Annotated in this window: 44 protein-coding genes, 2 tRNA genes and 1 pseudogene (1 of these 47 running past the window's edge); 14 read left to right on the top strand and 33 right to left on the bottom strand. The window is 39.5% G+C overall.

Annotation, left to right across the window (positions count from 1 at the left end):
* The 4 genes in view from H5200_RS08625 to H5200_RS08610 are tightly spaced (at most 58 nt apart) and all read right to left on the bottom strand, a layout consistent with a single transcriptional unit that may run on beyond the window.
* Positions 1-38 carry the 5' end (the start) of a Trm112 family protein gene (locus tag H5200_RS08625; RefSeq protein ID WP_182761317.1) on the bottom strand. The gene continues 160 nt to the left of window position 1, outside the view, so 38 of the gene's 198 nt are visible here — the first part of the coding sequence; the start codon lies at positions 36-38; its stop codon lies off the left edge, out of view.
* A complete protein-coding gene (gene lpxK / locus H5200_RS08620; protein ID WP_182761316.1) occupies positions 28-1,008 on the bottom strand; it encodes a tetraacyldisaccharide 4'-kinase in 981 nt (326 codons plus the stop codon). The genes H5200_RS08625 and lpxK overlap by 11 nt, the downstream gene beginning before the upstream one ends.
* The gene (gene msbA, locus H5200_RS08615; RefSeq protein ID WP_182761315.1) at positions 1,005-2,750 is read right to left on the bottom strand and encodes a lipid A export permease/ATP-binding protein MsbA; all 1,746 of its coding nucleotides are present in this window, start codon (positions 2,748-2,750) and stop codon (positions 1,005-1,007) included. Before msbA ends, lpxK begins: the two co-directional genes overlap by 4 nt.
* 58 nt (positions 2,751-2,808) lie before the next feature.
* Complete coding sequence (locus H5200_RS08610) at positions 2,809-4,842, bottom strand: DNA internalization-related competence protein ComEC/Rec2 (protein WP_259399193.1); 2,034 nt, start codon at positions 4,840-4,842, stop codon at positions 2,809-2,811.
* 225 nt (positions 4,843-5,067) lie between these two features.
* Here H5200_RS08610 and H5200_RS08605 point away from each other — a divergent pair, with 225 nt between their 5' ends.
* Positions 5,068-5,577 carry a DUF2062 domain-containing protein gene (locus H5200_RS08605; protein ID WP_149981065.1) on the top strand — a complete coding sequence of 170 codons (510 nt, stop codon included), beginning with the start codon at positions 5,068-5,070 and terminating at the stop codon, positions 5,575-5,577.
* 111 nt (positions 5,578-5,688) lie between these two features.
* On the opposite strand, the gene H5200_RS08600 is transcribed toward H5200_RS08605, so the two are convergent.
* The 21 genes from H5200_RS08600 to H5200_RS08500 form a co-directional block, all read right to left on the bottom strand.
* Positions 5,689-7,422 (bottom strand): DUF3466 family protein, encoded by a 1,734-nt coding sequence (locus H5200_RS08600; RefSeq protein ID WP_182717872.1) that lies wholly within the window; start codon positions 7,420-7,422, stop codon positions 5,689-5,691.
* Positions 7,423-7,433: 11 nt separating this feature from the next.
* Positions 7,434-9,353 (bottom strand): ABC transporter ATP-binding protein, encoded by a 1,920-nt coding sequence (locus tag H5200_RS08595; protein ID WP_182717873.1) that lies wholly within the window; start codon positions 9,351-9,353, stop codon positions 7,434-7,436.
* A gap of 15 nt (positions 9,354-9,368) precedes the next feature.
* Complete coding sequence (locus H5200_RS08590; RefSeq protein WP_149981062.1) at positions 9,369-9,605, bottom strand: glutaredoxin family protein; 237 nt, start codon at positions 9,603-9,605, stop codon at positions 9,369-9,371.
* Positions 9,598-11,715: a bifunctional 23S rRNA (guanine(2069)-N(7))-methyltransferase RlmK/23S rRNA (guanine(2445)-N(2))-methyltransferase RlmL gene (gene rlmKL, locus H5200_RS08585; protein WP_145233826.1), complete on the bottom strand. Its 2,118-nt coding sequence runs from the start codon at positions 11,713-11,715 to the stop codon at positions 9,598-9,600. Before rlmKL ends, H5200_RS08590 begins: the two co-directional genes overlap by 8 nt.
* A gap of 90 nt (positions 11,716-11,805) precedes the next feature.
* Positions 11,806-12,336 carry a cell division protein ZapC domain-containing protein gene (locus tag H5200_RS08580; RefSeq protein ID WP_145233823.1) on the bottom strand — a complete coding sequence of 177 codons (531 nt, stop codon included), beginning with the start codon at positions 12,334-12,336 and terminating at the stop codon, positions 11,806-11,808.
* Between the two features lie 120 nt (positions 12,337-12,456).
* Positions 12,457-13,467 carry a quinone-dependent dihydroorotate dehydrogenase gene (gene pyrD, locus H5200_RS08575; protein ID WP_182717874.1) on the bottom strand — a complete coding sequence of 337 codons (1,011 nt, stop codon included), beginning with the start codon at positions 13,465-13,467 and terminating at the stop codon, positions 12,457-12,459.
* 114 nt (positions 13,468-13,581) lie between these two features.
* The gene (locus H5200_RS08570) at positions 13,582-18,423 is read right to left on the bottom strand and encodes an NAD-glutamate dehydrogenase (RefSeq protein WP_182761313.1); all 4,842 of its coding nucleotides are present in this window, start codon (positions 18,421-18,423) and stop codon (positions 13,582-13,584) included.
* A 210-nt stretch (positions 18,424-18,633) separates the two neighbouring features.
* Positions 18,634-20,958: an RND family transporter gene (locus H5200_RS08565; RefSeq protein ID WP_182757716.1), complete on the bottom strand. Its 2,325-nt coding sequence runs from the start codon at positions 20,956-20,958 to the stop codon at positions 18,634-18,636.
* Positions 20,958-21,959 (bottom strand): YCF48-related protein, encoded by a 1,002-nt coding sequence (locus tag H5200_RS08560; RefSeq protein WP_145233815.1) that lies wholly within the window; start codon positions 21,957-21,959, stop codon positions 20,958-20,960. The genes H5200_RS08565 and H5200_RS08560 overlap by 1 nt, the downstream gene beginning before the upstream one ends.
* A 153-nt stretch (positions 21,960-22,112) precedes the next feature.
* On the bottom strand, positions 22,113-23,477 hold the full coding sequence (locus H5200_RS08555) for a DUF1329 domain-containing protein (protein ID WP_149981191.1): 1,365 nt from the start codon (positions 23,475-23,477) through the stop codon (positions 22,113-22,115).
* Between the two features lie 10 nt (positions 23,478-23,487).
* A complete protein-coding gene (locus tag H5200_RS08550) occupies positions 23,488-25,584 on the bottom strand; it encodes a DUF1302 domain-containing protein (RefSeq protein WP_182761312.1) in 2,097 nt (698 codons plus the stop codon).
* Between the two features lie 245 nt (positions 25,585-25,829).
* On the bottom strand, positions 25,830-26,051 hold the full coding sequence (locus H5200_RS08545) for a DUF2835 domain-containing protein (protein ID WP_149981056.1): 222 nt from the start codon (positions 26,049-26,051) through the stop codon (positions 25,830-25,832).
* Positions 26,052-26,054: 3 nt separating this feature from the next.
* The gene (gene pepN, locus H5200_RS08540) at positions 26,055-28,649 is read right to left on the bottom strand and encodes an aminopeptidase N (protein ID WP_182761311.1); all 2,595 of its coding nucleotides are present in this window, start codon (positions 28,647-28,649) and stop codon (positions 26,055-26,057) included.
* Positions 28,650-28,698: 49 nt separating this feature from the next.
* Positions 28,699-30,177: a Na+/H+ antiporter NhaC gene (gene nhaC / locus H5200_RS08535; protein WP_182717879.1), complete on the bottom strand. Its 1,479-nt coding sequence runs from the start codon at positions 30,175-30,177 to the stop codon at positions 28,699-28,701.
* A gap of 162 nt (positions 30,178-30,339) precedes the next feature.
* On the bottom strand, positions 30,340-32,379 hold the full coding sequence (prc, locus tag H5200_RS08530) for a carboxy terminal-processing peptidase (RefSeq protein ID WP_182761310.1): 2,040 nt from the start codon (positions 32,377-32,379) through the stop codon (positions 30,340-30,342).
* Positions 32,380-32,405: 26 nt separating this feature from the next.
* Positions 32,406-33,056, bottom strand: coding sequence for an RNA chaperone ProQ (gene proQ, locus H5200_RS08525; RefSeq protein ID WP_149981052.1), 651 nt, complete (start codon positions 33,054-33,056; stop codon positions 32,406-32,408).
* A gap of 15 nt (positions 33,057-33,071) precedes the next feature.
* On the bottom strand, positions 33,072-33,350 hold the full coding sequence (locus H5200_RS08520) for a hypothetical protein (protein ID WP_064666123.1): 279 nt from the start codon (positions 33,348-33,350) through the stop codon (positions 33,072-33,074).
* Positions 33,347-33,808 (bottom strand): GAF domain-containing protein, encoded by a 462-nt coding sequence (locus H5200_RS08515; protein ID WP_149981051.1) that lies wholly within the window; start codon positions 33,806-33,808, stop codon positions 33,347-33,349. Before H5200_RS08515 ends, H5200_RS08520 begins: the two co-directional genes overlap by 4 nt.
* Before the next feature lie 125 nt (positions 33,809-33,933).
* Complete coding sequence (locus tag H5200_RS08510; RefSeq protein WP_145233799.1) at positions 33,934-34,329, bottom strand: hypothetical protein; 396 nt, start codon at positions 34,327-34,329, stop codon at positions 33,934-33,936.
* Positions 34,330-34,472: 143 nt separating this feature from the next.
* A tRNA-Ser gene (locus H5200_RS08505) sits at positions 34,473-34,563 on the bottom strand.
* Positions 34,564-34,615: 52 nt separating this feature from the next.
* A tRNA-Ser gene (locus tag H5200_RS08500) sits at positions 34,616-34,706 on the bottom strand.
* A 252-nt stretch (positions 34,707-34,958) separates the two neighbouring features.
* Between H5200_RS08500 and H5200_RS08495 the strand changes: the two genes are divergently transcribed.
* From H5200_RS08495 to H5200_RS08470, 6 genes are read left to right on the top strand one after another with little or no spacing between them, the layout of a single operon-like run.
* Complete coding sequence (locus H5200_RS08495; protein ID WP_145233793.1) at positions 34,959-35,624, top strand: Bax inhibitor-1/YccA family protein; 666 nt, start codon at positions 34,959-34,961, stop codon at positions 35,622-35,624.
* A gap of 55 nt (positions 35,625-35,679) precedes the next feature.
* Positions 35,680-36,033, top strand: a complete 354-nt coding sequence (gene tusD, locus H5200_RS08490; RefSeq protein WP_149981050.1) for a sulfurtransferase complex subunit TusD — start codon at positions 35,680-35,682, stop codon at positions 36,031-36,033.
* On the top strand, positions 36,030-36,386 hold the full coding sequence (gene tusC, locus H5200_RS08485; protein WP_145233789.1) for a sulfurtransferase complex subunit TusC: 357 nt from the start codon (positions 36,030-36,032) through the stop codon (positions 36,384-36,386). The genes tusD and tusC overlap by 4 nt, the downstream gene beginning before the upstream one ends.
* On the top strand, positions 36,383-36,649 hold the full coding sequence (locus tag H5200_RS08480) for a DsrH/TusB family sulfur metabolism protein (RefSeq protein ID WP_149981049.1): 267 nt from the start codon (positions 36,383-36,385) through the stop codon (positions 36,647-36,649). Before tusC ends, H5200_RS08480 begins: the two co-directional genes overlap by 4 nt.
* Positions 36,650-36,652: 3 nt before the next feature.
* Positions 36,653-36,982, top strand: a complete 330-nt coding sequence (locus H5200_RS08475; RefSeq protein ID WP_145233784.1) for a TusE/DsrC/DsvC family sulfur relay protein — start codon at positions 36,653-36,655, stop codon at positions 36,980-36,982.
* A 2-nt stretch (positions 36,983-36,984) separates the two neighbouring features.
* Positions 36,985-37,662 carry a pseudouridine synthase gene (locus H5200_RS08470; protein WP_182717880.1) on the top strand — a complete coding sequence of 226 codons (678 nt, stop codon included), beginning with the start codon at positions 36,985-36,987 and terminating at the stop codon, positions 37,660-37,662.
* Positions 37,663-37,720: 58 nt separating this feature from the next.
* Here H5200_RS08470 and H5200_RS08465 read toward each other — a convergent pair whose 3' ends face one another.
* A complete protein-coding gene (locus H5200_RS08465) occupies positions 37,721-39,004 on the bottom strand; it encodes a sensor domain-containing diguanylate cyclase (RefSeq protein ID WP_182717881.1) in 1,284 nt (427 codons plus the stop codon).
* A gap of 477 nt (positions 39,005-39,481) precedes the next feature.
* On the opposite strand from H5200_RS08465, the gene H5200_RS08460 reads away from it, so the two are divergent.
* The 3 genes from H5200_RS08460 (at position 39,482) to H5200_RS08450 (ending at position 41,665) form a co-directional block, all read left to right on the top strand.
* Positions 39,482-40,057: a hypothetical protein gene (locus tag H5200_RS08460; protein ID WP_182717882.1), complete on the top strand. Its 576-nt coding sequence runs from the start codon at positions 39,482-39,484 to the stop codon at positions 40,055-40,057.
* Between the two features lie 92 nt (positions 40,058-40,149).
* Positions 40,150-41,064, top strand: a complete 915-nt coding sequence (locus tag H5200_RS08455) for a M14 family metallocarboxypeptidase (RefSeq protein WP_182739247.1) — start codon at positions 40,150-40,152, stop codon at positions 41,062-41,064.
* Between the two features lie 175 nt (positions 41,065-41,239).
* Positions 41,240-41,665, top strand: coding sequence for a hypothetical protein (locus H5200_RS08450; RefSeq protein ID WP_182739246.1), 426 nt, complete (start codon positions 41,240-41,242; stop codon positions 41,663-41,665).
* 1 nt (position 41,666) lies between these two features.
* Here the strand turns inward: H5200_RS08450 and ccoG are convergent, their stop codons facing one another.
* Both ccoG and H5200_RS08440 read right to left on the bottom strand, forming a co-directional pair.
* Positions 41,667-43,049 (bottom strand): cytochrome c oxidase accessory protein CcoG, encoded by a 1,383-nt coding sequence (ccoG, locus tag H5200_RS08445; RefSeq protein ID WP_182761309.1) that lies wholly within the window; start codon positions 43,047-43,049, stop codon positions 41,667-41,669.
* Between the two features lie 141 nt (positions 43,050-43,190).
* Positions 43,191-44,609 (bottom strand): sigma-54-dependent Fis family transcriptional regulator, encoded by a 1,419-nt coding sequence (locus H5200_RS08440; RefSeq protein WP_149981042.1) that lies wholly within the window; start codon positions 44,607-44,609, stop codon positions 43,191-43,193.
* Between the two features lie 389 nt (positions 44,610-44,998).
* Between H5200_RS08440 and H5200_RS08435 the strand changes: the two genes are divergently transcribed.
* Positions 44,999-45,937 (top strand): ABC transporter ATP-binding protein, encoded by a 939-nt coding sequence (locus tag H5200_RS08435; RefSeq protein ID WP_182761308.1) that lies wholly within the window; start codon positions 44,999-45,001, stop codon positions 45,935-45,937.
* Positions 45,934-47,133: an ABC transporter permease gene (locus H5200_RS08430; protein WP_182761307.1), complete on the top strand. Its 1,200-nt coding sequence runs from the start codon at positions 45,934-45,936 to the stop codon at positions 47,131-47,133. The genes H5200_RS08435 and H5200_RS08430 overlap by 4 nt, the downstream gene beginning before the upstream one ends.
* Before the next feature lie 38 nt (positions 47,134-47,171).
* Here H5200_RS08430 and H5200_RS08425 read toward each other — a convergent pair whose 3' ends face one another.
* Positions 47,172-47,720, bottom strand: coding sequence for a TIGR00645 family protein (locus H5200_RS08425; protein ID WP_145233766.1), 549 nt, complete (start codon positions 47,718-47,720; stop codon positions 47,172-47,174).
* Positions 47,721-47,947: 227 nt separating this feature from the next.
* Here H5200_RS08425 and H5200_RS08420 point away from each other — a divergent pair, with 227 nt between their 5' ends.
* Positions 47,948-48,190: a hypothetical protein gene (locus H5200_RS08420; protein ID WP_149981038.1), complete on the top strand. Its 243-nt coding sequence runs from the start codon at positions 47,948-47,950 to the stop codon at positions 48,188-48,190.
* Positions 48,191-48,289: 99 nt separating this feature from the next.
* On the opposite strand, the gene topA is transcribed toward H5200_RS08420, so the two are convergent.
* Both topA and H5200_RS08410 read right to left on the bottom strand, forming a co-directional pair.
* Complete coding sequence (gene topA, locus H5200_RS08415; RefSeq protein ID WP_182739243.1) at positions 48,290-51,010, bottom strand: type I DNA topoisomerase; 2,721 nt, start codon at positions 51,008-51,010, stop codon at positions 48,290-48,292.
* Positions 51,011-51,260: 250 nt separating this feature from the next.
* Entirely contained in the window at positions 51,261-53,966 is a 2,706-nt protein-coding gene (locus H5200_RS08410) for an Ig-like domain-containing protein (RefSeq protein ID WP_182761306.1), read from the bottom strand.
* A 204-nt stretch (positions 53,967-54,170) separates the two neighbouring features.
* Here H5200_RS08410 and H5200_RS08405 point away from each other — a divergent pair, with 204 nt between their 5' ends.
* A complete protein-coding gene (locus tag H5200_RS08405) occupies positions 54,171-55,502 on the top strand; it encodes a dicarboxylate/amino acid:cation symporter (protein WP_149981035.1) in 1,332 nt (443 codons plus the stop codon).
* Positions 55,503-55,572: 70 nt separating this feature from the next.
* Here the strand turns inward: H5200_RS08405 and sohB are convergent, their stop codons facing one another.
* Entirely contained in the window at positions 55,573-56,589 is a 1,017-nt protein-coding gene (gene sohB, locus H5200_RS08400) for a protease SohB (protein WP_182761305.1), read from the bottom strand.
* 96 nt (positions 56,590-56,685) lie between these two features.
* A pseudogene (locus H5200_RS08395) lies at positions 56,686-57,671 on the bottom strand (lipase); the annotation flags it as partial.

The following is a 57,671-nucleotide window of genomic DNA, read 5'->3' as shown; positions in this document are numbered from 1 at the left end:
CAAGCAATTATTTCAAGTAATTTTGTATCAAAGGCCATCTAGGATCCCTTTTTCTCTCAGTAATAAGTTAAGTTTAGAAACCACCGCAGGGGATGGCTCTGCGTCAACGGGTAAAAAATACCACGTTGGTTTTGCAAATGAATGACATTTTACCGCATCTTTCTCCGTCATAAACACTATTTCATCATTAAATTTTATGAAATCTTGTGCTGTATAACCATAATGATCTCGAAAATGATGGCAACTTAGCAATGTAATGCCTTGTTGACGTAAGCTATTTTCAAAACGTTGTGGATTACCAATGGCGCTCACTGCGTGACCGGTCAAAAGCGGGACTTGAGTGGCTATATTAGTGGCAACATTTACTAAATCAGCACTTTTTAGCTGATAATTAAACGTGGCGTTCCCCCCATTTTCAATAACTAAGTCAACTGATTTTAAACGTTTTTGTGTTTCTCTCAGTGGCCCCGCAGGCATTAACAAGCCATTGCCAAAACGCCGTTCACTATCAACAATACAGCACTCTATTGTTCTGGCCATTTTATAATGTTGCATACCATCATCGGAAATAATCACATCAAGCTGATAATGCGCAATTAATTGTTTTATATTCGCTTGTCGATCTGGGCCTACAACTACAGGGCAGTCAAGCCTGCGTTGAATAAGTACCGGCTCATCACCTGCCTGAGTCGTGTCGGTATGCTCAGTCACAGTAAGTGGATAGCTATCACTATTACCGCCATAGCCTCGACTAATAATGCCAACCCTTAAGCCACGCTGCTGTAAGTAATTCGCAAGCCAGATCACAAAGGGGGTTTTCCCATTACCACCAACGCTAATATTACCTACCACGATAACTGGCACAGGACTTTGGTATGCCTTCAATAAACCTAGCTTATACGCTAATTTACGCAGATCACTTATAAACCAAAATAATACACTCAGTGGTAAAAGTAATATGGTAATAAAGCTTATTTCTCGATACCAACTTTGTTCTATTTTACTCACCCGTGATCACCAAATTGCATCTTGCAAAGCGCTGCATACGTGCCATCATTAGCCAGTAAGCTAGTGTGATCACCACTTTCTATCACTTGACCATTATCAATAACATAGATGCGGTCGCTTTGTTCGATTGTTGATAATCGGTGGGCAATCACAATAGAGGTTTTATTTTTCATTAATGCTTCTAAAGCTTGCTGGATCAGTTTTTCAGACTCAGTATCCAATGCAGAGGTTGCTTCATCTAAAATCAAGATTGGTGCATCTTTTAATATCGCCCGCGCAATTGCAATTCGTTGGCGCTGCCCGCCTGATAACATTACACCATTCTCACCGACCATGGTATTTAGACCATCGGGTAAATCTTTAACAAATTCCCACACATGTGCTTGTTTTGCTACATTCAATACCTCGTCATCGCTAAGTGAACGTGCAATCCCATAACTGATGTTATTAGCAATAGTGTCATTAAATAACACCACTTGCTGGGATACTAAAGCAAATTGGCGACGTAAATCAGTTAACTTATAATCCGCCAATGGCACACCATCGAGTAAAATCTCACTGGGCGGTTGTAAGTCATAATAACGCGGTAATAAGTTTGAAATGGTTGATTTACCAGAACCAGAACGCCCAACTAACGCAATACTCTCGCCTGCTTTTATAGTGAGCGATAAGTTTTTTAATACAGCTTCTGCTTTCGTTGGGTAATTGAAGGTGACATTTTTAACTTCAATCATACCTTTTACTTTATCTACACTAACTGTACCGACGTCTTTTTCGACCTCTTCATCAAGCACTAAAAAAATACTTTGCGCTGCAGATATGCCACGCTGTAAATCACTATTTACATTAGCTAATTGCTTTAAAGGGCGTAATAACATCATCATCGATGAAATAAGCACCACAAAATCCCCCGAGCTCACTGTATCAATCATTGATGGCATGGAAACCACCCAGAGAATAACGGCCATTGCACTGGCAGCCAAAATTTGAATCACAGATACACTAAGCGCTTTAGTGGCATCCATTTTGATACGCTGCTGACGGTTATGGTTATTAATTTTTGCAAACTGAGTTATTTCTTGCGCTTGACCGCCAAAGCCATGAATAACTTTATGACCACTGAGCATTTGCTCTGAGCTACGGGTAACTTGTCCCATTGCTGATTGAATGTTTTTAGAGATATGGCGAAAACGTTTTGATACAACAGAGACAATAACGGCCACTAAGGGAATTATAACCAAAAAGATTAACGACAGCTTCCAACTGGTATAAAACATCACAGCTAGCAAAAACACCACAAACGCGCCTTCTCTGACCACAATGAGCATCGCTTTGGTGATCGCTTGCTGTACTTGCTCTGTATCGAACGTTATTTTTGAAATCAAATCACCCGTTGAATTTTGATCATGAAATGCAACCGGTAAATGTAAAATATGCTCAAATAATTGCTGACGTAACGAACGGACAACTTGTGAACCCACATAACTTAAACAATAAGACGAGATATAATTAAAAACACCTCGGCCAAATACTAACGCGATGACAACAAATGGCGCGTATTTTAATACTTCAGCGTTGCGTTGATTTAAGCCCTGATCTATAAATGGCTTCATTAGTTGGATAAATAAAGCATCCATCGCTGAGTAACCAATCATGCCAATAACAGCAAAAATGGCAACGCTTTTATAATCCCCCACATACGTCAATAAACGCTTATAAATTTGTGATGTAGTCTGGTCCATAATACTCTCTTATTCATAATCTGTGGCTATTGTAGCCTCCAGTTGCACAAAACTAAACTCAATCTTTTAGAAACCAATAACTTTCATCTTCACGAGCTAGGTTTACTGTGTAGTGATGTGGATAAAATTCAATTTTAACCTGCCCTTTATTCGCTGTTGTATATTGTAAAGCATGCTGTGTAGCATAACGTGCTATAACTTCTGTACGTGGAAATTGCCACTGTCCTTTATATGCCGTTGAATGAATAACAATCTCAGGAGCAACCGCAGCAATAAATGCATCACTCGATGAGGTATTACTGCCATGGTGAGGACTCAGTAATACCGTACTTTTAAGCACCCCTTGCTGCTGGATTAGTTGCGCTTCTCTTGTTGCTGAAATATCACCTGGAAGCAAAACACTGAACCTGCCATCGCTAATGCGCACGACACAAGAGTTATCATTATCAGTTATTAAATGCTGTGCTGGCTCGCTCACGATAATGGTTAAGTCATAAAAACTATATTCGCCCGCTCTGCAAACTTGCTCTGGCCCATTTGGTTGTAGCAATTTAAAAGTATGCTGATAACCTTGCTCTAACCAATGGATAAGCCCTCCAGCATGGTCTTTATCCATGTGGCTGATGAGCGCAACTTCCGCCTCAATGCCGTTTCTTTTTAAATAAGGTATTAAGGTGCTGTTGACCCGCGTAAATGTATTAAAATAAATTGGGCCAAGATCATAGATAAAACCTTTACCTCGATTACTGACTAACACCATGGTGCCATGACCGACATCGAATACATTTAGCTGCCAGCGCGGTTTGGTCAGTAAATAATGATCGAGTACAACCAGTAATAATGGTATGCATGCCAATAAACGCCAGGGCAAAAAACACACAATTATTGCTGTAATGTAGCTACTAATAAGCCATTGCTGGCTAAAATTTGTGGTATCAAACCAACGAAAATCAACCGGGATCAACAATAAGAGTTGATAAATATGTTGTAATAATGAATCAAACACACTAATCAACCCACTAATATCAAAAAACACACTAATTGCAGAAAACATTACTAAGCAAGGCATGATAATTAAACCAAGTAATGGGATAGCCACTAAATTAACAACTAAGCCAATTACACTGACCCCATTAAAATAATAAAGTGATAATGGTAGTAAACCAATAAACAATGCAAGCTGTAGAATAATAAGTGTTTTTATGATGGCTAAAAAGCCGGAGCTGGTTACGGTTATAACACTAAAAACCCAAAAGATAATTGCCACCGCAGTGAATGAAAAATAAAGTCCCGGATTAAGTAAACTAAATGGATCAATAAGTAATACACATACCAATGCAAACAAGATAAATCGCCAGCGTAGTGCCTGCTTAGCAAAGTAATAAATAACTAAATAACACCCTAGCATGATCAGCGCACGCGTTGCAGAGACGATAAAACCACTTAAGTACACATAACTAAAAGCAAGCACAAATCCACCTAAACTATAAATAAGTGACAAATTGATCTGCTGTGTAGTTGGTTTAACCACAAAAATAAAAAGGCTTGTTAAATAGCGAGTTATAAAAAAACCGATACTAAACATCAAGCCAATGTGTAATCCCGAAATAGCCAATAAATGGCTAATACCAAATTGCTGTAATTCTTGCTTTTGTGAAAAACTCATAGCACTGCGGTCGCCAGTCATTAGCGGATAAAACAGCCAATTTAGCGAGTTATGCTGGTAGGTATGTTTGATAAAATTACGGTATTTTTCAATTAGCTCAAATTCATGGTTGTTCGATATTTCGATAATACTACCAACTTGCTTGCCTTTAAAAAATAGTCGCTCACTAAATGCGTAACGCTCTTTATCAAACACATCATAATTTTTTTGGCTGCGATATTTTTCTAATTCAAGCCACGTTGTAACGTGATCACCTACTTTGAGTCTCTGGTCGTTTTTTAAAGTGAGCAATGCAAAAGGAGGCTTAATATTTGATAGAGGCTGATTATCTATCTCATTGAGCTGAACTTTTAAATAATAGTTATCACGCTGAGAAATAACTTCAACAATCGTAATATTACTTAGATGTGGTTTATTTTCATCCAAAGCCAAGCTGGAAATTGCATAAAAGCTGGAAAAATGTCCCCATACACACAAAATTCCACAAATAAAACCTAACAATACACGGTAAAACGGCTTAAAATAGGCACTCGCAATTAACAGAGATAACGCGAAAACTGTAAATACAAGGGTCTGATAATAATAAACGGTTATAATACAACCAACGACAAACCCAACGCTTAACCAAACAGATGTAAATGGTTGCTTTAAATGGCTAAAAAAACGATCCAACGGTTTTTACCCGATCACAATAAAGTTAAACATCATAAATATTTAAAAATTTTTGGTCGTTTACTCCACGATGCTAATCTATGGCATTTAAATCGTCGCTCAGCTCGTGGGGCATTTTCAGTCGGTTTATTCTTCGCTTTCATCCCTGTTCCTTTTCAGATGGTGCTTGCTGCTGCGTTGGCTATTCCATTACGAGTAAATCTACCTATTTCTGTCGCCGTAGTATGGATCACTAACCCGCTAACCATGCCACCTATTTTTTATTGTTCGTATTTAATTGGTACGTTAGTGTTAGGGCAGCCGGAGCAACATTTTGCATTTGAACCAAGTTGGCAGTGGTTTATGGAAAGCTTAACCACCATTGGTCCTGCTTTTTTAGTTGGCTCGCTTATTTCTGCCTGTGTTGCCTCAATAATAGGCTATTTCGGTGTTGATTTACTATGGCGACGCTCAGTGCGAAAAGCATGGTTAAATCGTCATAAAAAATAACTGTTTCAATTTAAAGTATAGACAAAAAAAACCCTGCTTAGCAAAGCAGGGTTTTTTATTTTAATACTAAGTGACCGTTAATGCTGGATCACCTAGCAATAATTTCAATACTTATCGCAATATACGACGCAGACCAACTAACGGTAGTAACAATAACGTATACCAAGGGGAACTAGACGATTGACGTTCATAAGTTTCCGTTTCAGGAGCTGAACAACTATCAATAGTCCCGTTAATAGGAGATAACTTCACTGGCACTGCAATACTTTCGTATTCTATTTCACCATTGATATCTCGTACAACACCGCCTAATGAATCAGTTTTTTCGACCGTTTTAGTAGCAACACCAAAAATTTCGTTTTTATTGTTAATCACTTTAGCTTCTGCAACAACATAACCGTAACGTGTTTCACCATCTGCTTCGTAGCAAGGCAGTAAATCATTTATGTTTGTAATCGCATCTTCACCAATCTTGTACAGGAAACCTTCGCGGCGACGCGCACCAACATTAAATAGGTCAGTTTCACCTTCACCAACAATATAACCATTGTCATTAATATCATTGGCAACTGAGCTGGAGCTATTAAAGAAATCCGTTGGGAATACAGTACTATTACTGGCAACATCATGATAAAAGAATTTTTGACGATCTGAGCCATCAATTCTCTTTATTCCATAACCAACAATCGTATTATTATTATTAATTGCTACTGCCTTACCACCTGTCCAATCATCTTCTTGATTGAGCATTTCAACAACGTTTCCGTCTTTGTAATAAACAGGCAACGATCTAATTGTTGACGATCTGTTATTATCACGAATGTCAGAGTAACCGGCAACAATACCATTACTATTAACGGCAAGTGCATTACTTATAAATGCAAACCCATCATCATCTTCTGGTGTAAGACCCAAACCAAGCGGTTCAGTTTTAGTAATGTTTAAATTTGTATCAAGTGTCCACTTAACTGCACGGGTATCGAACAATCGTGATGATGTGCTTCTATACAAATTCTCAATACAAACACTGACAGGTTCATCTTCACCATCACAATTATCATCAATATTTTCTTGTCTATCAACTGGGATCCCTGTTGATACTTGCCCAACGACAATATAACCGGTGTTTGTTTTAACGATATCGTTGGCTGAACTTAAGCCACCAAATTCCGCATACTCTGGCACTAATGGCACATTTAAACCCGATGGCGATACAACAATGCCCCGAGAAATAAAATCACGCACGAATCGTGTTTCTTCTTCACTTTCACCCTCAGGAAGAAAGCTAGTTTTCTCATAAGGTGCACTGCCCCAACCCGCAGTAACACCGTCTTCTGCTACTGCATTATAATTATTGCTAACGGAGCGTGTAAGGCCATCATAATCAACTGATGCAACATCAAAAAGAACTTGTTCTTGCGCTTCACCATTTAAAACATTGTAACCGATGATATTAGCCAATTTTTGATATTCTGAGTTGTTAGCTTGTGCTGATAAAAATGAAAGCATAAAACTGTGTGCATCTGGGTTAGTCGCCGCTGCATTATTATTTTCAATATCATCTAGAGTAAAGGTAATTTGCTTATCAATTAACTCGAAATTATTTTCTTGCTGATCGTATGCCCTTTCGATTAGGCTATCAGTAAAATCTATATAGCTAACATCAATAGGTAAATTGTAAATACCGTTAGCAACGCCGATTATATTGCCACTTTCGCTGACATCTTTAACGTAGTTATGCTTTGCTTCGTCTAAAGAACTCAGCTCTGTTAACTGATACGTGGCACTGAGTGCCGATGTACTCATCGTAGCTAAAATACTAGCCGCGAGTAATTTATATTTCATTTTAGTCCTTACTACTGATTCTTTAAATCTTCAAGTTCTTCCCAGCGCTCCAGAGCGGCTTCAAGGTCAGACTCAAGTTGTGCTAAATGGTTCAATTCTTTGGTTGTCGCACTGGCATCTTGTTTAAAGAAATCAGCGTCATTAACCACAACTTGCTGTGCTTCTAATGCTTGTTCAAGTTGTTCCAGCTTACTGGGTAATTGTTCTAATTCAAGTTTTAATTTGTAAGAGAGTTTATTACTTTTGTTATCTGCTTTAGCCACAGGAGCTGGTGCAACGACTGCTTCTTTTTTAGCAGGTGTAGTTAGCTGTTTTTTTTGTTCCTGTGCTAAATAATTAGCATAGGCTTCATAATCACTGTAACCACCGACAATATCTGTAATTACCCCATTACCTTCAAATGCCCAAACACTGGTACAGGTATTATCAATAAACTCACGGTCATGGCTTACAATTAACACAGTTCCCTGATACTGATTAATAATATCCTCTAACAGCTCAAGGGTTTCTATATCTAAATCATTGGTTGGCTCATCAAGCACAAGAATATTTGATGGTTTTAAAAATAGTTTAGCTAATAATAAGCGATTTTTTTCACCGCCAGAGAGTGCTTTAACTGGTGTACGAGCACGCGCAGGTGGGAATAAAAAGTCTTGTAAATAACCGAGTACATGACGTGAGCGTCCGCCCATCATTACTTCTTGCTTACCTTCGGCAACGTTATCTTGTACGGTGGCTTCTTCATCAAGCTTTTGGCGGTATTGATCAAAGTAAGCAAACTCTAAGTTCACCCCTTGCTTAACAATCCCTGCATCAGCTTCAATATCACCAAATAGCAGTTTTAATAAAGTCGTCTTACCAATACCGTTAGGGCCAACTAAGCCAATACGATCGCCACGCATTACTAATGTAGAGAAGTCATTGGCGATAACTTTATCTTTATTAAATGCATGATTTAGATGTTTAGCTTCAAATACTAATTTACCTGAACGGTCTGCAGTTTCAATATTGAAGTCAGTTTTACCCACTTGATCAACACGCTGTTTGCGTTCATTACGTAGCTGTTTGAGCTCGCGGACACGCCCTTCATTACGCGTTCGACGTGCTTTTACACCTTGGCGGATCCACGTTTCTTCTTCTGCTAAGCGTTTGTCAAATAATGCGTTTTGCGTTTCTTCTACTTTTAAATCATGGGCTTTTTGCTCTAAATAAGTAGCATAATCGCCAGGGTATGAAATTAACTTACCACGATCTAAATCAAGAATACGCGTAGCAACTGCACGAATAAAAGCACGGTCATGAGAAATAAAGACAATACCGCCTTTAAACTCTTTTAAGAATTGTTCAAGCCACATCACACTTTCCATATCTAAATGGTTAGTAGGCTCATCAAGTAATAATAAATCCGGCTCACTGACAAGTGCCCGTGCAAGAGCAACTTTGCGTAACCAGCCACCAGAAAGTGATTCAAGTTTGGCTTCTGGTGCTAATTCTAACTGTGTTAATACAAGTTGAATTCTACTATCAAAACGCCAACCATCTGCGGCTTCGAGTTGATTTGATAAACGTTCAAGTTTATTAAGTAGTTTATCTGTGCAGTCAGTTTGTAACTCAGTGCTGACGTGATGAAAGTCAATTAATAAATTTGCAATCTCAGGCATACCTTGAGCAACATAATCAAACACCGAGCCACTAGCCCCTTTTGGTGGATCTTGCTCTAGACGCGATATTTTAATACTACCTAACTGATTTATTTCACCATCATCTAAAATAACTTGGCCATCAAGGACTTTTAGTAACGTTGATTTACCCGCACCATTACGACCAACCACACACACACGCTCACCAGTTTCGATGACGGCATCAGCGTTGTCTAACAGTGGATGCGTACCATACGCGAGTTGAGCTTTAGAAATTCTAATTAAATCCATACTATCTGTTTACTCTTATTCTGTTTGCGTAAAAAACTGACGCACATCTTGCGCAGTGAAAGGCCAAAATAATTGCGGGCCTTGATCGCTTTTTAAAACGGGTATACTGGTCTGATATTCTGTAATTAATTCTTCATCACTCATAATATCAACAAGCTGTAACAGATCATCACCTAACAACGGCGTGATCAAGCTCTGCGCTTGCTCACATAAATGACAGCCATCGGTATGATACAAAATCCACTTAGCCATGGGTTATCAACCAGCTATTATGTATTTTTTTATTGCGTTTAAAGTCAGGAGAAATCGTCTGCTCTGAAATATTAACAGCTTTTAAGCCTAAGCCAATCAAGCCAACTTCATCCATGGTGAAGCCACGCATATTATTCGAGAAAATCAACGTGCCAGATGGACTGAGGATTTTTTTGACCCATGTCAGTAATTTAATATGATCATTTTGTACATCAAAAGCATCTTTCATGCGTTTTGAATTTGAAAACGTTGGCGGATCTAAAAAGATCAAATCGTATTGGCTTGTGGCATGCTCAAGCCACTTCAAACAATCAGCTTGTTCGAAACGATAACGAGTATTGCTAATATTGTTCAGGTCAAAGTTATCTTGGCCCCATTTTAAATAGGTTTTCGATAGATCAACCGTGGTTATCGCTTTAGCGCCACCCAGAGCTGCATGTACAGAGGCTGTCCCTGTGTAGGCAAATAAATTCAAGAAGCGTTTATCTTTGGCATTTTCTTGGATATAACGACGAGCAAGACGGTGGTCTAAAAACAAGCCAGTATCTAAGTAATCAAATAAATTGACTTTAAACTTCGCGCCAAACTCCTCAACTACTTGAGTACGATTTTGCTTAGCCATTGGTGTGTATTGCTCTTCACCTTTTTGCTTTTTACGTACTTTTACAGCAATATTTCCAGGTGCGATATTGAGCTGCTGTGAGGTTAACGAAATCACGTCTTGTAAACGTTTGTGCGCTGTTACATCGTCAATTTCTTTCGGCGCAGCGTACTCAAATATTACCGCTGAATCACCATAAATATCAACGGCTACATTGTATTCAGGAATGTCAGCATCGTAGACACGATAGGCCTGCACATCATTTTGTTTGAGCCAATTTTTCAGGCCTTGCTTATTCTTTTTAACCCGATTAGCAAACGACATTGAACCTTCAAAGTTCAATGCAGGCTTATCTTCAGTTGTTTGGCTGACTTGTTTGTCATCAAGTTGATATAAATTAAGTACCACATCAAGTGGACCATTTTTAAATTTATAACGCTTGAGTTTCACCAGCTTTAATAATTTAAATAAACTCTCATCCATGCCTAGTAGGGCAAGTTTCCAGTTATTAAAATGTTTTTTAAAGCCTGTACCTAAAGCACTGTGTAAACTTACCAACTCAGCCATCGAACCAATACGTTCACCATACGGTAAATTTGAAATAACCACACCTGGTAATTTTGCCACTGAGGTAAGCTTAGTTGCATCGCTTTGTTTAAACTTGATCACATCACCTAGATCAGCTCTACGAGCATTATCTACTGCTTTGCTTAGTACATTAGCGTCATTGTCATGGCCAATAAGCCATAGTTTAGGATCTGTAATTTGTGCTGTAAGCTGCTCTTTTAACTCTTTGTATTTAGCAATACGGAAACTTGGTAAGCGCTCAAATGCAAATCCCTCACGGAATAAACCCGGCGCTTCATTACGCGCCATGCCAGCAGCTTCAATCAAAATAGTACCTGCACCACAGCAGGGATCAAATAGCGGCTGTTGAACATTGTCAAGCCAACCACTGCGTTTGATCAGTGCTGCCGCTAAATGCTCTTTAATAGGTGCCTTACCTTGACCTTCTCGATAACCACGTTCAGATAAACGCGGTCCTGAATAATCGATATACATGGCCACACCTTGACGCGATAAACGCGCAACAACGCGTACATTGGCATCTTGTTTATCAACGTTTGGCCGCTGTTCAAATAAATCATTAAAATAATCAACAATCGCATCTTTGATCACTAAACCTGAGAACTGGGTATTTTTAAGTGAGTCGTTGGTACCATTAAAGTCGACTGCAAAAGTTTGCGTTGGACCAAACCATTCCTGCCAAGGCTGTGAGCGAGCAAAATTGTAAAGGCTTTCTTTATTATTTACGCCCTCTTTCTCTTCGATCAACATCAGCACTCGTGTCGCGAAGCGGCTCATTAAACAGACCTTTTGTGCTAATGTAGTGTCGGCGTCAAAACGCACAGAACCGACTGTTTGTTTGGTCACCGTAGCGCCAATGTCAGTAAGTTCATCAACCAATAAATTTTCGATTCCGATAGAAGTAAGTGCGATAAAATGCAAAGTAATAACCCTTAATAGCTAATTGCGCGGGATTATAACATAGGTTGGGCGACAAACACGCGATAAACAAAGGAACTACAAAAAATATGCTTAGGCTGTTTTACTGTTTTGTGCGTGGTTATAAATTGGATGGACACGATTGTTAAGTATACGAATAGCTTCAAATTGATTAAGGCTTAAGTTTTCATCAAGCTTAAAATGCTCAGATAGACAAATGCATAAAGAGGCTTCTTTACAGTGGTCAACAATCAAAAACTCACCACTTTGTTCGCTAGTTTGCAATTTTATAACGGCTTCTATACTGGGCTCATTGCCTTTGTAGGGTTCGAAAAACCAACTTTTTGCCAGCATTGGCTTTAAATAAAATTTAGCTGCTGTCGCATTGAGCGCAATTTGACATAGCTGCGCGCCATTCCAAAGATTAAATCCAGCAAGATATTGGTAAACCTGCTGATAAAAGGCGGCATCTTCTAAACTAAAGTTAGGTTGGGTTAAAATAGCATCGGTGAGTTGACGTAGTTTATAAGGCGTGCACAGCTGCATATCTTGATCTAAATCGATCAATAAACGATTTCTTACTGGACAAGCAATCCATTTCCACTGCTTTGATGCTTGTAACATGCGTTCCCTACGCCCCTACTAATTAATCTTATGAATATTGTAGTATAGCGGCTTTTGACCAATTAATATATATTTCTTTAGAACATTTATTGAACGATCAAAAGCTTAAATAACGGATCCTTATAAGCCTTGCAGGATCGTTTTTACCAATTGCGGTCCTTTATATATAAATCCAGTGTATACCTGTACAAGATCCGCTCCTGCTGATAATTTTTCTTTCGCACTGGCTGCATCATCAATTCCGCCCACTCCAATGATCGGCAACTTACCTGCGGTTAAACGTTTTAATTCTTGCACTACATGAGTGGAGCGCTCACGTACTGGCCGACCCGACAGGCCTCCGGCTTCATCAGCATATTGTTGTCCATGCACCGCAGCGCGCTCTAAGGTAGTGTTCGTCGCTATTACACCATCGATGTTGTTATTTAATAATGATTCACTAACTTGAGCTATTTGCACAGCATCAAGATCTGGGGCAATTTTTACTAGCATCGGCACTTGTTTATTATGTTTGGCGATCAAATCAAGCTGCTCATTTTTAAGGCTTTGCAATAGATCATCCAGTGCAGCACCATATTGCAGATCGCGAAGTCCAGGCGTATTTGGTGATGAGATATTGACAGTAATATATGAGGCATGTTCAAACACTTTGCGCATACAGTGGATGTAATCGTCTTTACCTTGTTCATTTGGGGTATCTTTATTCTTACCAATATTGATACCTAGAATGCCGTCGTATTTAGCAGCCTTAACGTTATTAATTAGGTTATCAACACCTTTATTATTAAAGCCCATACGATTGATAATTGCATTTGACTCCGGCAGACGGAAAATACGCGGCTTGTCATTACCGACTTGTGGACGAGGTGTCACAGTACCTACCTCAATAAAGCCAAAACCCATCTTTGCAAACGCATCAATGCATTCTGCATTTTTATCAAGGCCAGCTGCTAATCCTACTGGGTTTTTAAACTGTAAACCTAAAAATTCGACTGGACGATCTGCCACTGATTGCGACCATGCAGCACTGAACGGGGTATTGTTAAAACGGCGCAAGTTATGAAGTGCAAATTCATGGGCCCATTCCGCATCACGGGTGAACATAAAACGGCGAGCAAGATCGTAAAACATGAAATAATCCTCTTAATAAAAAAATACCCCAGACTAGGCTGGGGTATTGTATAACAATTTTAACGATTAACTCATTATTTTCATGTGGGAAAATAATCAGTCAGTATCAATTGCTTATTTTGCAGATGTATCACAGTTATGACTAAGTAGCATAAGTTCACGTAATGCAACTGAGAACTTAGCAAAATCATGACTTTGTGAAGTCTTAAATTCAGCTAACATTTGCTTCCAGCGTTGTAGTAACAAATCTTGGCTGTCCATCCACTGATCAATTTGACCGTCAACATCTTTGTTATCACCAGCAAAGTTATTTAAAACAACTTCAGATAGTGTACGTTGTTGCCAATCAAGTTCTTCACGGTATGAAGCGCGGGCCAATGCTTGCCAATGATTCGCCACTGGCTGATGAGTAATTTGGTCAAGGAACCAATGCAGTCCCATCCGTGCACCTAGTTTGAAGTAGGTATTAGATACCATATCAATACTACGCCCTGAATTTGCAGCAACTTCTGCTAAGTCCATTACTGAGAACAAGCTAGAGAGCGATACAATACGTGTTGCAAGCTCAGCTGGCACTGCACTTTCAATAAGCTTGTCTGCGGCAGCAGATAAACGTTCACTTTCTTTTTCAACCATGTAGGTAGTTAAGTTTGCACTTAAATCAGCGAAGGTCGGTGCAAAGAAGGCAATTGTTTGCTCAATATTTTGCGCTTTATTGCGATGACGTAAGAACCAACGCGTTGCACGGCGTACTGTACGACGTAATTGATACAACATTTCAGTTTGCACTGCGGCTGGGATCTTGTTATCAAGATCAACAATTGCAGACCACGTATCACGCATTTGGAATACTTCACTGGCAACAGAGTAACATAACGCAATTTCAGCTTCGTTTGCGCCAGTTTCTTCATGCATACGTACCATGAAGTTCAGACCCATATCGTTAACGATATTATTAGCTAATTTAGTAGCAATAATCTCTTTACGCAGTGGGTGATTATCCATCGCAGTATTGAACTTTTCACGTAGTGGTAAAGGGAAAGACTTCACTAATAGCTGACGATAATATGGATTTTCTGTGATGTCGTCAGTCACGAGTGACTCTTTAAGTACCATTTTAGCGTAAGACACAAGCACCGATAACTCTGGGCGAGTTAAATCTTTACCCGCTGCAGCGCGTTCTGCCAACTCTTCATCGCTTGGAATAAATTCAATTGCACGATTTAACTTGCCATCTTTTTCAAGGGCATGAATAAAGCGTACTTTTTCTTTAAGCGTTGATGAGCCTTTTGATTGCGTAATTGACAGTGTATGCGTTTGACGATAACAGTCTTTCAGTACCAGTTGTGCAACTTCATCGGTCATTGAATACAGTAGTTCATCACGTTGTTTACGCGTTAAATCACCGGCAGTAACTAAACCATTAAGTAAAATTTTGATATTTACTTCGTTATCAGAACACGCAACTCCACCTACGTTATCAATGAAGTCAGTATTAACGCGACCGCCTTTAGCAGCAAATTCAATACGTCCTAATTGGGTTGCACCTAAGTTGCCACCCTCACCGAGTACTTTTGCACCAAGCTCACTACCATTGATACGTAGGGCGTCATTTGCACGGTCGCCTACATCTGCATCGCTTTCTTTACTGCTCTTAATGTAAGTACCAATGCCGCCATTCCATAATAGATCGAATTCCATCATTAAGAATGCTTTGATCAGCTCGTTTGGTGTCATGCTGGCTTTTTTAGTGCCCAACATTTTTTTCATTTCTGGCGTTAAAGTGATTGATTTAGCCGCACGTGAGAACACCCCGCCGCCCGCTGAAATCAAGTCTTTGTTGTAGTCTTCCCACGATGAACGAGGTAAGTTAAATAGGCGCTCGCGCTCTGGGTAAGACGTCGCTGAATCTGGGTTTGGATCAACAAAGATATGCATGTGGTTAAATGCCACTTGTAAACGGATATGCTTGGATAACAACATACCATTACCAAATACATCCCCAGCCATATCACCAATTGCAACTACCGTAAAATCAGTTGTTTGTGTATCAATGTCCATTTCGCGGAAATGACGTTTAACCGATTCCCATGCACCTTTGGCTGTAATACCCATTTTCTTATGGTCATAACCTACTGAACCACCTGATGCGAATGCATCACCTAGCCAGAAGTTATATTCATTGGCAATGCCATTGGCAATATCAGAGAAAGTGGCTGTACCTTTATCAGCTGCTACAACCAAATATGCATCATCTTCATCATGACGAGTTACATCAACCGGCGGCACAATTTCACCTTGGATAATGTTATCTGTGATATCTAATAAACCACGAATGAAGATTTTGTAACACTCTTGGCCTTCTTTGAAGAATGCGTCACGATCCGTTGGCAGTTGTTTACAAACAAAGCCGCCTTTTGAGCCTACAGGTACAATAACTGTATTCTTTACTTGTTGTGCTTTAACTAGACCAAGTACTTCCGTACGGAAATCTTCACGACGATCTGACCAACGCAGGCCACCACGCGCAACTTTACCACCACGTAAATGCACACCTTCTACACGTGGAGAATAAACAAATATTTCAAATGCCGGTAATGGCAATGGCATATCTGGAATTAAGCTTGGATTTACTTTGAACGACACATAAGACTTAAACTGACCTATGTCATCTTTTTGGAAGTAGTTAGTACGCAGCGTAGCAATGATCATATCGACGTATAAACGAATAATACGGTCATCATCTAAGTTAGCAACGTTTTCAAGTTCTACATAAATTTGTGCAATTAGCTTATCAAGCGTTTTAACACTGGCAGGGCTTTTAACAGAGAACTTTTTAGCAAATAAATTAACAATTTGCGAACCAATGTGCGGGTAATTAGCTAATGTGCTCTCGATGTAGGTTTGCGAAAAAGTAACCCCAACTTGGCGCATGTATTTTGCATAAGCGCGTAAAATTGACGCTTCGCGACCAGTTAAGCCACCCATTAGCACTAAACGGTTAAAGCCGTCATTTTCTAAACGGTTACTCCACACACTAGTAAGTGCGGCACGAAAACGTGCTGATACTTTATCGAAATCTGCAATACCTTTGCTATCAAGTAGCATTGAGAAATCCATGATCCAGTTGATACGGCCATCGCTGGTTTTAACCGAATAAGGCGTTTCACCAATGACGCGCAAGCCAAAGTTTTCAAGCATTGGCATAACGTCTGATAAATGGATTGGCTCATCTTTGTGGAATAAGCTCAAACGTACAATGTTGCTGTTCGCTTCTTCTTGCGGACGGTAAAACAACATTTCAAGCTTGTTATCGTCATTCAATAGTTCAAGCTTTTCAATATCAACAACAGCGGCACTTGGCAGTACTTCATCTTTGTAAGAACGAGCAAACGCATTACAATATTTGCGGTTTAATTCGTTACCACGTGCTTCACCAGCAGACTCTAACAGTGCTGATTGTAATTTATCTTCCCAAGTACGAGCGGCTTCTACTAAATTATTTTCGATGTCTTTCACGTTATATTCTATATTGTTGTCAGTCACACGCACGGTATAATGAGTACGCGCCAGTGTAGACTCAGAGAAGAAGGTAGTAAATTCGACTTTATCGTCTGAATTAAATGCATTGCCTAAAATATCTTGTGTTTCACGGCGCAGCGCTGTGTTATAACGCTCACGTGGTACATAGACCATGCAAGAGAAAAAACGACCATAGGCATCTTTACGCACAAATAAGCGACACATATCGCGCTCTTGTACTTGTAAAACACCCATTGCAACTTCAAGTAACTCGCTTTCACGGGCCTGAACAAGTTCATCACGCGGATAGGTTTCAAGAATATTTAATACCGCTTTATAAGCATGAGTGCCTTTGGCAAAATCACACATTTCCATGATGCGATTTATTTTACTTTTTAAAACTGGCACATCAGCGGCGCTGTTGTTATAAAAACTTGATGAAAACAACCCGATGAAACGGTCTTCGCCAATCACATTCCCCTCATCATCAAAACGTTTAATCCCTACATAATCTATGTATGCTGGGCGGTGTACGCGTGATAACGAATTGGTTTTTGTAAGGATCAACAGGTTATTGCTACGGGCTTCTTGACGGGCAACTTCTGGTAATTCAGATAACAGGCGAGAATGCTCTTCGGTTGAATTCTTCATTAAACCTAAGCTGCTCTCGATTTTACCTTTGAGCTGGTAATCGCCTTGTACTGGCGACAAATCGTATTGGCGATAGCCCATTAATGTGAAATTATCTTTTACTAACCAATCTAAGAATTCAACAGTCTCTGCGACTTCACTTGCATTGTTGTTATGGTTACGTTTTGGTAATTCTTTACTGACCGCAATTAACTTTTTGCGGATCGGTTGCCAATCTTCTACCGCAGTAGACACATCGTTCAACACTGACTCAAGCTCTTTTTTGAACGAGTCAATCACTGAAGAATCTGTTTGGCGATCAATTTCGATAAAAAACACTGTTTTTGTAGAGCTAGACTCTTGTTCGGCTTTTAAATTTGATAAAGCCGAAATTTTAGCGTTTTTATCGCGTTGAATCTTAAGTGGGCTGTGTAATAGCAAATGAGATGCGATATTTTCGCGGGTCATCGCCATACGAACAGAATCAACTAAAAATGGCATATCTTTAGCGATAATTTCGACGATTGTGTGTGATGACTGCCAGCCATCTTTTGCTACTTCAGGATTGAAAACGCGGATCACCGCATCATCAGAGGTATTTTTTTCTAGCGAGTTCCATAGGCTAAGTGCAGCGCCATATAAGTCACTATCATTGCGATGTGCCAAATCTTCTTTAGACATATTGCTGTACAAGGATTTGGCGAATTTCTCAACGAGTAACACATTATCAGCGTGAACTTTTTTCTGGATCAGCTTACAGACATTATCTAAGATAACCGAGGCTTGCCCTTCATTTCGTGTCATTACATGTTCCTTAAATCTATACCACCTACTTAGATGGAAAATTTGTACAGCAATTTATTGTGTGGAGTCAGGCAAATTCTAACCCTTTTAAAATTAATAAACAGCCCTTTCGATGAAAACATTTTAAGCATTTCAGTTATTTGGTCATCTATTCACAAATTATAGATATAAATGGCCTTTACAGGCCATTTAGGAGCAAAATTATTCACATTATTTTTTCTGGTCAGTCCAGATCAAACTACCAATTGCTGGTAAAAGTAATACTGCGCCAAGCATATTGACTAAAAACATGAAGGTTAACAATATTCCCATGTCCACTTGGAACTTAAGATCAGAGAAAATCCAGGTGCTCACACCAATAGCTAACGTGATACCGGTAAATAACACCGCACTACCACGCTCAACGAGTGCATTACGATACGCCACTGGTAAGGCAACACCTTGCTTTAATTGCCCCATCATCGATGACAAAATATAAATCCCATAATCCACCCCAATACCTACACCTAGTGCAATCACTGGCAACGTTGAAACCGTCAGACCGATTTCAAGTTGTACCATTAAAGCTTGCGCAAGAGTCGATACAATATACAAGGGTAACACTACCGCTATGGTCGCTTTTACACTCTTAAAGCTAATCAAGCATAAAATAATAACTGCACCATAAACGTATAACATCATAGGTAATTGTGCAGCAGAAACTGATTCATTCGTCGCAGCCATGACGCCGACAGGCCCTGAGGCCAACTTAAACTGCAGCATATCGGTTTGTTCTTCAATGGCAAATTGCTTAACACTGGCAATGATATGTTCAATGGTCTGCGCTTTATGATCATCTAAAAAGATAATCACTGGCATAACTGAACAATCACCATTGAGTAAACCGGTACTGGTTTCGACTCGTGAGGTAGATTGCACCAAACTTGCCGTATTACGAGGCAAACTTTGCCATTTTAAATTACCTTCGTTATACCCGGCATTAACCGACTGCGCTACTGAGCTTAGGGATACTGCTGATTGAACACCTGCTAAGTTTTCAACTTTATATTGAAAACGACTAATGCGATCCATTACGTCGTGCTCTGTACATGCTGCAGGGTAAGCTTCGACAATCACTTTTAGAATATCGGATGAAATTGTATATTTGTCCGATATTAAAAAGGTATCTTGGTTATAACGGGCATCTTGATGCAATGACGGTGCACCTGCATGTAAATCGCCGATATGCATTTTCCCTGCTTGCCAATAACCTACAGCAAACAATACTAAGGTGCAGCCAATAATGATTTTCGCGCATTTTGGATCCGTGGCTTTGACTAACAGATCACGAATTGAATCAAGTAAGTTTGGTTTTTCGCTGTTGCCTGATTGAATATGAACTGTGTTTTCAAAGCGCATATACGATGCCCATACTGGCAATAAAATCAAATTAGTAAAAATAATAACAGCCACACCTAAACTTGCTGTGATAGCCAGTTCACGAATTATACCTATATCTATGGTTAGTAACGTCAAAAAGCCGACCGTGTCTGACAGCAATGCAATACCACCGGGTATTAACAGCGATCTAAAACTAGCCTGACAGCAAAGACGCGTATTACTGCTTCCTTCGGCGACTTTTTTACCTATTGCATTGATCATCTGTACGCCATGACTTACGCCGATTGCGAACACTAAGAATGGTACTAGAATCGACATTGGATCTAGGCCAAAGCCTAGGCTCGACAATATCCCTAACTGCCAAACCACGGCAATAATTGAACAGGCTATAGGTAAAATAGTGAGCTTGATGCTGCCGCAAAATAACCACACCATGATGAAAGTAAACGCGATAGCAATAGCAAAAAATAACACAACCCCTTTCGCACCTTCGGCAATATCACCGGCCATTTTGGCAAAACCAATAATGTGGATACTTACTTTATCAGTGCTCAATGGCTCTCGAATTTCGCTTTCTAGCTTTTGTGCAAACGCTAACGTATCTAATTTTTCTTGCGTTTGCGGATCAGTTTCCATCAACTGCGCGGTCACCATCGCACACGAATAGTCAGAGGCAATCATCCTACCTACGACTTTCGCTTTTTCGATATTCTCTTTAACAACCGCTAAACCTCGTTGATCAGCAGTAAAATTGGCGGGAATAATTGGCCCACCCGCAAAGCCGTCTTCAACAACTTCGACAAAACGTGCACTGGGTGAAAAAATTGAATTCACTAACGGACGATTCACCCCAGGAATAAAATATAACTGATCATGAACGGCTTTTAATTGGGTGAAAAACTCAGGATTAAAAATATCACCGCTATCATCACACACTGAGATCAAAATACTATTTGCGCCACCAAATTGCTTTTCATGCTTTAAATACACTTTCATATAATCATGATTAAGCGGAATATTTTTATTAAATGAAGCATCAAGTTGGATTTGTGTGGCTTTAAAACCTAAAAAACATGTTATTAAAATAAAACTTATCACCATCATTAATCGATGACGAAAAACTGCTTTCTCTAAAAAATTGACGATTGTGTGCATTATGGAGCCATCCCCTTCACTTTAATGCCATTTTCTGATGCCATAACCAATTGATTTTCAAAAATAACGGCATCAAGAATTGCTTTACCATCCGCTAACTGCTCAATAGTAAGTTGATTATTTTTATAGTGGAAAATCACACCGCTGTTGGCAAGTAACAACCATTGATTATCACCGCTAGCGATAATACTATTGATTGTGGCGGTTTTATTATTACTTATTGGTTGCCATTGCTCACCTACCTGACGGCTAAAAATATTGCCTCTTAAACCCGCGACTATTTCTTGCCCTTGTTCATCGCTGGCATAAGCAAAAAAAGAACCACGGTAGATTTCTTCATCGCGTTGCCATGTTTTTCCGTTGTCTGTACTGTGCGCTAACAACCCCATTTCGCCCACTAACATAAGTTTATCTTTTGTTGTGACAATACGATTAAAGTGCGGCAATATTGATGCAGTTTCGGCTTCATAGCCTTGAGGATCGGATTCTTTTAAATCATTTAAGTAATCTCTATCATCAGCAAATAATAAAGAATCTAGAAAACGTTTTTGCCAATGTTTGCCACCATCACTGGTTTCATAAAACATACCATAGGCACCCACAGCAAAGCCGTGGAGCTCACTGGTAAATAAAATATCTAAGCAAGGTTTATCTAATTGCGTGTTCACTTGTTGCAACTGCCAGTTTGCACCTCCATCATTGGTATGAATAATAGTCGCATCATGCCCGCAAGCCCAACCGAGTTCACTGCCACTAAAAGCAACCGCCGTTAATAACACTTGCGTTGGAACGCTCGCTTGTTGCCAATTTTTTGCATTACTGCTGGTAATTATAGTGCCATGTTTTCCAACAGCGACCAGTTGCTTTCCTGTGTATTCAATATCAGTCAACAGGGTTTTATCTGCTTTAGTTGCGACAATTGCAGCAAGTGGTTCAGCTGCAATAGAAAGAGTTGAAAGGCTCGCCACAGCGGCAAGACCTGCATAAAGCATGTACTTCATAAATTAAAATCGCCTTGAAAAGAATGTGTTTGTCGGTATATAACGTGCAGTCGGGGGACTCGGTTAGTGTCATGACCCAGTGCGTGTCAGAGTGACAAACGCGATTTGAAATAATAAAAAAGCACCTAGATAATCCCAGGTGCTTAGAGTGTATTAACGACCTTCGCGGCGCAGTGCACTTGAGGTAAATTCATTATCATTAAACGATTGTGAGAAATCATACATTTTCTCTTGGTTATCTAAACCAATCGCTAGGTAACGGCGTGAATTCAAATCGTAGTAAACGTCTAACGTACTCCAGTTAGTGAGCGCATCGTAATAGTTAATTGTATGAGCCATCGCTACACGGTACATTTGGTCACGGTTATCATAGATATCCGTCACTTGAACTTGCCAGCTATCTTCATCAATATAAAATACGCGCTTCTTATAAATATGACGAGTGTCGCCTTTCAGATCTGCTTCTACAACCCAAACACGGTGTTTTTCATAACGTACATGTTCCGGGTTGATGTGACCGGCCATCAGAATATCGTCATACTGTAGCTTATCACTGTGTAGCTTATAACTATTGTATGGTACATAAAGCTCTTGCTTACCTTTGAGCGTCCATGTGTAGCGGTTTGGCGAACCGTTAAACATATCGAAATCATCGGTTGTACGCAAGCTATCAGCTGCTGTTCCTGGTGCATCATAAGCAACATTAGGGGCGCGGCGTACCCGACGCTGGCCAGAATTGTAAGTCCACGCTTGTCGCGGAGTTAAAATTTGGTCCATGGTTTCATGAACTAATAGCGCCGTGCCAGCTAAACGCGCAGGCTCGGTGACTTTTTGTTTAAATTTAAACAAAATATTAGATTCTTGTAACTCTGCTGGTGTTGCTTTTGGATCTGAGTACTTAACTAACAGTTGCTCATCAAAGCCAACTAAATTATATGAACCTGAGGCTATAGGAGCTGCTTGACCGCCAAAACGCTCAATTGACAGACCACGGTAGCGTAATAAATGGTTCCAAATTGCCTCTAAGCCAGTTTTTGGAATAGGAAAAGGAATACCAATTGCGGTATTTTTTATCCCATTACCTTCTTCTATCAACTCTGCAGTTGGTGCGTATTTTTTTGTCGCATCATAGACAAACTGTGGGTTTGAAGCACTGCGATGAGTAGTATAGATATTCATTTTAAACGTATCTGGATACGCTTCAAAAAGAGCTACTTGACCAGGACTTAAATTTGCTTTGTATTTATCAACATTCGATTTATCAATGGTGAAAAGTACTTTGTCGTCAGCGTACGGATCTGGATGATGCATTCCCGGCGTATAACCTGCCGGTGCTTTAGTAATACCACCTGTCCACGCAGGAATCGAACCATCAGCATTACCTGCTTTTTCTGCACCTAAAGGAGTTAGATCTGCACCTAAACGTGCTACTTCTTCACTGGTCATTTTGGCAACGACCGCTGTTGTAGAAAACAAACTACATAGCGTTAGTGCAATGAGGGTAGGTTTTTTTATCATCATGATACCCCTAAATTGAATATTTAATATTGAAAGAAACAAAATCACGGTCTGAGAAAGTATTTATATCACCGCCACCCCAGAAAGAGTTGTAGCTAAAGTCAAATGACCATGCATTTTGATAATTAAAGTTCGCTGTAACACCAAGTGACTTACGATCTTCTATAAATAAGAACATCGGATCGGGTGTGTTACCATTTACATCGTGCGAAAATACAATACGAGGTGAGAAGTTAACTCCTTTGAAGAAGTTATAGTAATCGCCTTTGGCAATTAAGCGATATCCCCACGATGATGCTGATGCAAACTCTTTTTGCTCTGGCCCATTTGATAAAGCCATATGAAGTGTTGAGTAATCATCGGTACCTGGTCCAGTCATAATACCGCTTCGACCAGTGCCTGATACATTTAAACGCATTTCATCATATTCAGGCATGTTATTAATGTGCACACCGCCAATTTCACCCACAACAGCCCAACTATCAGCCCAAAGTGATGGGCCAAATAAATGTGTTGCTGTAAACTGCAATTGGCTAGTATTACGCTCAATATAACCTTTTGCTAATTCGCCAGGTCCTACAACGCTAATCGCATCACCCGGGCTCATTTGTGAAATACCTGCAAACTCAGGGCGAAGCCCCGCTACCGCTAACTGCTCAGGCATAGCAGCATAAAGCAATTCTACGTCATCGATTTGTAATGGTTCGTCTTCACGGAAGGTGAACTCACCAGCAAACGCTGTTTCACCAATTGATGTATTAAAGCTTAACCCATACAGTTTAATATCTTCTGGATACTCATTGGTTGCTTTAGCAAATGCTTTTAAATCAGAGACATTGTCAGAAGTGATTTTAGTCGTTGCTAACATGGCTAAATCTTGAGCCATTGAGGCTTGTGTAAAGTTAGATACGCGACCAGAGATAAGCGGGCGACGACTATGGTAGTTTACATGATAAAGTGCAACCTCAGTGTCATTAAACTCTGGTAAAAACATACCTAAACGTAAACCATATTGGCCACCATCATCAGGCTCAGTTTTACCATCTCCCCCTTTGCCTTTAAGCGCGACTTTAGTAGGGTACGCTAGATAAGTTTGTGCTAATAACGCTTTACCTTCAGGGCTTGCAGGAGCGATCCCTTTAGCGGCAGCAGCTTGACCAAAGGTGGTCTTCAAGTTATTTAAGCTATCAGTTAAAAATGCTAAATCGATATCAGGGTTGGAGGTAAAACCAAGCTGTACATTTTGCTGATAACCATTTTCTGCGGCAAAGTCATTGGTTGAAAAATACGTACCAGCTGCAGGTAAGCGTGTTTCATGCCATTGGTACTGGTAAAAGCCTTCCAAAGTCACATTTTCAGTGATCCCTAAAGATGCCCATAACATACCAACTGGAATAAAGGCTTCTTTAAGCTCTGCACCAGGCGCTTTTAATCGGTCAATATCGACCGGATTTACGTTAATACCGTGAGAAATTAATGTGCTTTCACCCCAGTTTATAACTTGTTGGCCAAGGCGAATAGAAAGTGGATTATTACCCTCATTCAAATCAAAGTTGGCCCATACGTAAGCATCTAATAGACGAATATCTGCGCAGCTTTGTTTTTTAGTGTCTTTATCATCACAAGGATCAACTCCTTGGCCTGAAGTTGGATTAACATAGGCGCGATCGCCATCCATCAATTCAAAATCATAAAAATACATAAAACGGGTGAAAAGGCCGTAGTTATCTTTGTTGATCGATAAATCGTGTGTCCCTTTCAACAGCTTTGAAAAAGACTCACCACTATCAAAGTTCAAATCCCCAGCGTCACCGTTATTAGAGTAAGAGCCAGGTTGGGCCCAGACATCTTGCGCTGAATAAATAGGATTTAAAACGGAGTTGTAGCCTGTCCAATCAAAAGACGGGTTATTACTTTTCCCTATTAAGTTAAAGTTTCGGTCTTCAACACGAATACTTTGCCCATAAGAGAAAGTCGAGTCGAAGGTTATATCAAACCCTCCGGCCTCAAATGTTGCAGCCTGTGTTGGTGCTGCTGATAACCCTAAAGTAGCGGCTGCGATGCCTAGTACTAGTTTATTTTTAACAAAAAGCGATCTTCTTATCATTGTGTGTCCCCCTGTCGCGGGTAATTTTGTGATCAAGTTATTGTTTTTAGTGTAGTCGTAACGATAGAAGCGAAATAAAGAAATTACAAATAGAACGCGTTCAATCGGTCATAATTTTTCTGTTTAGTTGACGTTCACCTAATGGTAAGACGTCCTACCAGATAATTTATACACGTAAATTAACAATAGGACAAATCGAATTAACAAAAAAATAATATTATAAGTGATTATTTTAAAATATTGTTTTAGGCAACACGTTCCAAACGTAAAAATTTATGCTCTGGGGTAAGCAAAAGTCGAAAGCGCCCTCTTACTCCTAAAGAAGAAATAAAAGGACGCAAATGGCTGGCCGCAAAACGTACTTTTTTGCCACCATCTTCAATTACTTGAACTGATGTATACTTACCTTCATAGTAATCCATGCACTGTTTGTAAGTTAAGTTCAGTAAAAAATAATATTCGACCATAATTTATTGTAGTGCTTTATCAACTTTTTCATACAAGTCGTCACTTAAATTATCAAGCAAAGCAAGACGTTGCAGCTGAGCTTTGATAGCAACCGAACGTACTTCATCGTATCTACGCCATGACATAAATGGCGTTAACATACGTGATGCATTTTGAGGGTTGATTGCATTAAGCTTAACTAATAAGTCACCTAGCAATTGATAACCTGTGCCGTCTTCACGGTGAAACTGTGCGGTATTAAAATGGCTAAAACTGCCTACTAACGCCCTGACGCGGTTTGGGTTTGAAAAATCAAAACAAGGGTGATCATATAATTTTTTGATATTAATAATGGCGTCATCGCCACCTTGCATTGCTTGCAATGCAAACCACTTATCCATCACTAGTACATCATGGCGCCACTGACTGTCAAATTGGTTTAACAACTCTTTTGCTAAGGGGTTGTCAGCTTTTACCACCGCACTGAGCGCGGCGAGTACATTGGTCATATTGTGTGAATTAGCAGTACTAACAAGGAGTTGATTAATATCAAGCTCATTAATTTTTGCCAAATAATGTAAGCACATACCTTTTAAAGCACGTATAGCGACAGCTGTTGCACTTACAGAGCCGTCATCTATTAAACTTTGATAACAGTCTAAGAGCTCACTACGCAATTGCTGAGCAATTTGTAACTCAAACTGATTTGTCACTGCAACCAATTGATCCACTGGGATCACATTAAACTCAGCTGCGAGGGTATCAAAACTAGGCAGCTTTAATAATTCCGCAATTAAAGCTAAATCTCCCTCCTGCTCAACTAATAAACTACGTAATGCAGAAATAATTGCTGGATCCAATTGATTATTTTCAGGTGTTGTAATGGCCCCTTTAACTGCCCCAATGAATAATTGTTGTTGAGCATCCCAACGCGAAAAATCACTGCGCGCAAAGCGCATAATGTGTAATAATTCAGTGGCTGTATTTTGTTGCTCAACAATACACGGCGCAGAGAAATCCTCTAGTAGCACCGCTACAGGCTTCGCGGTTAAACCATCAAAGCTAAACGTTTGCTGCGCTGTTGTGACATCTAAGACATGATCAAGTGGCTGTCCTTCAAACTGTAAAGGGACAGACTCGCCCTGTTGATCAAGTAGCTCGATAGCAAATGGGATATGTAATGGCGCATTTTCTGGCTGATTAAGCGGTGCCAGCTGCTCTATATGCAGTGAAAAAGTACCATTGAGCTTATCAAACTCTTGTTTTACGATTAGCCGTGGTGTGCCAGCTTGGCTATACCAACGTTTAAACTGAGTTAAATCGATACCTGAGGCATCACTCATAGCCGCAACAAAATCATCACAGGTGACGGCTTGCCCATCATGACGCTGAAAATAAAGTGCCATGCCCTGCTGGAACTTTTCTTCTCCCAATAACGTGTGCATCATGCGAATAACTTCAGCGCCTTTGTCATACACAGTTACTGTATAGAAGTTATTCATCTCAATCACTTGTTCAGGACGGATCGGATGTGCCATAGGACCGGCATCTTCACTGAATTGATGAGTACGCATTACTTTAACCGCATCAATACGATTCAGTGCCCGCGAGCCTAAATCACTGCTAAACTCTTGATCACGAAAAACTGTTAAGCCTTCTTTTAACGACAGTTGAAACCAATCACGACAAGTCACTCGGTTTCCTGTCCAATTATGAAAATACTCATGGCCAACGATTGACTCTATGGTGTGATAATCTTTATCAGTGGCGGTTTCTTGATTCGCCAACACACATTTAGAGTTGAAAATATTAAGACCTTTATTTTCCATCGCGCCCATATTGAAAAAATCCACAGCAACGATCATGTAAATATCTAAATCATACTCAAGATTAAAACGCTGCTCATCCCACCGCATTGATTTTTTAAGTGATGCCATCGCATGAGGGGTTTTCGGTAAATTCCCTTTATCAACAAACAAGGCTAAATCTATTGTACGACCACTTTGCGTAACAAAGGTATCTTCAAGTACATCAAAGTCCCCTGCAACAAGTGCGAACAAGTAACTTGGCTTTTTGAATGGGTCTTGCCATTTTGCAAAGTGACGGCCATTGTCTAATTTACCTTCCGCTAATTTATTACCATTTGATAATAAATGAGTAAACTGCTCGTCAGCAATAATCGTCACGTCAAAGCTTGCAAGTACGTCTGGGCGGTCAAGATAATAGGTTATTTTTCTAAAACCTTGCGCTTCACATTGTGTACAATACGCACCGCCAGATAGATATAAACCTTCTAAAGATGTGTTAGTTTTTGGCGCTATTTCATTAACGATTGTAAGCTGACATTGCGCTGGTAAATTATGGATCACAAGCTGCTCATCACGTAGGTCATAATCTGTATATACGTTGTTATCTACAGTAATTGAGATCAGCGTCAAATCAATGCCATCAAGCACTAAATCTGCCACACCAGCTATTTTTTTCGTGATCGTCATTACACTCGTAACACGGGTGTTTAACGGCAATAAATCAAAGGTCAAATCAATGTGATCAATTAAAAATGGTGGAGCTTGGTAATCTTTAAGATACTGTGCTTGAGGTTTTTTTAATGCAGTCATGTGAAACTCCAAAGTGACTCCTCTTGACAGAGGAGCGTATAATTTATGGCTATTGTTTTGGCTTAATACGTAAAATTTTAATGCCTAGGTAAGCATAAATAACAGCTAGTAATGGATTAATAAGATTAAAAAATGCATATAGCGCATAATCAAATGGGTTGATCAGTAATACACTTTGCATATATGCACCACAGGTATTCCAAGGGATTAGGGGACTGGTGATCGTCCCGCCATCTTCTAATGTTCTTGATAAATTAACAGGTTTCAAACCACGCTTTGCATATTCTTCTTTAAACATCCGACCAGGGACCACAATAGCGATATACTGATCTGCAGCAATTACATTGGTACCAATACAGGTCGCAATAGTAGCAGTAATTAAAGAGCCAGTGCTTTTGGCAATTTTAAGAATACTTTTTACAAAAATATCTAATAAACCTGTTTTTTCCATAATGGCGCCAAACATCAATGCCGTCATGATCAGCCACGTTGTGGTTAACATGCCAGACATCCCACCACCACTGAGTAATGAATCCATTTTTTCATCGCCTGTCAGGATACTAAAGCCATCAAAAAATGTACTCCAAACCAATTTAAAATAACCGACAATTTGCCCCTGGGAGCCATCAATTTGTGTTGCAATTAGGTCTGATTGAAAAATCATTGCCCATACTGCACCAAGTACCGCACCGATAGAAATTGCCGGAAATGCAGGCATTTTTTTAATTGCTAACACCAGTAAAACAATCAGTGGCACCAGCATCTCTAAACCTATATTAAAGTTTTGTTGTAGAATAGCGGTTATTTCATCAATACGCCCAGCCTCACTTGACGCTGTGGCATTAAAGCCCATAAAAATAAAGATGATTAATGCAATCACAAAACTTGGTACAGTCGTCCATAGCATATGATGAATATGCTCGAATAAATCAGCTCCCACAACCGCAGGAGCTAAATTTGTTGTTTCAGACAGTGGACTGAGTTTATCGCCAAAGTAAGCCCCAGATATTACGGCACCGGCCGTCACTGTTTGTTCTAATCCAAGGCCAGTAGCAACACCGAGTAGCGCTACACCTATTGTCGCCGCCGTGGTCCAAGAGCTACCAATACTCATTGCTACAATGCCACAAATTAAACAGCTTGCTGCGTAAAACCAACTAGGATTAATTACCTGTAAACCATAATAAATAAGCGTCGGTACAGTGCCTGACAGCAGCCAAGTGCCGATCAGCGCGCCAACCATTAACAAAATTAATATAGCGCCCAAAGATAGAGTGATCCCCTCTATCATCGCTTGTTCAAGTTTTTTCCAAGTATAGCCATTTTTAAGGCCAATAAGTGCAGCTGTAAATGTAGCAAACAGTAGCGCAATTTGATTCGGCCCTGATGACGAACTATCGCCAAATAAATAGACCGCAGCACCTAATAAACAAATCAGTACAGAAATTGGGATCAAGGCATCGAAAAAGCTGGCCTGTAGGATGGGTTTTTCTTTTTGTGAATTCAAAATTAAGACTCCTACGCGCATTTTTATGCGCGTTTAATTATTATTTTTTAGCACAGACGCGACGCTTAGCCTAACTAAGTTACTTACTTTTGTCAGCGTTTAATCAGTAATTATAGCAATATCAAGAGTTTTAGGCAGCAAAAAAGGCGCCAAAGCGCCTTTTTTATTAACCTGTAAAACAAGTTATTTCTTAGCTACACGACCAAACTTGATATAATCTTGGGTAATTAATGCAGCTTCTTCTAAGAATGGATCTAAGTCGTCTAAGACATCAGGCGCATCATCCAAGCTCTCGATTGGTTTTTCACCTAAACGAGTAAGCCTTTCATTAGTACGAGCTAATGCACGCGCTTCACCATCGTCTTTTTCTTTAATACGCTGCGCTTCTACAAGAGAAATAGTTTTCCGGTCTTTCTCTTCTTTATAACGCGTAATATCTTGAAAAACATAGTTAAACTCAGGTTCTGATTTAATGCGTTCAGCATGCGCTTTGCTTAAGTAAGCAATAGCTGGGTGTAAGTCATCAACCGAGTTATAATTGGCGCGTACGATACTGTCCCACGGTAATGCATTATCCTCTTGGCTTTCGCCCCATTCCGCTGGATCAATTGCTGATGGGAATGAAATATCTGGGATCACACCTTTATGCTGTGTACTACCACCATTGATACGATAGAACTTTGCAATCGTATATTGCACACTGCCAAGTGGATTATCGTATAAATCGTAAGCACGGCCTAAGCCCTTATGCTGTTGCACAGTGCCTTTACCAAACGTTTGCTCACCAATTATTACTGCTCGACCATAGTCTTGCATCGCTGCAGCAAAAATCTCAGAGGCAGATGCGCTGTACCGATCAACAAGTACTGTTAGGGGGCCGTCGTAAAACGTAACACCATCGCGGTCTTTTTGCTCTTCAATGCGATTATTTAGAGTATGAATTTGTACCACTGGACCTTGGTCAAAAAACAAACCAGATAGTTGTGTTGCTTCATATAATGAACCACCACCATTTTGGCGTAGGTCAATTATAATGCCATCTACTTTGGCTTCTTTTAATTTCGCCAATTCTACTTTAACGTCTTTAGACAAGTTGTTGTAGAAACCAGGGATCTCGATAACACCTATTTTGCTGGTTAAATCAGAATATTTTGCTTTGAATACTTCTGATTTTGCCGCTCTATCTTCGAGGCGAATTTTATCGCGAATAATTTCAACTACTTTAGGCGCGCCATGATCATCAGCACCTTTTAAGTATTGTAACCGCACCTTAGTGCCTTTTGGTCCTTTGATTAAATCAACAACGTCATCTAAACGCCAGCCAATGACATCAACAAATTCTTCTTTGTCTTGAGCAACGCCGATAATACGGTCGTCAGCTTTAATTTGCTCCGATTTATCAGCAGGTCCGCCTGGAACTAAGCTGCGAATAACCGTGTAGTCTTCGTCGTAGCTAAGTACTGCACCAATACCTTCTAGTTCAAGATCCATGTCCATTTTGAACTGTTCAGCTCTGCGTGGCGATAAATAGGAGGTATGTGCTTCAATACTTCGCGCAAAAGAGTTCATTACGATCTGAAATACATCTTCACTATTGGTTTGCACTAAACGTTTTTGTGCATTGTGATAACGCTTAGTTAATAATTCTTTGATACCAGGCCAATCTTTGCCGGTCATTTTTAATCGTAGTGCATCATATTTTACACGTTCACGCCAAAGCTCGTCTAACTCAGCTTGCGTTTTTGCCCAATCAGCATCTTCACGATCAAAGTAATATTCATCAGCCTTATCAAAGGTCATTGGTGTTTCAAGTAACTTTAAAGAATACTCATAACGCTCAAAACGACGCTGCATGCTTAGGTTGAAAATATCAAAGGTAAAATCAAGTTTACCGGTCGTTAATGCATTATCAAATTGGTTGCGGTATTGCTCAAATGAGGCAATATCCGCAGCCAAAAAGACGCTTTTATTAAAATCAAGGGATTCGATATAACGGTCAAACACTTTACTTGAAAGTGCGTCATCAAAACGAATTGGTTTATAATGTGCACGAGTAAATAAGTTTGTCACCCGTTTGCTAGCCGTACTATGCTGACTCTCTTGCGTAAGTACTGGCAAGTCTTTTGCTGTAACTACATCATTAACATCAGCAATATCTGATGCAAATAATAAACCTGAATACAGGGCGGCAACTAACGGAATGAGCTTAAACTTCTGACTCATACACAACTCCTTAATTTATATACAGCTTAAATAATGTACAGGCTGTCTGCTTTAGTTTTAACTTGCATGCCAGTTACCAACTCTACATGAACGTCTTCTTTGTTCACTTCAGTGATTACTGCATTAACAAGGGCTTGGCCAAGTTTAACTTTAACTTTGTTATTAACCTTGACCTCACTTGCTGGTAAAGGTTCAATTTTACCTGAACGTTTAACCGGCGCAGCTTTTGCTGGTGTGGCATTAACTTTAGCGTTTTTATCGCCTGGTTTAGCGAATTGGCCTGGTTTCTTTTTGTAAGATTTTGTGTCTGAATCATTACGTGGACGTTGTGACTTTTTACGTTTAGCCATTTTCGCACGACTTTCTTCAAGTGCTTTTTGAGCATGATCAATGTGCTCTTGTTCCACTTTAGCATCTTGATTTCCATCAAGATCAATACGAAATTCAGACTTAGTCACGGCTTCTAAATAACGCCAGTTAGACGTATATTTTCTCAGTGCTTGACGTACTTGCGTCTTACTAACTTTTTCAGAACCTTCAATTCGCTCAGCGATATCTTTAAAGATACCTACTTTCAGCGGCTTGATGCCGTCTTTTTGTTTAAAACATTGCGGAAATTCTTGATATAAAAATTCCAACACTTCATTAATATCTTTTAGCTTGTTTGTGGTTTCCATTTTAGAACCTATTTTTCACATCTTTTCATCAAGGGACGAATCGACGTAGTGTGTTACCCAGTCGACCAGCTCTTCAAAGTCGGCTTCAATTACAGCCATATCACCTCGAAGGTGTTCCCAAATACCATTTATAATTTCATCAATTAATTCACATTCAGTATCATCAGGAAGACGATCCCATGCAATGTGGATTAAATCGTTGAGCGTTTCCGCTACATGCTCTTCATCCCCTTCCCAATCACCTACATCAGTGATGGCAAACAGATAATCCTGTACATTTACTAAGTCTTTCATGCAATAGTTGCCTCAAAGCACGCGATGAGTGCTTCTAAACCTTGTTTATCATCAGCATCAAACCTAGCAATACTTGGGCTGTCGATATCTAATACAGCAAATACCTCACCATTTTTGTGGATAGGTATTACTATTTCAGAGTTTGACGCCGCATCACAGGCAATGTGGCCTGCAAATGCATGTACATCTTCAACAAGTTGAGTTTGCGCAGTTGCAGCGGCAGTTCCACAGACCCCCTTTCCGACAGGAATTCGGATACATGCAGGATTACCTTGAAACGGACCAAGTACTAATTCAGTTGGTGAATCCATCAAATAAAAACCAGCCCAATTTACATCATCGAGTGACGTAAATAACAGCGCGCTAATATTCGCCATATTGGCAATAATGTTAGGTTCACCAGTAATTAGCGATTCAGTTTGTTTAACTAATGACTGGTAAAATTCTTGCTTTTGCATACCAAACTACTTCTTATCAAACATACAGTAGCTAAAGGTACTCTTTGTCGCCAATAATTGAAACCTTTTCAGGGCAAAAAAAAGCAATTTGCCCTAATTTTCAGCAAGCTTGGTTAATAATTCTGCTATTGAGGAGGCTGTTGTTTTATCGCACCTAACCTTAATCCATATAAAAACAGTCCCGCCGCTAAAGCTGACATCGCGGTATTAATTAAAAAGACCATACCACCTGTTGCACTGAGTAAGTAACTAAAAATTGCACCACCGAGTAAACCTAATGTCAGTACTCCCGAATAATTAACTTTCGCGTACTTGTACATCAATAAATATCCGGGTACTACAAAAGCAGCCATGGTTAAACCGACAATATGCGCGTTAGCTATCGCACTCATAAGTAACTGGAAAAAGGTAGTCAGCGGATCGGTATTGAGCGTTAATGCATAATAAACTCCTAACACACTACCAATGATCACAGGTGAAAGTAATGATAACCCAACACTTTTTGCAAGCCGATGTTTCATAATGCGTCCTTAAAATCATACCTGAATAAATACTAAGAATGCATGATGTTTTACAACATCGAAATAGAGACTATGGTCGTAATTAAATAACTACATAAAACTTAGGCACAAAAAAGCCCGCTAATTTAGCGGGCTATTTTATATGGTGGAGAGATAGGGATTTGAACCCTAGAGGGGCTATAAACCCCTGCCGGTTTTCAAGACCGGTGCATTCGACCACTCTGCCATCTCTCCGAAACATTTATAAATCACGAATAAGAGTGTACTCGCAATTATTTTAATTAGGTGGTGGAGAGATAGGGATTTGAACCCTAGAGGGGCTATAAACCCCTGCCGGTTTTCAAGACCGGTGCATTCGACCACTCTGCCATCTCTCCGCACGGCCTGCATAATAGAGAAGGCAGTGCTCTTTGTGAAGCTTTTTTTTCAAAAAAGTGTTCAAGTGCTTAAAAAACCATTGATTTGTATATTCTTAACTCACCACTGAGTAAAATTCACACTAAATTGAACTTTTCTTTTTAATTATCGGTCTATTGAACTACAAAGGTTTGCCCAAATATAGAAGTCTTGGTAATCTAACTTCAGTTTAATTATCGGAACTTACAATAGGTTTCTAAAGGAGCTCTAAAATGGCATTTAATCATTCGTACAATACCGCTAGACCGGTTATGTCGACCATTGAAACAAACAAGGTACTTAAAAACACCTATTTCTTATTGGCCATGACATTAGCATTTAGTGCTGTGACGGCTGGTATCTCAATGGCATTACAACTACCTTATTTTATGGGGTTAGTTTTTACTCTTATTTCATTTGGCCTTTTATTTGTTGTAAATAAAAAAGCCGAAAGCGCGTCAGGCGTTGCATGGGTATTCGCTTTTACGGGTTTAATGGGTGCGGGACTTGGTCCGTTACTTAACCATTATGCAGCGATGCCAAATGGCCCAATGCTTATCATGCAAGCGTTAGGATCAACTGCACTGATTTTCTTTGGTTTGTCTGCGTATGCACTAAATACTAAAAAAGACTTCTCTTTTATGGGCGGTTTTTTAACGGTAGGCCTTATTGTTGTGATTGTGGCCAGCATTGTTAATATCTTCATCGGCAGCTCGCTAATGTTTATGGTATTAAATGCAGCGGTTGTATTGATCATGTCTGGCTTAATCTTGTTTGATACAAGCCGCATCATCAACGGTGGCGAAACAAACTATATTCGCGCTACAGTCTCTTTATATTTAAGTGTATATAACTTGTTTACTTCATTGCTTGCACTGCTTGGCGCAAATAATGACTAATTAAATAGTTCTGTTAAAATAGCCCCTCTTTAGGGGCTTTTTTATTGGAATAGTTTTGGCACGATTTGTACTTTCTCTGCACAGCGCACCATCGGATCATGATACCACGCAACGTTTGGTGAAATTTGCACAAGCATGTTTAACACAAGGGCATAACATTGATGCCATTTTTTTGTATCAAAACGGCGTTTTTCATGCCAGCGAGCAACTAGATTTGGCAGCTGATGAATTAGCGATTAATGCTTTATGGCAACAATTACATGAGCAAGGGATTCATCTTATGTTGTGTGTTACTGCTGCCGAAAAGCGTGGCCTTGATATAAATAATACCGGTGTTTTTGCAGTCGCAGGGTTAGCTGAGTTTGCAATGCTTGCCAGTGATGCGGATAAATGGGTGCAATTTAAATGATCAATGTATTAGTTTTAAGCCACCATAGTCCTTTCGATGATTTACATATTCGTGATGCATTAGATATGACATTAATATTCGCTGCTGTTGAGCAAAATATTAGTTGGTTATTTAGCGGCCCTGCGGTACTAGCCCTAAAAAAACATCAACAACCTGAGCATATAGGTTTAAAGAACTACTTTAAGACCATCAGAACGCTAGAAATTTACGATGTTGAAAACATTTATGTATGTGAAAAGTCTCTGCTCGAGTATGGCCTTGATAAACATAACTTGTTAGTAGAAGTAAAAGCGCTTAATTATCAGCAGCAAACTCAACTTATAGCCCAGCAACAACACATAGTGAACTTATGAGCACTTTACACATATTTTCCAAGCCACTTGGCTATTACAACACGGATCAATTAGTTAACCTGATCCAGTCAGCAGACAAAGTATTATTATTAAGTGACGCATGCTTTGCGATTGCTCAATTTAGACAGCTTGCAACGCACTTATTAATACTTGCTGATGACGCCAAGGTACGAGATATCACAATCAATCAGCCCGATCACTCGCTTAGTTATGACGACTTTGTCGCACTAACATTAGCAACATCTCACTCTATTACGTGGTAATACATGCTTGAATTTAATAATCAAATTATCGACACGGATAAACAAGGTTACTTACTTGATCACTCGTTATGGAGTGAACAATTAGCCTGCGTTATTGCCGAGCAAGAAAACATTGAATTAACCTCCCAACACTGGGAAGTGATTCATTTTGTGCGTAATTTTTATTTGGAGTACAACACCAGCCCAGCAATAAGAATGTTAGTTAAAGCAATGGCAAAAGCACTGGGTGAAGATAAAGGCAATAGTATTTATCTGTATACTCTTTTTCCTAAAGGCCCAGCTAAGCAAGCAACTAAAATTGCTGGCTTACCAAAACCCGCACGGTGCATCTAGCAATGACAATAGCTAAACCAAATAATACAGCAAAACGCCGAAATAGCGGCCGTAGCTATAATCGCGGTGCAATTACAACCAAAAAAGTGAATAACTCAATAAAGCGCGAGATAAAACCAGCCATTGCCGCCAGTGAGCGAAAAATTGTCTTATTTAATAAACCATTTGATGTGCTGTGCCAGTTTACTGATGAAGCAAACAGACAAACCTTAGCTGACTTTATTACCATTAAAGATGTATATGCTGCAGGACGATTAGATAGAGACAGTGAGGGCCTGCTATTGCTCACTAATTGTGGGAAATTACAAAACACTTTAACAGCGCCAAACAAAAAAACCAGTAAAACTTACTGGGCACAAGTTGAAGGTGAACCAACTGATGCAGCAATTAAACAACTGTGCCAAGGCGTCGAGCTCAAAGACGGATTAACATTACCAGCCGTTGTTAAACGCATAGATGAGCCAACTTTATGGCCACGTAATCCTCCCGTTAGAGAGCGAAAAAACATTCCAACCAGTTGGCTCAGTATTACCCTTACCGAAGGACGTAATCGCCAAGTAAGAAGAATGACAGCACATATTGGCCACCCTACTTTACGTTTAATCCGCTATCGTATTGGTGACTATACGTTAAAAGGAATTGATAATGGCCATTTTAAAATAATCGCAGATGAACTATAGCTGTGCTTGAGCGCAGCTATTTCAAATATGCCTAGTAGCGCTCAGCTGATTTTTTGTATCAATCTTCACTAACAACGATACAATTACGCCCTTGTCTTTTTGCTTGGTACAAAGCTTTATCTGCCGCATCAGCAAAATAGATATAATCGCCAGTTTGGGGATTATGCAAAGTTTTAATGCCCATGCTTAGTGTTATATAGCCAATATCTGTATATTCATGCTTAATAGCTAATTGATTAACTGCTTGCTGGATTTGTAATGCACTATGTAAAGCCTTTTTCGGATCAGCCTCTGGCAGTAACACCACAAATTCCTCACCGCCAAAACGGGCAACAAAGTCCTTTTCGTGATTCATCGTGGCCACTGCAATACATTGTGCAATTTGATACAAGCATTCATCGCCTTTAATATGACCGTAGTTATCGTTGTATTGCTTAAAATAATCAATATCGATTAAGATCATTGATAACGGCTTTATTTTTTTATTCATTAATTCAAGTTCATTGGCCAACTTCTCATCAAAACAACGTCGATTGGCAATTTGTGTTAATGAGTCTAAAAATGCCATGTCTCGAAGTGTATCTTCAGCAGCTAAATGCTGTGTTACATCCTTAAATATAGCTAAAAATTCGTGCCTAAAATATCTTCCCGAAATTTCCATCATTATATGGGAGCCATCTTTACAAGTAACACAATAAACTTGTGGTTCAATATCAGTATCATTTTCTAACGCAAAGCTAAGAGCTTGTTGCCACGTTTGTCGCACCCACATCAGATAATGTGGATCTGGGTAAGCATTAAGCCACCAATCATTAAGTGTTGGAATATCCTCAATAGTGTAACCGAACACATCTACAAAACGTTGGTTTATACGGATTATATTCTCGGTGAGCATACATACATTACACAACGGTATTGGCACTTGCGTAAATAAATTAACGTACTCACTCAAATCATGCTGGCGGGTTAGTGGTTTATTATCTTGCGTTGAGTAATCACTATTTTGCACGATAACAGCATTATTTTGACTCGTTTTTACGCGCATCGATAGCGCGAAATGCCATTCTTGCCACCAGGTTGCTAACTGTGAAACGAGAAAATACTCAGACTCACTTGAAGTTTTCAAATTCACGGCAACACTTTTAAGTAGGCAATCTACTTTACTATATTCAATTACTCCCAATTGTTGATAATTTAAAAGAATATTTTCAAAAAGCCTATACGCATCAACTCTTAAAATACTGCGCGTGTCATCAACCATCGCTGTTAATTGTGATTTAGAATTACCAGCATATTGTGCAATGAAGTTAATTATTGATTGTTGATAGAAAATATAGTCCATATACATTGCCCATTAATTACGTGTGCATAAAAACATGCACTTGGAAGTACACCAGAATAATTTAAAGGAATGTAAGCAGATGCAAATATTCGGCGTGAGAAAATTCGTAAAGAGTAGTTGATTAATGTAAACAATATAAAAGTGAAATCGCAATTTAAAAATACCCTTAATAACTTTATCAGGTCCAGTAATTTACGTTATTTTAGCAATAAAACTTAGCCACTGTTTATTAAACAAACAAAAAACTATCATGTAAGAATAAATAGGGGTAGATTTATCATCTGACAGTGTATAAAAGTGCTAGCTCTTATATATTTTAACAATCCAAAAAGACGACTTTGTGGCGCACAATATGCTTATTTTCTTAAATAACTCAAGTATGTTATTACACTGCCGTTATACATTATTGTATGAATAAACTCTCGACTTAAAATACGGTATTAACTACATTATCGCCCGCATGGGATTAGATGCTAAATGGATATGACCAATGAAGAACTAAATTTTATATCAGATCTTTTCCAAGTGACGGTTCCTTCAAAATTGAGGGACAATCATACACTGACATTACAAAGCTCTATCCCTGCCAATATTGCTGAATTACTAAATAATACAAAATTAACACTACTGGCTGAAGTTGGCGATTATCAATTATGGTTTCCACTTGAAATAAGAATTGATAAAACAGGCGTTGTAACCCCTGTATTAAGCGCACCAGAGGTCATCGACACACAAGGAATAAAGCGCTGTTGGCGTGGCGGGAACCTCAATATTCAGAGCCAAGACTTTGAAGTTGAATCAATCTCAAGTACTGGACTTTTTCTAAAATCAACGACTCAAAAAGCTCCTTTAGCGATTGAGCAACAGATAAAATTAACCCTTCCAAACAAAAAAAATATTACTATCGACATCAAACCGGTACGCTTTAGTAAGCGAGGCATGGCTGCCAAGATCACTCATATTCATCAAGGGAAAGAACATCTAAGGGCTTATTTATTTGAAGCCCATAAGCGCCAAAATGCCAATTTATATGAGTCCTCAAACAGCTTATAAATATAATTCACAGTTGTGTATTAGTCGCAGCTAGTTGCAGTGAGGTTAGTACAGCGATAAGCTAAACCTTTATTGTAATAAATGAAGGTTCTATGAGCGAAAATAACTATCCAATAGGTACTCAAGGCACGCCTTGGAATGATAAAGATAAACAGTGCTGGTTTAACCTACAAACGATTAAACGTAGCTATCAATCTGAAGTTGTAACTTTAATCAACGAACTGGATAATGATTTCGAGGTTGAGCAATATGGTGCGCTCAGTTTTGATCCTACTCGCTACCCTCTTTTTATTATTAAATCAAAACAGTGGGCATCGAATAAACCGAGCATATTGATCACCGGTGGCGTACATGGCTATGAAACAAGCGGTGTTCATGGCGCATTACATTTTATGAAAACGCTAGGTATGAAATACGCTAAAGAGTTTAACTTACTGGTTGCTCCTTGTATTAGCCCGTGGGGATATGAAACCATTAATCGCTGGAACCCAGCAGCCATAGATCCAAACCGTTCGTTTTATTCATCAAGCCCAGCACCAGAGTCAGCAGCACTAATAAATTATATTAAAGCACAAAATATACCTTTATTAGCGCATATTGATCTGCATGAAACAACTGACACTGACAACAGTGAGTTTCGCCCTGCACTTGCGGCTCGTGATGGCAAAGTGAACACTAATTGGAATATTCCTGATGGTTTTTATCTTGTCGCTGATAGCAATAAACCTGAACCGCAATTCCAAAAAGCGATTATTGACACTGTTGCTAATGTGACTCAAATTGCCCCCAGTGATGAAAACAATCAACTCATTGGAGTGCCATTAGAACAACATGGTGTGATCAATTATGCAGCACGAGAACTCGGTTTATGCATGGGCTTTACAGATGCACAGTATGTCACCACAACAGAAGTGTACCCAGATAGTCCGACGGCAACAGATGAGCTATGTATTACAGCACAGGTGGCTGCAATTAAAGGTGCATTAGATCACCTGCTTACAAAATAATTATTGCGAGGGTCTATTGGTAATTATATTTAGGCCCTATTCTGACATTTTTAATCTGGTTATATATTATTCACTGATTAATTAATGCAAATTTATAAAAAATTAAAAAATACCTAGACTCCGCGTTTTAATTGTATAAAATTCGCGCTCTTAAATTTTCTTACAAGGAAGCACGTTGAAATTTAGCAATAAACATGGACAGGTTAGTTTACACCGCGAGCAAAATATAATCATTGCTAATTTTTGCGGGAATCTTAACGCCAGTTTAGTAACCTCATTTAGCAATGGCTTATTTGAGCAGGTTAGTCAGCTTGCCAATAAACCATGGGGATATATCAGTGATTCTCAAAATTTGTTGGCTGCAACTCCTCAGGCAGAGCAACAACTTACAGTGTTGGCCTCTGCCATGGTTCGTAATGGATGTATTGCTAGCGCTTATATTTTTGATTCAGCTATCGTAATCAATCAAATGCAACGCATTATTCAAAATGCAGGCCTTAGCGTGGATGTTCGCCATCGTCTGTTTAAATGTTTAGTGCAAGCTAAAACCTTTGTTCACCAAACAATGAACGATAATGCAGCTCAATTTCACTCTGCATAACTTAGTTACGATAAAACACACTGCTTATTGATGTATTAATACTGCTATCTTCTTCGGCTGTGATCACAAAATCAAGTTCATTGAGCTTACTTGGTAAATCATAGCCATCGGCAACCACAGTGACCGGGATGCGCTTCATTTGACCAGGCTCGACAGCTGTAAGTTGAGGGCTCTGTAACTTAGCCACATCAAGACCGGTAATCGCTACTCGGTAATGCAGTAACTGTTGTGTTTTATTAATTATTGTCAAGGTGTAAGGGTTTTCAACTAAGCCCTCATAATTTACTCGATATAATGCATTACGATCACGCAGTACTGACACTTCGATTGGCGTGCGTTGAACTAACCACGCTAACATACTGACCATTAATAAAACCGTGAGTGCGCCATAACCAACCAGTTTCAACCGGTATGGATTAGTTTGCTCGCCAGCCATCTGTTTTTCGCTTGCGTACTTGATCAAGCCTTTTTGATAGCCAAACTTATCCATTGTATCGTCACATGCATCGATACATAAACCACAGTTAATACATTCATATTGTAAGCCGTTACGAATATCAATCCCTGCCGGGCACACTTCCACACATAAATTGCAATCTACGCAATCACCTAAATCTAACGCTTTAGGATCGGCCTTACGTTTACGTGGACCACGACTTTCCCCACGCGCACTATCGTAAGTGACAAGTAATGTATCTTTATCAAACATTACAGCCTGAAACCGTGAGTATGGACAAGCAATAGTGCACATTTTTTCTCTTAAGAAACCGGCATTTCCATAAGTACAAAAGGCAAACAAAAATACCCAAAAACTAGTGATGCCCGACCATTGCAGAGTAAACATATCCCCATACAAGCTTTTAGCCGGAATAAAGTAAGCCATAAATGACGTTGCTGTAAACAATGATATGATTAACCAAGCGCTATGCTTGATTGTTTTTTTCTGCCATTTTGATAACGTCCACGCGGATTTATCTAACTTTATACGTTGATTACGTGTTCCCTCTATACGTTGCTCCACCCATGAAAACATCAGCATCCAAATTGTTTGTGGGCATGTATATCCACACCATACCCGGCCAAGCCAATTGGTAACAAAAAACAACGCAAAAGCACCTAACATAAATAACAACGCCAAGATCATAAAATCTTGGGGCAGTAAGGTCAGCCCAAAAATAGCAAACTTTTGACTCGCAACATCTAGCAATACCGCTTGCTGGCCTTTGTATGGGATCCAAGGAATAAGAATGAATGTAAGCATGAGTAACCAACCAAGGTTGAGGCGAATACGCTGGAAAAATCCTTTTTGCTCACGGATATAAATAGGCCCTTCATGCTTATAGGGCTTGATGATCATATCTTCTTCTTTAATATCAAATTTCATAATAACTACTTACTGTGACGGTTAGGCCCGTAAGTTTGCAAGTTTCAGACCAAATAGAAATTAAATTAAGTAGTTGAATATTAATGAATTTTTATTTAATAAACTCGCTAAAATCGCGACATTTAGCGAGTGCCGTGATATTTAACGATTTTTACGGATCATCAACTTGCGCATTTTTGATCGTAACGTACTCTCCGGCATGCCTAATTTAACTGCCGCGCCTTGACTGCCAGAAATTTGCCAATTTGATAATTCTAATACTGCGATGATATGCTGTCTCTGCGCTTCGTCAAGGCTCAGATCCGTGTTTAGGTTAGCGCTAGCATTGGCATCAAGTGGTTGCGATAACTGCAATACAGACTGCTTTGATAAAATAGCCTCTCGCTCTAGTACATTCTGTAATTCACGAATATTACCCGGCCAATCATAAGCTTGTAGCTGTGTTATGGCTTTTTCACTGAGTCCTTTGAGCTGTTTACCAAGACGTTTATTTAATTGCGCAATTAAATTACTACACAAATATGGAATATCTTCTTTACGCGCTTTCAGTGGTGGAACTGTGATTGGAAATACATTTAGTCGATAATATAAATCTATTCTAAAGCATCCTGACTGCACCATGGCCCATAGGTCACGATTAGTCGCAGCAATTACACGAATATTAACTTTACGTGTTTGACTACTGCCAACACGTTCAAATTCATGCTCTTGCAATACCCGTAACAACTTACTTTGCGCTTCAAGAGCAAGCTCTCCAATTTCGTCTAAAAAAATGGTGCCATTATTAGCCAACTCAAAACGTCCTTTACGATGCTCCTTAGCCCCCGTAAAAGCCCCCTTTTCATGACCAAATAACTCAGATTCAAGTAAGCTTGGCGTAAATGCGGCGCAATTAACCTTAATAAAGGATTGCCCACTGCGCCCACTTAAGCGATGTAAGTTACGAGCAACTAATTCTTTTCCTGTGCCGTTTTCACCTAAAATCAATACCGTGCTATCGGTCGGGCTAACAAGTTTTATTTGCTCAAGCATGGTTTGAAATACGTGGCTTTTGCCTACCAAACCAGACTCTTGCCAATCTTCATTAAGTTCTGCTATCAAATAGCTATTTTGCTCTTTTAATTGCTCACTTAAGTGATTCACTTGCGCTAAAGCATCACGCAGTGCGTGCTCTGTCTGGTGTTGTTTTGATACATCGCGAAATATCGCGACAGCGCCGATCAACTGATTATTTTTATAAACGGGTGTAGATGTATATTCTACCGCGAAACAGCTGCCGTCTTTACGCCAAAATACCTCATCTTTAACATGGCGATGCTTGCCGTCAAACATAGTGCAATAAATCTGGCATTCATCTGCTGGATATGGCCGTCCGTCAGCGTGACTATGATGATGGTACTGATGAATTTTTTTACCCAGCAACTCATCTGCATGCCATCCAGTCATGCGTTCAGCAGCGGGATTTACAAATACCGCATTACCACTTAAATCAAAGCCATATATTCCCTCACCAACGGCGTTGAGTAATAAAGTTGGATCGTCTAAAAACTGTTTTATCATTGCTTACACCAATCTCGCGAAATATCGCGTTCATTATGCCTATAATGGCGAAGATTTGCACCCTAAGTGACTAACTCATACCGTTCATTAAAGCGAAACTATCCGTCGTTTTGCTTCATCATGAACCGCATCTAAAGTAACTGTAAGACTACAGCGCTCATCGTTAAGTATTTGAAAAATAAATTAATAAATACCTAACTATCATCAAGACAAAGTTAATCTGCTTGTGATTGTAATGCATTAGCTTTGCAAATATGTATTAACTGCAGTGTCTGCACACTTCTTATTTAATTATTGCATAATCTTTGCTTACAATTTCATCTCTGGTAGTAGTTACATTCTTGGTTGTAACCGATTAAACTCAAAAAAAACAATATTGTAGGGATCACATGTCGTTAATTATTAACAACCTTGAAAAACACTATAAAACGGTTACTGCGGTGAATAAGCTGTCATTTGATGTGCAACCAGGAGAGATTTTTGCTTTACTTGGCCCCAATGGTGCGGGGAAATCATCATTAGTAAAAATGATCGTTGGTTTTTCCTCTCCAGATAGTGGCTCTATTCAACTCAATGATGCAAGACAAGCGTATTCATCTATTCCGGCACATTTACTGGGCTATCTACCAGAAGACCGAGGCCTCTATCCAGAAAAAACAATAAAACAAAATCTACAATTTTTTGCAGCATTACACGGCGTAAAAGATAGCGAATTTACGCAGCGCTGTGACTATTGGTTAGCTAAATTTAATTTAACCGCACGCTTGAATGACCCCTTAAAATCACTTTCTAAAGGGAACCAACAAAAAATCCAATTGATCACTGCAATTTTACATAAGCCCAAATGGGTAATTTTAGATGAGCCATTTTCTGGCTTAGATCCTATTAATCAGGAATTAGTTGTTGAATTTTTAGCGCAATTAAAACAGCAAGGCATGACCGTTATTTTAAGTGCACATCAAATGGCGATGGTAGAAAAACTTGCTGATCGGGTATTGCTATTAAATCAAGGTGAAAGTGTTTTATACGGCAAACTCAGTAATATACTTCAAAGCGCGCAAAATAATAGTATTCAAGTCGTATTCAACGATCCAATTAATCAAACTTACTTTGAGCAACTATGTGAACATTATTGTGTTGAGCAAATAAAAGCACAGCAACTAACTATCACCCTAAAGCAACACCAATCACTTAACCAGTTACTTCCTCAGTTAATCAGCATCGGGGAAATATGTGAACTCAAAAATAAAGCTCAGTCACTGCATGCAATTTATTTACACGCAGTAGCTGAGCATAACGCTAAACTGGATCAAGGAACGACGCTATGAATAAATCATCGCTTACACAGCAACAGCTCTGGATTGTTGCAAAATGGGAGTTCTTGCATTTTTTTAAATTAAAACAAGAAATTATTTCGAAGTTGATCATGCTCGCTATTGCTGGAGTTATTTATTTTTTTGCCACTGCAAACAGTCAACTTGAACAAGGTTATCATTTAGCAAGCAACCTCGAGTTTAGCGTCAAAACAGAGCCTACATCGACACAATTTAAGTTTACCAAACATGATGATTTAACTGCCATCATTGCAAATTTAGCTGAGGATACTGGCTATGATGGCGTACTTAAGTTTGACCAAGCGACTCACTCATATACGTTAATAACGGCTGTAAAATCAGCATGGCAAACAACATTGCAATCGCTCCTTAGAGCGCAATTGCAACAAGCTCAATTTGATAGCTTAGGCTTAAGCGAGCAACAACGACTAGGATTGACGAAAAATATTTCAATTGAACATAGGGTACTTGACGAGCTTTTGAAAAATCAAGCTGATCGTAGTCAAACATACACAGCATTTGGGGTACTGATATTATTATTTGTTGCGATGTTTGGGATCTTTAGCCAACTCTTTGTCAGTATTACCGGTGAAAAGCAAAACCGCGTAACGGAGCAATTGCTAGCCACCATGACACCACAAACATGGATAGATGGTAAGCTACTTGGGCAAATATTACTTGCAGTAAAAACCATGATTGGCACCTTGCTATCGATTATTTTATCGATGCTATTTTTTACCGTTATCATTAAACAACAAGCCCTCAATTTAGACTTTATTAATTGGTCATTACTGCCTTGGTTGTTAGCCTATGCGATTGTAGGTCTTGGCATCTGCGCTGCATTTATGGCTGCGATCGCAGCGGGTATTGATGATCCTAATCACAGTAGTAAAAGTGCCTTAATGATGCTGCCATTGGCACCTATCGTGATTGCATTTTTTGTTATCGATGCACCAAACAGTGTTTTAACAATCGTGCTTAGTTACTTGCCGATCACGGCATTTGCGGTTATGCCGGTGCGCATGTCATTAGTTGAAATACCAATTTGGCAAGCACTCTTATCCCTGCTTCTCAGTATTGGCTGTTTTTATTACTTACGTATATTTGCCGCTCGTATTTTTAAAATGGGTATGAATATGTACGCAAAAGAACCGAGTTTAAAGGCTATGTGGTTGAGTATCTTTAAATAACAAAACATATAGGCAGATAGCGTTGCGTTATCTGCTATTTAATGATTGTGAGTTTTGCTATTTATAAAATCAGTGAGAGCAAATAGCACACCTGATATCACAAAAGTAACATGAATTATTACTTTCCACATCAATTCATCACTTGAGTGACTAGTAGAGCTTATAAACACCTTTAACAGTTCGACTGCAGAAATGGCAACAATTGCGCTGATCAATTTCATTTTAAGACCAGAAAAACCTACTTTACCCATCCATGCAGGGCGATCTTCATGATTACCAATATTTAATTTAGAAACAAAATTTTCATAGCCACTAAAAATAATTATTAATAATAATCCTGCCAGTAATGCGGTATCAACCAAGGTCAAAATACCCACCAGTAGTTGCTCATTAGTAGCGCTAAATGTATTTATCGCCATTTGATACAGGTATTTAAAAAACTTCAAAAGTAACAGTACAATTGCAACGAGTAAGCCTATAAAAAAGGGAGCTAGTAGCCAGCGGGCTCGAAAAATAAAGCTTTCAACAAACTGTTCTAGTTTAGATGCAACACGAGGTGTGGTGTCAGGTAGTTGGCTTTGAGACATAATTATTCCTAAATTGATAGCTGGCGTAAGATAGCATTGATTAACATAAGTTTCTCATTATTTTACCGTCTCTTATTACATTATATTTGTCTTTACGATAAAAATATTTCGTTATCTTTTATTGTCATTTCGTTTAAGAATCACTTACCAACAGCATGTTGCTTGATTGGATCACTGTTGTTTTTGAATATAAAACAGCAGTCACTACATTTTTTAGGAATACACGAATGAAAAAAGCATTGCTAGCGCTTATCGTAGCGCCATTATTTGCAGTTTATGCAACTTTTGCTGTTGCTGACGATGCTGTTGAAGCTTCCGCCGAAACAATTAAAGAATACACTGAGATGTGTTTAAACTGGGCTAAAGACGACGACATCAGCAATGAAGAGCTTAAACCATACGTACTAAAGTGCGTAAATGATGAACTTGAATCAGAAGGCTATAAAAAAGTCACTGACGTAAAAATCTAACGTCAAAAATGCCTCTAAAGGCATAATTTTTGATATAAAAAAACCGGAATTGACACAAGGGTGTGCATTCCGGTTTTTTTGTTTTCAGAGCTTAGTATTCTACTCAGCGTCCTTTTTTGTTTTTGCAGCGGCTTTTTTAGGTGCGGCTTTCTTGACTGTTGCCTTTTTAGCGGCTGGTTTTTTCTTAGGTGCGGCTTTCTTCTTTGCCTCTTCAACCCATTTTCCTGCATTGAAATGTGCAGTCCAGCCTGTTGCTTTACCGTCAACCTCAGTCATTACATATTGTTCTTTATTCTTACGGCTATAACGAACAATTGCTAAGTTACCATCAGGATCTTTTACTGGTGCATCAGCTAGATAATAAAACTTAGGTGAAATACGATCTCTAAAACGCTGTAACTCTTCCACTTTAGGGGCACGAGTTTCACGTGATTTAGGGAAGGTATTCGCTGCTAAGAAAATACCTGCAGCGCCGTCACGTAGCACAAAGTATGCATCAGATTTTTCACACTCTAACTCTGGTAACTGAACAGGGTCTTCTTTTGGTGGCGCTGCTTCGCCGTTACGCAGTAATTTACGGGTGTTTTTACACTCATCATTACTACAGCCAAAGTATTTACCAAAGCGCCCTGATTTAAGCTGCATATCTGATGAGCATTTATCACATTCAATGATAGGGCCATCATAGCCTTTAATTTTAAACGTGCCCTGCTCAACGACATAACCCTTACAAGCAGGGTTATTACCACAAACATGTAATTTACGAGTTTCATCTATCAGGTATGAATCCATTGCCGTTTCACAAATTGGGCAACGCTTCATTTGCATCAATGTTTCGGTTTCGACATCTTCAACGTCAGCGGCAACCGCTTCATCACCTGACACTAAGTTCATAGTGGTAGTACAACGTTCTTTTGGCGGTAAATTATAGCCTGTACAGCCTAAGAAAACGCCAGTAGAGGCTGTTCGAATACCCATTTTTCTGCCACATGTTGGACAGTCAATATCAGTTTCGACCATTTCATTTTTACGCATCCCACCTTCATCTTCTTCACCACTGGCTAAAGTCAGTTGTGTAGAAAAATCAGCGTAAAACTTGTCAAGTACCTGTGTCCAGACACGCTCACCTTCAGCGATATCATCTAACCGGCCTTCCATTTTTGCAGTAAAGTCAAAGTTCATCAGATCAGTAAAGTTCTCAACTAAACGATCGGTGACAATTTCACCCATTTTTTCTGCAAAGAAACGACGGTTTTCAACACGGACATATCCACGATCTTGTATCGTTGAAATAATTGATGCATAGGTAGATGGACGACCAATACCACGTTTTTCAAGTTCTTTTACTAAACTCGCTTCACTAAAGCGTGCTGGCGGCTTAGTAAAATGCTGTTTTGGATCAAGTTCAACAAGGCTTAATATCTCGCCTTCTTTAATAGCTGGTAGTGATTGATCTTCTTCGTTCTTTTTTCGAACTGCTGGTTGTACTTTAGTCCAACCATCAAAACGTAACACCCGTCCTTTGGCTCTTAATTGGAAATCGGCGGCAGTAACAGTTAATGTTGTTAAGTCATATTCAGCAGGGACCATTTGACACGCAACAAATTGACGCCAAATTAATTCATAAAGCTTTTTAGCATCCGGGTCTACGCCATCTAGGTGACCAGATAATACAGTAACACTTGAAGGACGGATCGCCTCATGCGCCTCTTGTGCATTGCCTTTTGAACTATAACTAATAGCTTCTTTTGGTAAATACTTATCACCAAACTGCTGCGAAACATACTCGCGACACATTGCAACTGCATCTTTCGACAAGTTGGTTGAGTCAGTTCGCATATAGGTGATATAACCTGCTTCATACAAACGTTGCGCTAACATCATGGTCTTTTTAACGCCATAGCCTAAACGCGTACTCGCAGCTTGTTGCATTGTTGAAGTAATTAGTGGCGCACTAGGACGACTTTTACTTGGCTTTTCCTCAACACTAACAACTTTATATTCAGCTTGCTCTAAAGATGCAGTAGCTGCCATAGCTTGCGCTTCATTGACTGGCTTAAAGGCTTTATCACCTTGCTTGAACACCTCTAAACGAAGTGCCGACTCGGTATTTTTCACATCGGCATGAATATCCCAGAACTCTTCAGGAATAAACGCTTTAATTTCACGCTCGCGCTCAACTAACAAACGTACTGCAACAGACTGTACTCGTCCAGCGGATAAACCACGGGCAACTTTTTGCCACAATAATGGCGATACCATAAAGCCTACAACACGATCTAAAAAGCGACGAGTCTGCTGGGCATAGACCATGTCGGTATTCAGCTCACCAGGGGCCTCAAAGGCGGCCTGAATGGCATTTTTAGTTATCTCATTGAATACGACACGCTTATACTTTTCTGGCTCTCCACCGATAATTTCTTGCAGGTGCCAAGCAATCGCTTCTCCTTCCCTATCCAAATCCGTTGCGAGATAGATTTGGTCAGCGTTTTCAGCGAGCTTTTGTAATTCTTGAACAACTTTTTCTTTACCTGGTAATACTTCGTAATGTGGCTCCCAGCCTTTATCTGGATCAATCCCCATTCGAGCTACTAAATTTGTATAATCACGCTGTTTTTTGTACGCGGCCTTTTCTTCTGGTGCCATTTTACGTACTTCTGCAGGTGTTTTTACAGCAGCCGTTTTGGTTTTGCCTGAACCGGAGGTAGGAAGATCTCGTACATGCCCAATAGAGGACTTGACGATAAAATCGTTTCCTAAATATTTATTAATTGTTTTAGCCTTAGCAGGAGACTCTACAATTACTAGCGATTTGCCCATAGTTGCCTATTTCTAACCAAGTATTTTAAATGTGTTTTGCCCATTTACGGGCGCGAATATTTATAGGTATATCTACAAACACCAATTGTTACAAGCTTTTAATACAAACTTTTCTGCTTTTAATGAATAATTAAACAATTATTGTCGTTAATTTAGACAAAACGGTGTTTTAAGGTATTTGCAGTGGAATATATAGAATAGCAACAAAAATGCCAACCTTATGGTTGGCATTTTCTATGCTTTATTAATTTTAAACTTTAGGCTCGTCTAAAATAGACATCACGGTATATTGAGTTTTCACCCCACCAGGGGTCTCAAACTCGATGTATAAAAAGCCAGAATCAACATCATTTGGCTCAGCCTCTTTAGTAATATTTACCGAAACAGAGATAGGCACTTGTTGGGCAGTATTAACCACAGTGTAATCTGTTAGCCCTCTTAACACACCATTATCGGCAGTGACAGTAACTGTAGTACCTGCAGGCAATGGATTGTTATGAATATCGCTGAAGAAAATAGTCACTGAAATCGCGCTATAAGGTGTGGAATTGCTAATATCAATAAGGTTTATGTCACACATACCCGCCATATCGGAAGCTTCTAAGCGAATACCATCAGTTAAACTACAATCATTTAGAGCGGTTACAGCTCTAATGTAAGGTGTACTTCCAGACATAACTAACTCTGAACGATCGCGTACATTTACTGTTTCACGCGTACATGCATTTGCAGCAAGGGCCTCGTCACTACATAACAAACCATTGTAAATGCCATCGCCGGCATCAAACTTACCATTATTTAGTGCACCAGAGCGCTCCACATACCACTCATCTTCACCGCCATTAGAATCTACTGGGTTTGCAGGTGCGGGTAAATTTCCGTCAAAAATACCGTTTTCATTAAAATCTATAAATGCTTCAGGTAAATCTTGTAATGTAGAATCAAACTCGTTTTGATTAAATTCACCGTTAGCAGATACATCATTAAATGATTCTTCACCCACTGAGTATGCTAGCAAGCTTACACGACCACCTAATGGATAATCTATTGGCGCATTACTTGGCGCATCCGCAAGTGATATTGGGTTACCACTACTATCAAGATAGGTAATTAGGTTACCGTTTGCGTCTAGTTGTGACTCTCTGATACCTAATGTACAAGGTGCTGCTTGACCAAAAAAACGGTCGCACTTATCAGCCACAGAGTTTTTATAAATGCTGTAATGATAAGGTATTGGATTTTGGCTGCGCCACTGCGCTTTACACACACCATCTATGGTGCGACAAAGTAACAAAGGTGTAAATTGTTGATCATCTATTGTGCCAACTGCACCACCTTCACTGGCAATATAAATTGCCGTGTTATCAGGAACAAAATTATTAAAGTGATCCGCTGCAAATACAGTTAAGTCTGTAGTCACCCCGGCTTCATTTAATGATTCTGTATTAAGTGTTTGTACTGCAAGCGTAAAACTGTCTTGATCTGGCACACCAGTGGTAATGGTTATGTCATTTGACACGATAGAAATCACATTATTTTGTGATGTGTCGCCAGCCTCAACTTGATGTGATGCAATAACAGATAAAACACCTGCGGCTCTTCCTGAGCGGACATTTACAGTAACTAAACCTTCATTATTGGTAAACTGAAATGCACTATCTAGCAAAGCGCCGCCGGGGTTTTGCGAAAGAGCAAAATCAATCTGCTTTTGACCAACAGGGTTACCATTAATATCTAAAAGCTTAAAGGTGAGCTCTGAATTTTCAGTGAGAGTCTGACCGCCAGCTCCTTTAATAGCTAACACTTGATTGGTCACACCCATAAACGCGATTGAACCCGTTTGAGCCGCTGCTACATTGATATTAATTGTTTTAGTGGCAACGTTACCACCGGTGACCACGGTTGCTGTAATCGTATCAATACCATTACAACCATCAGCTTTATAAGTTGCGCTTGCCGTACCACCAATGCTAGTTACCACACTATCGATAGTGGCTCTAGGAGTAGATTCTTCTGCGCATGCTGAGGTAAATTGTACTTCAAGTGGAGTTGTGAATAAGTTATTGCTGCCATCTACAATCTGAGCTGTAATAATAGTAGTAGAACCTGCAGACAACACATCTCCAGTAGCAATACCCGCGTTTAAATTTACATTTACTTGAACAGCGTTAATTTCAAATAAAGCACTCGCAACACCACCTTGAGCGGTTAATTCAACTTGACCAACACCTGAGCTGCTACCAGGCAATAAATTCAAAATAGCAACACCAAACGCATCCGTTTTAGCCGTTAAACTTTCAGGTAATAAAATACCTAGCGTTGTTGTCGCTTGAACCAGTACATTACTTGCTGGCGTATTACTGCCAGGTTTTGTGATTTTTGCGTATACAATCGCTTGCTGCCCAAGTAGATTACTATTTTGTGAACAATCTGATGGATCAAGTTCTATAGAATCTCTATCAATATTTAACCAACTATCTGGGCAGTTTTGTAAGATTTTAATATCAATATTTGCAGCAGAGTCATTAGATTGAGGCTCATCCCCTGCGGTATAAAAACCGAGCTTACTTGTTGCATCTTCGTAGCTGGCAACAATGGTCCCAGCTCCTTCAACACTACCAGCGCTAAGTTCAATGGTTGCAACACCATTCGCGTTTGTCAACGCACTACCTGTTGCAGGTATAAAAGAGCCGAGTGTTGTGGTAAAACTTACCTCCTGACGAACAATAGGCTGCCCATCACTGTCGGTCACAGTCGCAACTATCTCTAGCGGATTATCTGCTGTAACTATTCGAGCGTCAAAATTAAGTTCAACTTGAATTGTTTGTTCAACATTGTCTCCACCAGTCTCATCACCGCCAATTGTTCCACCGTCCTTTTCAAGTGTTCCACCGCCACCACACGCGGTGATAAAAAAACTCAACAGTATGACACTGAGCCATCGCATTAAAGGCATTGCCCTCTCCCTAGCGTTTGTAATTAATTATTTAAATATAAAATTTACCCAATATTAACCTATATCAAGCTTTAAAATCACAACTTTTATTACTTTTTTATGGTTTTTTTCAACAATATTTTTTTTCATATTTAGCGATTTTTTCTGTATAAAAATCTGCATGCTGGTAGGCTATGGCAAATTTATAAAAAATAGATTGTTACTATGTCAAAAATCCGTTCAATGAGTTTAACCACCCGTATCATGATAGGTATGTTTCTGGGGGTTGCTGTAGGCTTCATATTCCAAGCTATATTAGCTGGCGAAGACGATTTTCTAATCCCACTTGGATTATTCTCTTTGCCAATTAAGGGCTTTTTTGTAGATGGTTTATTTCATATTGGTGGACAAATATTTATCGCCAGTTTGAAAATGTTAGTTGTACCACTGGTATTTGTATCACTTGTTTGTGGTACATGTAGCTTAAGTGATCCGAAAAAATTAGGCCGTTTAGGCGGTAAATCAATCGTTCTCTATCTTATTACTACCGCAATTGCAATTACGGTTGCGATTACCTTGGCATTATTAGTTAATCCAGGGGAAGGGATTAACTTACCTTCTGAAGCGACTTATAGCGCAAAAGAAGCACCAACTCTTGCACAAGTAATCATTGGCATGTTCCCAACCAATCCAATTGATGCCATGGCAAGCGGCAATATGTTACAAGTAATTGTATTCGCATTGCTATTTGGTATTGCAATGGCTCTTGGCGGCAGTGCTGGTAAACGAGTAGCGGTTGTTTTTGAAGATTTAAACACCGTGATCTTAAAGCTAGTTACCTTATTAATGAATGTGGCTCCTTATGGGGTGTTCTGCTTAATGGCGAAGCTATTCACTACTATCGAGTTGAACTTGATAGTCAGCTTAGCTAAATATTTTGGTGTTGTGGTGGCTGCGCTATTTTTCCATGCCTTCATTAATTACACCTTACTGTTAAAGTTTTTAACCGGATTAAACCCGATTATCTTTTTGAAAAAAATGAAACATGCCTGTTTATTCGCATTTAGCACTTCAAGCTCAAGTGCAACAATGCCTATTACACTTGAAACAGCCACTAAAAAATTAGGGGCAAAAAATTCAGTTGCGTCATTTACAATTCCACTCGGTGCCACTATTAACATGGACGGTACAGCAATCATGCAAGGTGTGGCTACGGTATTTATTGCACAAGTATTCAGTGTTGATTTAACGATTTCAGATTACTTAATGGTAATTTTAACCGCCACTTTAGCGTCTGTAGGCACCGCTGGTGTCCCTGGTGTAGGCTTGATCATGCTTGCCATGGTCCTGAATCAAGTTGGTTTACCTGTTGAGGGCATTGCCATCATTATTGGCGTTGATAGGTTACTTGATATGACTCGTACGGCGGTCAATGTCACAGGCGATTGTATGGTGACATGTGTGGTTGCTAAATCTGAAGGTGAACTAGATGAGGCCGTATTTAACGACCCAAATGCAGCCAAAGACTTAGAGGATTATCACAAATCAACTGACTAAAGTTGTCCGTGTATAAATGAAAAAACCCCGCAAATTTGCGGGTTTTTTTATCATTTAATAACGGAAACCTTTATGGGTTTAGCCCTTTTAAACGAGACAATAATGATATACCGGTTTTGTTAACAGTGTTACTCAACCCGATAGCAAGCTTGTCGCTTAAGCTCTTTTTAACTTTATATTTAATTTTATATATTTGTCGCTCATCTTGATACTTAAGTAATGTGTCATCACTGGTTTCTATAGTATCGACTAGACCTTTTTCAAGCGCTTGAGTCGCAAACCAGTGCTCACCTGTTGCCACTAAGTTAATATCTAAACTTGGCCGTTGACTGCTAACAAACTGTTTGAATAAGTCATGAGTTTGCTCTATTTCTTCTTTAAACTTCTCCCGTGCTTTATCTGTATTTTCACCAAATAAAGTTAAGGTACGTTTAAACTCACCCGCAGTGATTTGTTCAAAATCAACATCGTTTTTCTTCAGAATTTTATTAAAATTTGGAATTTGTGCTATCACACCAATAGAGCCAACGATAGCAAACGGTGCGGCAACAATTTCATCAGCGACACAGGCCATCATGTAACCACCACTGGCAGCAACTTTATCAATCGCAACCGTAAGGTGAATACCTCTATTTTTAATGCGTTGTAGCTGGGAAGCAGCAAGTCCATAGCCATGAACCACCCCGCCACCACTTTCTAACCTAACCAACACTTTGTCTTGCTTAGGATCGGCAATTGCAACAATTGCGGTAATTTCTTCACGTAAGCTATCGACTTCATGAGCATCCATACTACCATTAAAATCAAGTACATATAATCGTGGTTTCGACTGTTCATCAGTGCTTTTTTTAGCATCATTCTTTTGGGCTTTATGGTGCGCTTTTAATGCTTTTTTAGATAAGGTGCTTGCAATAAAATCATTTTTCAAATCATCTAACTGCTCAGAAATATCATCAATCTCAATCTCACCTTTTTTACTTTTAGGCTTTATCGCTGCAGCGACACTAATTAATATTACTGCTGCAACGGCAATCACAAACGTCGCCGTTTTAGCTAGAAACAGCCCGTACTCATATAGAAATTCCAATCGTATTCTCCAAACAAAAATTTCGTCTAATTTACCATTGAAACAAAAAAAAGCCACTTTTCAGTGGCTTTTCATTTATTTTAATACTCTAGAAAGTTAGTCAGTGACAATCTCAGTATTTTGAATAGATAACGCTCTCCCTCGGGTGACCAAATAAGTCGCAATCTGTAATTGCATTTCAGTTGTCGTGGCTGCGCTTTCTTCAGCCGTTGCACCTGCATCAGGATCTGGGCTAAGCACTGAGCTGTGATGCCCTTTGGTAAATTTAACTAAATAGCTCATACCATCCTCAGTAGGCGTTTGCGTCTGGGTTACTGTCGTTAAGCCCATTAAGTTAGCAAGAGGCAGTGAGCCTGCAATTGGGTTATTTGCAGTCATTGGTGGGATCACTTGATCTGGTTTATTGCCATTAGCTTCACCATCACCTACAACCACATTCATATAAACAGGTGTGCCAAGCGCTTTTATAGCTGATGCATAGTTTGTTGGATCGCCGCTATCAAGAGCCGTCTGTGCTGCAAATGAGAACTGACTCAAAATACCTTGAATCTTAGCAAGCTTAGTCATTTCACCAGCTGCATTTAACGAAGTGTAATATTCGCCATAACCACATGAAATACTCTCGTTCGTTGGCGCTGCTTCACCACAGTTTGATACAGCAGGACCCTCTCTATAAGTTTGAAACTCAGCTGATTCAGACGTCCCAGCTGATAGCAATACAGAGCCTTGCACAAATGGGCCAAAACTCGCCGATTCTAATAAAAAGCTAGCTATCCCACCACCACCGCTAGCGAGTGCGACACTATTGATTTTAAACAAGCCATCAACTTGGCTATCAAAAGGTGCATTTGCTTGAGCAACAAAAGCAGGAGCAACTACTGAGCCAAGTGAATGGCCGATAAACACTACGTCAGAGGTGTTGAGTGATGTATCATCAACAAAATTGAGGCCTAGACGCAATGCTAGTAAATCAGCCGCAGACTGCCTTAAATTGTCACGCGCAACGAGTAATGATTGCAAGTTCATGTACGCAAGTACAGATCCCTCCCCTTTAGTCGCATTAAAGTCGTCTTTACCATCGT

Origin of the sequence: Pseudoalteromonas sp. SG43-7, assembly GCF_014164295.1 — a bacterium.
In the GTDB taxonomy this organism is placed as follows: Bacteria; Pseudomonadota; Gammaproteobacteria; order Enterobacterales; family Alteromonadaceae; genus Pseudoalteromonas; species Pseudoalteromonas rhizosphaerae.
Note: the sequence above shows the minus strand (reverse complement) of the source record. Positions and strands in the feature narration are given on the sequence as shown.

What these genes read in the sequence shown, in the direction of transcription:
- msbA (WP_182761315.1), bottom strand. Translation starts at nt 2,750, where the DNA reads ATGGACCAGACTACATCACAAATTTATAAGCGTTTATTGACGTATGTG.
- H5200_RS08605 (WP_149981065.1), top strand. Translation starts at nt 5,068, where the DNA reads ATGGCTAAAAAAACGATCCAACGGTTTTTACCCGATCACAATAAAGTT.
- H5200_RS08600 (WP_182717872.1), bottom strand. Translation starts at nt 7,422, where the DNA reads ATGAAATATAAATTACTCGCGGCTAGTATTTTAGCTACGATGAGTACA.
- H5200_RS08595 (WP_182717873.1), bottom strand. Translation starts at nt 9,353, where the DNA reads ATGGATTTAATTAGAATTTCTAAAGCTCAACTCGCGTATGGTACGCAT.
- H5200_RS08590 (WP_149981062.1), bottom strand. Translation starts at nt 9,605, where the DNA reads ATGGCTAAGTGGATTTTGTATCATACCGATGGCTGTCATTTATGTGAG.
- H5200_RS08580 (WP_145233823.1), bottom strand. Translation starts at nt 12,336, where the DNA reads ATGTTACAAGCATCAAAGCAGTGGAAATGGATTGCTTGTCCAGTAAGA.
- pyrD (WP_182717874.1), bottom strand. Translation starts at nt 13,467, where the DNA reads ATGTTTTACGATCTTGCTCGCCGTTTTATGTTCACCCGTGATGCGGAA.
- H5200_RS08570 (WP_182761313.1), bottom strand. Translation starts at nt 18,423, where the DNA reads ATGACACGAAATGAAGGGCAAGCCTCGGTTATCTTAGATAATGTCTGT.
- H5200_RS08565 (WP_182757716.1), bottom strand. Translation starts at nt 20,958, where the DNA reads ATGCACACAATCGTCAATTTTTTAGAGAAAGCAGTTTTTCGTCATCGA.
- H5200_RS08560 (WP_145233815.1), bottom strand. Translation starts at nt 21,959, where the DNA reads ATGAAGTACATGCTTTATGCAGGTCTTGCCGCTGTGGCGAGCCTTTCA.
- H5200_RS08555 (WP_149981191.1), bottom strand. Translation starts at nt 23,477, where the DNA reads ATGATAAAAAAACCTACCCTCATTGCACTAACGCTATGTAGTTTGTTT.
- H5200_RS08550 (WP_182761312.1), bottom strand. Translation starts at nt 25,584, where the DNA reads ATGATAAGAAGATCGCTTTTTGTTAAAAATAAACTAGTACTAGGCATC.
- H5200_RS08545 (WP_149981056.1), bottom strand. Translation starts at nt 26,051, where the DNA reads ATGGTCGAATATTATTTTTTACTGAACTTAACTTACAAACAGTGCATG.
- pepN (WP_182761311.1), bottom strand. Translation starts at nt 28,649, where the DNA reads ATGACTGCATTAAAAAAACCTCAAGCACAGTATCTTAAAGATTACCAA.
- nhaC (WP_182717879.1), bottom strand. Translation starts at nt 30,177, where the DNA reads ATGCGCGTAGGAGTCTTAATTTTGAATTCACAAAAAGAAAAACCCATC.
- prc (WP_182761310.1), bottom strand. Translation starts at nt 32,379, where the DNA reads ATGAGTCAGAAGTTTAAGCTCATTCCGTTAGTTGCCGCCCTGTATTCA.
- proQ (WP_149981052.1), bottom strand. Translation starts at nt 33,056, where the DNA reads ATGGAAACCACAAACAAGCTAAAAGATATTAATGAAGTGTTGGAATTT.
- H5200_RS08520 (WP_064666123.1), bottom strand. Translation starts at nt 33,350, where the DNA reads ATGAAAGACTTAGTAAATGTACAGGATTATCTGTTTGCCATCACTGAT.
- H5200_RS08515 (WP_149981051.1), bottom strand. Translation starts at nt 33,808, where the DNA reads ATGCAAAAGCAAGAATTTTACCAGTCATTAGTTAAACAAACTGAATCG.
- H5200_RS08510 (WP_145233799.1), bottom strand. Translation starts at nt 34,329, where the DNA reads ATGAAACATCGGCTTGCAAAAAGTGTTGGGTTATCATTACTTTCACCT.
- H5200_RS08495 (WP_145233793.1), top strand. Translation starts at nt 34,959, where the DNA reads ATGGCATTTAATCATTCGTACAATACCGCTAGACCGGTTATGTCGACC.
- tusC (WP_145233789.1), top strand. Translation starts at nt 36,030, where the DNA reads ATGATCAATGTATTAGTTTTAAGCCACCATAGTCCTTTCGATGATTTA.
- H5200_RS08480 (WP_149981049.1), top strand. Translation starts at nt 36,383, where the DNA reads ATGAGCACTTTACACATATTTTCCAAGCCACTTGGCTATTACAACACG.
- H5200_RS08475 (WP_145233784.1), top strand. Translation starts at nt 36,653, where the DNA reads ATGCTTGAATTTAATAATCAAATTATCGACACGGATAAACAAGGTTAC.
- H5200_RS08470 (WP_182717880.1), top strand. Translation starts at nt 36,985, where the DNA reads ATGACAATAGCTAAACCAAATAATACAGCAAAACGCCGAAATAGCGGC.
- H5200_RS08465 (WP_182717881.1), bottom strand. Translation starts at nt 39,004, where the DNA reads ATGGACTATATTTTCTATCAACAATCAATAATTAACTTCATTGCACAA.
- H5200_RS08460 (WP_182717882.1), top strand. Translation starts at nt 39,482, where the DNA reads ATGGATATGACCAATGAAGAACTAAATTTTATATCAGATCTTTTCCAA.
- H5200_RS08455 (WP_182739247.1), top strand. Translation starts at nt 40,150, where the DNA reads ATGAGCGAAAATAACTATCCAATAGGTACTCAAGGCACGCCTTGGAAT.
- ccoG (WP_182761309.1), bottom strand. Translation starts at nt 43,049, where the DNA reads ATGAAATTTGATATTAAAGAAGAAGATATGATCATCAAGCCCTATAAG.
- H5200_RS08440 (WP_149981042.1), bottom strand. Translation starts at nt 44,609, where the DNA reads ATGATAAAACAGTTTTTAGACGATCCAACTTTATTACTCAACGCCGTT.
- H5200_RS08435 (WP_182761308.1), top strand. Translation starts at nt 44,999, where the DNA reads ATGTCGTTAATTATTAACAACCTTGAAAAACACTATAAAACGGTTACT.
- H5200_RS08430 (WP_182761307.1), top strand. Translation starts at nt 45,934, where the DNA reads ATGAATAAATCATCGCTTACACAGCAACAGCTCTGGATTGTTGCAAAA.
- H5200_RS08425 (WP_145233766.1), bottom strand. Translation starts at nt 47,720, where the DNA reads ATGTCTCAAAGCCAACTACCTGACACCACACCTCGTGTTGCATCTAAA.
- H5200_RS08420 (WP_149981038.1), top strand. Translation starts at nt 47,948, where the DNA reads ATGAAAAAAGCATTGCTAGCGCTTATCGTAGCGCCATTATTTGCAGTT.
- topA (WP_182739243.1), bottom strand. Translation starts at nt 51,010, where the DNA reads ATGGGCAAATCGCTAGTAATTGTAGAGTCTCCTGCTAAGGCTAAAACA.
- H5200_RS08410 (WP_182761306.1), bottom strand. Translation starts at nt 53,966, where the DNA reads ATGCCTTTAATGCGATGGCTCAGTGTCATACTGTTGAGTTTTTTTATC.
- H5200_RS08405 (WP_149981035.1), top strand. Translation starts at nt 54,171, where the DNA reads ATGTCAAAAATCCGTTCAATGAGTTTAACCACCCGTATCATGATAGGT.